The sequence below is a fragment of the Achromobacter sp. ACRQX genome (assembly GCF_022346505.1).
Taxonomy (GTDB): domain Bacteria; phylum Pseudomonadota; class Gammaproteobacteria; order Burkholderiales; family Burkholderiaceae_B; genus Achromobacter; species Achromobacter animicus.
On the sequence record NZ_JAKRML010000022.1, the window covers coordinates 1 to 57,671 of the forward strand.

The following is a 57,671-nucleotide window of genomic DNA, read 5'->3' on the forward strand; positions in this document are numbered from 1 at the left end:
GCCCATCAACCACCCCTCCGCCACGCCGACCGCGTCGCCCACCACCACCGTCTCAGGCGCCACCGCCCCGCCTACCGCCGTCACCCCGGCCGGGAGCCCTGACGCTGTCCTCGGCAGCACGACGGCGCAGGCGGCGGGCATGTCCGACCGCGCGCCCGCCACGAGCGCCACCGATCTGTCCGCCGCAGGCGGCGCAGGCGCGGTGGCGAGTGCGGGCGCAGCGACGGGCGCAGCCGCCGGCGCAACCGCCGCTGCAGGAGGCGGCGGTTCAGGCGCGGCGGGCTTCGGCGCGCTGGCGGCCGGCGGCGGCCTTGCCGCCGTTGCGCAGCAAGCCAGCGCCGCGTCCACTGCAATGTCCGGCGCGTCCACGCTCCTGTCCGGCGGCGTCAGCGCCAGCGTCGGCGCCGCCATCGTGCCGGTCATGACGCAGGCGTTGAACGCGGCCGGCGACCGTGCCGCCGCGCTGGGATCCGCCGTCGACACGCTGTTCACGCTGCCCGACGTCAAGCAGGCCAACATCCCCGCCGTCGCGGGCGCCATCCTCAGCATGCCGGGGTTGTCGTCCTCGTCGGTGCCCGGCGTGATCGGCGCCATCCTGCAATCGCCCACGCTGGCCACGGAAACGCTGCCGAAGGTGGCCGAGGTGCTGATGAAGATCCCGGGCGTGGCGGAATCGCCGCTGCCCCAGATCGCCCGCGATGTACTCGACACGATCGGCCTGGGGCCGGTCGCACGCACGCAAGGCACCAACCTGCCTGGCGGCATGCCTCCGATGGGCGACGCCGGCCGCGTGGTCCCCAGCGCATCCACCTATCGCGGCCGTCAGGACGGCGCGCGCCTGCAATACGTGAACCTGGAACGCGCCGACGAGCGCTGGAACGACGGCAACGCGCTCACCACCACCGAGCGGCAGACCCGGCGTCCCCGCATCCACGTGGAATTCAACCGCCCGGGCGCGCACCGCTTCACCATCACCGTCAAGCCGGATACCGGAAACATCACGTACTCCAGCCGCGAACGCGGCCGCCGCGCCAGCTACCAGGAACCGCACACCAACCCGCGCAGCTACGTCACGGATGCCGACGGCACCCGCATCGTCGATGACATCGACCTGCCCGCCGCCGGGCGCAACGTCTATCTGTTCGAAGTGCGCGACGAACGCGGCCAGCTCATCAAGACCGAACGCGTCGAGACCGCCCGCCGCCTGTACGTCCAGGAAGTCATGTGCATGAGCACCCGGCCGGCCAACCATCTGGCCGACGTGACGCCCGTCACCGCGGAGTTCGCGCTGCACGGCATCGACATGATCCAGCTGCCGCGCCTGCAATTCCGTGGCCGCTCGGCGGTGGACGCGGCGGACCACGTGGACTCGCAGCAGGCCATCATGGATGCCGTGCGCCGCGTGTACGCCACCTCGCCCGGCAAACAGCGCGAGCCCTACACGCTGGTGGTCTGCCACGTGGACCGGCTGGCGGCGCCCGGCACCAGCGGCGACATGCGCCTGCCCGTGCCGGCCGGACCCGGCGGCCGCGTGATGACGGTGCCCATCGTCAACGACGACCGCACGCTGGCCAGCCTCTGGTACGAGTTCGATGACAGCGACGACTGGCTCGTCCACGCCCGCTACATCTATACGGACGCGTCAGGCGCGGAACGGTCCATTCCCATCCCGCGCCACCTGATGACGCCGCTGCGCGAAAGCTCGGGTGCCGTCTTCTCCGTAAGAGTCGACCTGACCCAGATCTCGTCCACGCCCCTGAACGGCGTGCTCAACATCCAGTTCAACACGGTGGCCGCCAGCTACGCGGGTCTGGCCATCACCGGCACCAACCTGCTCTTCGTGTCCACGCTGGATCCCTACGTCCCCAACTCGCAGGCGTACCTGACGGAAACGCTGGCCCACGAAATGGGGCACCTGCTCGGCATGGTGCCAAGCGGCCCCGATTGGCCCGGCCTGCGCGACGAAGACCCGTCGGCCGACGATTCCAAGCTGGATCCGCCGCAGCACTTCTACTACAACATGGGGGGACACTGCTACTTTGGCCTGCCCAACCGCAATGGCCAGTACAGCAGTGAGATCGGGCAATGCGTGATGTACGGCATCACCTGCGCCAACATCCACTTCTGCCCCAGTTGCAGCAAGGCCGTGCGCAAGGTGGACTGCTCGGAAGGCTGGACCTCATTCTGACGACGCGCCCCTGATCTCCTTCGCTCTCTGACACGACATCGACATGCCCATCATGACTACCGACTGGATCGAGCCCGCCTCCTTTGCCACGGTGCCCACGCACTCGCAGCAGGAGCACGCCTGCATGCCGCCGCTGCAAGGCTACGACGCGCAGATGCGCATCGCCGCGCCCTCGCGCGTGAAGATTCGCGACGGCAGCACCCTGACGATTCCCGTCTGCGCGCGCGGCATCCTGCCCGTGATCGACAATCCGCAACTGCCGCGCTTCGTGGCGAAGGATACGCAAACCGGCAAGGTCTACCGCGGCGTCGCCTTCAACTACGTGCGTCCCAAGCTGCCCAACGTCTCGGTGGACCCGCGGGAAGGCGGACCGCGCCCCCCGAAGATGGCCCTGCCGCCGGGCATGACCGTGGAAACGCGCTTCACCACCGACATGGCCGGCGTGCTGCACCTGCCGGCCACACCGGCCACGTATGAGGTCTACATCGAGGCCGAGGACGTGAAGTCGAACACGGTGACGATCGAGGTCGAAGACGGCAAGAAGTGAACCTCGGCAAGAAGTGAAAGTCCGGCCAGAAGTGAAAGCCGGCCGGACCCAAGAACCGCCGGGTAGAGAAACCGGCCATACGAATAAAGACGGCCCTGCTCTGCAGGGCCGTCTGTCCATCACCACCACCCCGCCTTTCAGGGCCGCGCAGGCGTCATCTGCCGGATGTTCTGCTCGTTGCGCGCGGCCATCGCCTCCACCTTTTCAGCGTTCTGCATATCCTTGGCACGCTGATCCATCTCGGCCTTCGCATCGGTCTTGCCGAACACATCCTTGTCGCGCACTCGGAAATACATCCGGGTGCTGGCCAGCAGATGGTCAGGCCAGCTGCTCAGCATCGCGTCATGCACCAGCCAGTCGAACAGCGTCATGACCTTGGGCGGCAACTGCGTCTTGCCGTCGCGCGCATCGCGCCAGGCGGTCAGCAGACGCTGCTGCATCGCGCGATCAGCCTTCATGTCGGCAAACGGGTCCGGCAGCGACTGCACATAATCGGCGTCGCCCGGCTTTTTGCCGAGGCGCATGTTTTCCATGGCGATCGCATCCTGCTCCCACCTTTCCATGGTGCGAAGCTGCTCGGGGTGGTTGCGTTCCATGTCCTGCCGCCGCTGCTCCGTCGCCGCATCCTGGCGCTCGGCTTCTTCAAGGCCCTTGTACTCTTCTTCCAGGCGTTCCCACAGCGGCAGGAAGCGCTGCGGCGGCGCTTCGCCGCGGCTGGCATTGGCGCGCTCGCGGCGCTCGTTGGCAAGTGCTTCCAGTTCCCGCGCACGCGCCGTGGTCTCGGGCTTGGCAAGCTCCTCGCGCGAAAGCATGCTCAAACGCCTGCGCTCTTCTGCGAGCTCCTGCTCCGGCGTAAAGAAATCCCGGTCCTTGATCCACGCTTCCGCGGGGTCCGACATCCCGGCGCGAAACACGGGGTCCTGATAACGCACCGCCAACCAGCGCAGAAAAACTTCCATGTGCGGCGCGAAATCGCAGCCGGGTTCGTATTTGACGATCTCCCGGTAGGCGTCGACCAGTTCCTGGACGTGATAGGTCTGGCCTTCGTCTTCGATCGAGCCGGCCAGGCTCAGCATCCGATAGAGCACCGGATCCCGGGACGCGAGGCTTTCCATGCTGTACAACGCCGCGCCGTTAGCGAGAGCCAGGTTCATCATCTCGCGCAGAGGAACCCGGGATAGCGACGCGCGCGTGCCCAGCGAGCCCTCGGGGGCCACGCCCGTCACATCCCCGCTCGACCCCGGATAGAGATACTGCAGGCCTCGCGTCTTTTCCAGGGAATCCAGCCGCTGATTGCGGCGCAGTTCATGCGCCGCGGCGAAATGCACGGCCTTCTCCACGGCTGCGGGTATGGTCAGCGTGCGGTCCTTGTGCGTCTGTTTGATCAGGTCCGTGAACGGAATGACCTCAAGGAACCAGTTTTCTTCCATGATGGAAGCGACACTGTCGAACAGCCCCAGGAATCGAATGACGATCTTCGCGTCCGGCGCACCGTCTTTTCCTACGATGGCCAGGTCCGTGTCATGGCGGCGCTTGTACTTCTTGACGATATCGTTGACGAATTGCTTGGCAATGACCCCGCCGCGATCCGCGCCAAACACGCAGATCTCGATACGCACGACTTTTTCCGTGCCCGCGTTGGCCTTCTGATAGGCTTCCTCGAACTGACGCCTGGCCGCGTCCAGGCGCGTGTCGACACCGGTTCCCATCAATTCGGCGACGGCGGCATTGTCCCGAACGACCGGCACGCCTTCCAGCAACGTGGCTTTCGCAGCGTTCTTTCCTGCGGTCCAGGCAACCTTAAATGGGTTTTTCTTGAAATCCGACCAGAAGCCGCGAACGGTGGCCTTTGCGCGATTGCGGATTCGCTCTGGGTCCAGGGCATTCCAGATTCTTACCGTCTTCTCGGGAAGCGACTGGACGTCTTTGACGACGTCCTTGTAGGCCTTCACCATGGGGTGGAAGGACCCATCCCTGATGGATTGCTTGACAGCCGACTTTGCGCGCCCTGCGGCATCCACATCGGGCACTTCATCAAGACGCGTGATGTTCTTTGCCGCGTCCTGCGCGCTGGAGATCGCCTTGTCGGCCACTTTCCCGCCTGCAATCGTCAGCGCGCGAACCACGACGTCAGCCTTTGCGCTCTCGTTAAGCTCGACGCCAAGGCCGGAATAGTAGAACGGAAACCAGTGCTGCTTGTTCGGCCTGTTCTCATCATCTTCGCTGAAGTGGGCCATCCACAGCCGGCTCACGTTCGACAGGAACGTCGGATTCGCCTCGTCGATATCCTTGTTCCGCCCGAAGCCATCGAAGAAGAATCCCATACGCAACGTGAGACCGCATTCGGTGCAGGAATCCTTGGGGTAGGCAGCCTCATTGGCCGCCATGGCCTTCAGAACTGAAGCGGGAGTCCTGTCGACGTCAGGAATCTGATCACTGGACATTCTTCTCTCCAGGAGGCGTGCCGGACGCCTTGATCTGTGCAATCTTTTCGCCCGGCAGGGAAAACACGGCGCGGCCGAAGTCACCCGGCTTGCGATTTGGATCTTTCAGGAGTTTTTCGATCTCGGCATGTTTGTCGAAATCCGAGGCCACGACGAAGTAGAGATACATGTAGCCGCGCATGTCCTCGGGGTCTTCGATGCGATACCGCATCCAGGCCTGCCTGGTGACCTTTGCAAGAACATGCTTCAACTGGGTCGCGTTCTCGTATCCGGCCAAATCGGCGCCGTACTTCCCGTACAGCCATCGCGTGGTTTCCACGATTGGAATCCTGACTTGTCCCGTCAGATTGCGACTCAGCGCGAGCTCCATGTGCTCGTCAGGATAGATGTGCAATTCCAGATAAAGCGTGCCGTCGCCATCGGGCACCTTGGTGGCGGGAAAATGCACCTGTGTTTCCTTCTTGAACATCAGATCGTCGAACTTGTCGTCCAACAGATGTTTGCGAAGCAACTCAGGGTCTCCTCCGCGCCACTTCACCGTAAAGTCGGTCCCTTTGAACGTGTAGCAGCAGGAAACCCGCCCCTCGCCGCCACCCGGCACCAACGTACTGGAACTGACCACATTGCCCGACTTGTCACTGAGCCGAACCGGCTCCAGATTCCAGGGCGTGTAGTTGTACGCGATGAAGCTGACGCCCTGGTACACGGGTTCGCCATTGCACCCCGCCAACAGGCCCAGCCAAAGCAATACCCCAATTAAACCCTTACGCATTCAGTGCTCCCGAGTTGTTCCGCCATACCCACTTCCGACATTCTTATCTCCACGTGGTGCCCCCCCCGCCTTCAACTGCGCGATCTTCTCTGCCGGCAAAGACATCACCGCGTCGCCAAATGCGCCAGGCTTTCGCGCCGGGTCCTTCAAGAGGGCCGCAATCTGCGCGTCCTTGTCGACGTTCGAGGCCACGATGAAATGGAGATACATGTACGCGCGCAAGTCCTGCGCGTCTTCAAGCCGATAATTTATCCACGCCTGTCTGGTGACCCTGGCGACGTCGTTGGCCAGATAATCTGCGCTCTCGTACCCCACAAGCTCGTCCCGGTATTTCCCATACAACCAGCGAGCGGTATCGACGATTGGAATTCTGACTTGCCCGCGCAACTTGCGGCTCAAGGCAAGTTCCATGTGTTCATCCGGATAGATGTGCAACTCCAGAATCAGCGTTCCATCCCCTTCGGGCACTTTCGTGGCGGGGAAGTGCACCATCGTTTCCTTCTTGAAGAGCACATCGTCGAACTTGTCATCAAACAGGTGTTTGCGAAGCAGGTCGGGATCGCCTCCGCTCCATTTCACGTTGAATTCCGTACCGGAAAACGTATAGCAGCAAGACACACTTCCCTCGCCGCCGCCTGATGGGAGCGTGCTGGAACTTGCCGCGCGACCCGATGCATCGCTGATGCGCACGGGCTCCAGGTTCCACGGTGTGTAGTTATACGTAATGAAGCTCACCCCTTGATAAGTGGGCTCGGCGTTGCAGCCGGTCAACAGGCCAAGCCAAAGCAGCATGCCGGCAAGTGCTTTACGCATCGCCGCCATCCCTCCCCGCCCGATGCACCGCATCCCACACCGCATCCGGCACCGCCTCCAGCGCTTTCGCCAGCCCGCCCTCTGCGCCAGGCCGATAGGCGCGCAGCCCATCGGCGATCAAGGGATGCTCATCGAAGCGCGGCGAGATCGCCACGCCCCAGGCGACGTAGTCGAACGTGTCCTTATCTCCCGCCACGCCGTGCGCGCGGGCACGTTCCAACTGCTTCTGCACGCGGAGCACCAACGTGTCCTGATCGGGATTGCCGGGCAGCATGTCTGGATAAAGCCGGCGCAACTGCACCGCCAGCTTGTCGGGGTAGTCCAGATCGAACAGCATCTGGTGCTGTTCAGGCGAGAATTTTTCGATTCCTTCCGGCCGCGCGGCGGGCAGCCTGCCCGCGCCAGGCAACTCAGCCAGCGTGCCGTCGCGCAGCGCATAGCGCAGCGTGACGAACGGCCCGGCGAATCGCGCGCGCTGCTCTGGCGTCCAGACCTGCAACACGCGCGCCAGGATGCGGCTGTCGTACCAATGCAGGAAGAACTCGCTCGCGTCCGGCAAGGCGTAGTCGCAGAACGGCCCGAAGTGCGCGATCAGCTTCTCCAGCGGCACGGCCGACGCGAAGCTCATCATCGCGTAGCGGCCGCCGGAACGTTCGTGCAGCGCTTCCAGCACGCGCACCAGCACGGTGCTGAAGTCCCCATGGCGCGGCCCTCGCAGTACGCCTTGCGACGCGCCGTCCACTTCGATCAGCAGCGGCGCCACGTCGCCGTAGATGTCCAATCCGGTCTGCGCCCACACCGACCCGAAACTCAGGTCTTCGGTGGCCGTCAGCCGCGCCAGCAGGTCCGGATGGCCGCGGAAGTCGACGATCACATAGGCGCGCGCGGCCTCGCCATACGGGCCGCGATGATGGGGCAATTCGGCGAACGTGGACAGCAGCGCGTCCTGCCAGGAATATTGCATCGCCGTCATGCCTTGTCGGTGATGGACTGCACGCTTTCCTGAGCGTCAAGAATGCAGGTCTTGCAGACGGTGAATTGCGGGAACGGATACGGCATCTGCGTCGGGCCGGCGAACTGCTTGTTGCCGGTCTTGACGTCGATGCGCCCCGGCGCCGTCACGGTGATGTTGCCGCCTTCGATCACAATGCTGGCGCCCGCCGCATTGGCGATGCGGATGCGCTGCGGCGACGCGTACTCGATGCCCGCGTTGGCGCTGACCATGCGCAGGTCCTGTTGCGCCTGCACCGTCAGCGTGTCGTGCTGCGAAATGACATCGACCTCGCCGGTGCCCGCGATCAGGTCCAGGCCGGATTCCGCGCCGCCTGTCTGCACGCCGGCCACGATGCCCAGCGCCTGGCCGGTATGCACACGCAGCGAACCGATGACGGCCAGGTTGTGGTCCTGTCCCGACGACCAATGCACGAGCTCGCCGGCCGCCACCTGGACATTGCGCCCCGCCGCCTGCGTCAGCCCCGCGCGTCCCGCCATCAGCACCAGCGGATCGGTCAGGTGCGGCACCTTGCCGTCGACGACTTCGGTGTGCTTGGCCGACGCGTCGCCGGCCGCGCCGCCCACGGCCTCGCCCGCGACGGTGCCCGACACCGCGTGCGTCATGGCGGCCAGCGGCGCGCGCTCGCCGTCCAGACGGCTCGCGCCGGCCGAGGCCGTGCCGCGCGCCGAGGCCAGCCGCACGCCCTGATGGGCGCCGATCACGCCGTCGAACGACTGCGCCATGATGTCGGCCTGCCCGGCCAGCGCCAGCGGCCCCGCCGAATCGCCCGCGGGCTCGCTGCCCGCGGCGGTGTAGGTGGTCAGCAGCACGCCGCGCCCGCCGCGCACCGCGCCAAACGCGTCGGTACGCAGTTCCGCGCCCACGCCGCGCACGTTGCCGCGATAGTTGCCGCTTTGGTGGATCAGATGGCCAAGATTCAATTCGCTGGCCGCCAGCGAGGATTTGATCTGCATGCGCAGCTGGCCATCGCTGTCATCGAACACGATCTGGTTGTAGCCGTCGCCGCCGAATTCCTTGCTCTTGAAGCCGCTCAACGCGGCTGCGTTGCGGTGCTGGTCGTCGCCGCCCGCCGCGCCGTGCCACGCCGGCGCGTTGCCGCTGGCCAGGTTGGCCTGCGCGCTGGGTTTGCCGTCGATGGCCGCCGCGTACACCTCGGTGTTCATCGGCTCGCCCGCCTTGCCGCCGGGCGTGGACGGAATGCCGCCCTCGCCGCGCCCGTTGTAGAGCGCGCCCACGACCAGAGGCTGATCGATGTCTTCGTCCAGGAATCGCACCAGCACTTCCTGCCCGATGCGCGGCACGAAGCTCATGCCCATGCCCGCGCCTGCCTGGCGCTGCGCCACGCGCGCCCATCGGCTTTTCGCCAGGCCCTCGCCGTCGGATTGCCAATGGAAGCGCACACGCACGTCGCCGCGCGCGTTGCGATGGATTTCGTCTTCACCGCTGGCCTCGGTCGCGCCGTCGGCGCTGGTGACAATGGCCGTATGGACGCCGACGGCGGACGGCGCCCCCGCCAGCCTGGCGCCGCGTGCCGCAGCGGGCAAGGCGCGCCACGGCCGGTCGCAGCGCACCGCGCAGAACCGGTTGGCGTAGCCGACCTCGTGCGCGCGCGCCATCACGGCCGCCTCGGGGCGCCCCACGCCGATATCGGCATCGCCGTGCACCGCATGGCCGTCGTCCTCGGACCCGTCTTCAAAGCACAGGAAATCGTCCAGGGCGCCCAGCCTGTCCGCCAGGCTGGCGTCGTTCTGTCCGGGAAGATTGTTCACCCCTGCGTGCTCCACGCGATCCAGTGCAAAGTTCGGCTCAAACCCGGCCTCGCCAGAAGGCCCCAGCGGCGACATCTCCTGCAACGTGAAACGCGTGCCCGAGCGGAAGGTGCGCACCGTGCCGCGGCCGACAAAGGTCTCGGCGCTGGCCTGCGCGGCCTGCATCAGCAGGTTCGCCTGAAACTGTGCGTGCGCCTGGTTCAGCAACCCGCCGTGTCCCAGCGGCTCGAACCATTCCAGCGCCCGTTCGTCCCCGGCGTCATCGGCGGGGCCGGCCAAGGCCTGCCCGGTGATGGCGTGCTTGCCGCTTTCATGCCAGGCCAGCACCGTCACTTTCTCCACGGTGCGGCGCATGCGGCGCGCGATGGCCTGCACGCCGTCGCGCGATTCGCTCGCATGAGCGCGCTGGAACCGCACGCCCGCACCCGCCGATTCCGCGTCTTCGGCCAGACTGCGGCTGTCGGCGAAGATCAGCACCGCGTGGCGCGACGGTGCGCTGTCGTCTTCGACCGTGGTCCAACCCAGGCCGGCTTCTGCGAGCAGGCGCGACAGAAAGGCGTAATCGGTTTCACGGTACTGCGTGGTGTAGGGCCGCGCCGGCAGGCCGGCCAGGTGGTCCTCCACATCGGAAGCCACCTTGTAGGTATAGCCCTCGTAGCTGTCCAGCACATGGCGCACGATGTCCAGCACCGGCTGGTTCTCGTAGATGCGGCTGTCGCGCCGCTGCGTGGCAAGCCACAGCCAGGGTGCGAGCGTCAGGCGATACCGGGCCATGCCCGCATTGCCGCCCAACATCTCGGCGGCGCGCACCACGCCGCTGCGGCCGGCCTCGGTGCCGTCGGCGCGCGTGGTCCACAGCGTGGCGGGCCGCGACACCATGTCGTTCAGATCCAGCGCGGCATCTTCGGCCAGGGCCACCACGCGCATTTCGCTCAGCGTGGACAGGCCTTCGCGCGCGACCCAGCCTTCGACCTGCAGGGACGACATCGCGCCCTCGCCATCAAGCCGGAAAAGACGGGACTCGGCGCTGAAACTGCCGTTGCTAGCGTTGACAGCCATGGAAGAAAAACCTCATGGGAACGTGGGCGGCGCCGGCATCGTCGAGCCGGCAAGAATTCAAGGTTCGATATTGGCCTGCGGGGTCGGGCATTCCGGTGCGGTGCCCCATTGACCCGCGCAGACGCGCAGGCGGCATTGTTCACCTGCGATGAAGCTCAAACGGCGGCATTCCTTCAACCGCTCGGACAACGGCGAACCCGGCATCTCGCGGATGAACACGCCGTCGGACTTGTAGACACGCGTGCCGGGCGGTGATGCCGGCGGCAACCCGTAGTCCATCAGCGCCGACAACAGCGCGGCATCCTTATCGGCGGTCTTGGCGCTTTTGCGCGGAGCGGCGGGCGCGGACTTCACCGCGCGTGGCGCAGCGGCGCCCGACGCAGCGGCGCCCGACGCACCGTCGCGTTGCGCTAGCCGCTCCGCGGCCTGCCGCGTGGGACCCGGCGCCGCCGCGGTTGCGAGCGAAGACGTGGCGGCGGGCGCAGATGATGGCGTCATCGCCAGCATGGACAAGGGATTGGCCGGCTCGCCAAGCGGTTCGGGCTCGCCGCGGCCCAGGTCTGCGTCGCGCGCAGGCGGCGACTCGTCAATGATCGTGGCGACGTCGGGGGTTTTTTCCAAAGTGCCGAGCGGGTTGCTGCCCGAATCCGGCGACGGCGACAGTGCGGCTTGCTGCGGGGTTGACGGCGCGGGCACCGGCGTGGGCACCGGCGCATTTGCAGACGCATTCGCAAGCGCAGGCGCGGCGGCAGGCGCCTGCGCCGGTGCCCGCACCATCATCGGCGCAGCGTCGTCCTCATGTATCACCCAGACGATGCCGCCCGCCAACAACAACAGCACCAGTAACAGCGCGGTCCAGCGCCGCGCGCGCGAACGTCGCGGCGTTGCCATGTGTTTGACCTCGGCTTCCGGCGCGCGTCCTTCCAATGCGGCCAGGATTCGCGGCGAGTCGGCCTCGCCACGCGCGGCAGTCGAGGTCATCAGCAGACTCGGCGCGGTCATCGTAGGGCGAGCTTGTTCTTTCTCTTCTGCCATGCGGGTTCCCGTGTCAGCAGGAGGCGTGTGCAGCCCCCCTGTAACCAAGCCCGCCGAGAATACCTGATCGACCCTTTTCAGACACCGATTCTTGTTACGATTTCTAAGCCTCCGACGCGGTTTGCAACGCCGGATCGCTTGCCTCATGCGCGGATAAAACAAAAGATTACGCCTTCACATGAGGGACCTGCCTTGTTGCTGCTTCTGCCCCTGTATTTCTTGCTGGCGGTGGGCGTCTCCGCTCTCCTGTTTTTTCCCGCACTGCGCCAAGGCGCCGTGCGGGGGATGCGCGCCTGCGTAGCGGGCGTGGCACGGGGCGCGACGCGTGGCGCGAACCAGGCCGGCGGCGCCGTCGGCGGCACGGCCGGCGCGATAAGAAAAGGGTTCGGCGCCTCGTTCGAGTGGGTCGGAAGGTACCGGTGGCAGGTCGCAATCGGGCTGACAGTTGTATTGCTTCCGTCACTGTTTGCTTTCTTGATGCGACACAATCACACATTCGTTTACAGCGCCTCCACCAGCGGTCCGGACCGCCGAATTCAGGCATTGCTCGAGGGCGAAAGACTGGTTCCGCCCGCCGCCCTGCCCCCTGAAGCATTCACCACCCGCGAAGTCGAACAGGTGCGTCCGAAGCTGGGCGGCGCCAGCCGCAACTGGGATCTGCTGGATGCCGATTTCCGCCAGCGGCTGTTGCTGGCCTATCGCATCATGCGCGAACAGCACGGCTATGAAATGACCCTGATCGAGGGCTACCGAAGTCCCGAGCGGCAGGATGAACTGGCAGGCATGGGGTCGCACGTCACGAACGCCGGCGCCTTCCAGAGCTATCACCAGTTCGGTCTGGCCGCGGACAGCGCGTTCTATCGCGACGGCAAGATCGTGATTTCGGAAAAAGACCCCTGGGCCATGCGCGGCTATGAGCTGTTCGGCGAGACCGCCGAGCTCGTCGGCCTGACCTGGGGCGGACGCTGGAAGATGATGGACTTCGGCCACGTGGAGCTGCGCCGCCCCGGCGTCATGCAACGCGCACGGGAGGCCGCGAAACAATGATTCGCGTGCTGAAGAAAGGCGGGCTCGTCTTGGCCCTGTTCGCCGTGGTGTGGCTGGCCGTCATCATCTGGTGGCAGGAGTCGCGCACGCTGCCCACCGGCGTGGACATCGGGTTGTACCTGTTTGCGTTGCCGCTGGCCATCCTGGCCGCGATCTGGATCGGGGCGCGCATGGTGCGTGCTGCCCGCGCGCCCAAGGCGGCACCCGCACAGGCGCAGACGGAAGCGCAATCCGACGCGCCGGCCCGGCCCGCTGCGCTACGGCTGATCGCGGCCGCCGCGCGCGCCGCGCCGGGCGAGAATGTCGCGGCGATCGCCGAAGCGCTGGCCGAGCAGAAGCGGCCCGAACTCGATGCGGAACTGAAGACGCCGCAGGGCTTTCCGATTTTCGCCGCGCGCGTGGCCGGCATGGACGACATGGCGCTGTATGCCGCCGCGCGGGACCGGGGCGCGCCCGCTGACGCCTTGGCCGCCGCCACGTTGCGTGTGACGGCCATGCTGGCCGATGTCGCACAGGTGCTGACGCATGAGGCGCACGCGCGCGCAACCGAGTTGGACGTTCCCGCGCGCGAAGCGGACTGGCCCCGCCTGCACCTCGACGTGGTCGTGCCGGCGGCGTGGTCCGAAGCGGCGCGCCACCGCGCGCTCGCAGCAGTGCGGTCGGCTGCGGGGGCCTGGCCCGATGCGCGCATCCACACCACCGCACATCCCGCACGCGACGGCATGGCCACCGACCACCTGCTGCGCCAGATTGCCGCCGAGCCCCCCGCCGAGTCAGCTAATGCCCGCGCCGAACCGCAATGGCGCATCGTGCTGGCCGGGGATGGTTATATCGACGCCGAGCAGGTCGCCCATTGGGACGGCCTGGCCACGTTGCTGACGCACGCCAATCCGCAGGGCCGTGTCCCGGGCGAAGCCGCCGCCGGCCTGCTGCTGGCGCCGCCCGATGCGCAGGCCGAATTCCACGTCACGCTGTCGCCGATGCTGCAACGGCAGAAATCAGCCGACGCGCGCGGCGCCCTGGCCGAAGCGCCGCTGGCGGACCTGGCGCGCGACCTGCTGCAAGCCGCCGCCGTGGAGCCCGGCGCCGTCGGCCACATCGTCAGCGATGGCGATCACCGCGGCGCCCGTCCGCTTGAGCCGCTGAACGTGGCATCGCAGGTGTTCGACCATCTGGATGCCGCAAAGGACTGCCAGGCCGTCGGCATGACTTGCGGCCACACGGGCGCGGCGGCTTCGCTGCTGACGCTGGCCGTGGCCTGCGAAACGTGCCTGCAATTCGACCAGCCCGTGCTGACCCTTACCCTGCAAGACCCCGCATTGCGCGCCGCCGCGCTGGTCTCACGACCGGCCGCCAGCGCCACCGCCTGACCCAAAACAAAAGCGAAAACCATGCGTAGCCCATCAGGATTGCTTTCTCGATTTTCCAGCGCCATGAGCGACGTGCGCTATTGGAGTGGACGCGTATTCGCCAACCCACGCACCTTCATGCTCATCGGCCTGATCGCGCTGATCGTCTTCCTGTTCCTGTTCGCCGACACGATGCAGATCGCCATGGCCTGGGCCGGCGCGGCGCTGGGCGTGCTGCTGCTTCTGTGGCTCTGCGTCTACCTCTGGCGCCGGCGCCGCACGCGGCGGGCCAACCAGCAGCTGGGCGACATGCTGGAACAGCAGGTGCAGACGGGCGCGGCCGCCAGCCCTGCCGCCAACCGCAGCGAAATCGAGGCGCTGCGCACCCGCCTGACGCAGGCGGTCCGCACCATCAAGACCTCCAAGATCGGCCAGACCTCCGGCAACGAGGCGCTGTACGAGCTGCCCTGGTACATCGTCATCGGCAACCCCGCGGCGGGCAAGAGCAGCGCCGTCATCAATTCGGGACTGCAGTTTCCGTTTGCCGACAAGAACGGCGCCGCCGTGCGCGGCGTGGGCGGCACCCGCAACTGCGACTGGTTCTTCACCACCGAAGGCATCCTGCTGGACACCGCCGGCCGCTACTCGGTGCACGAAGAAGACCGCAACGAGTGGATGAGCTTTCTGGACCTGCTCAAGCGCCATCGCCCCAAGGCGCCGATCAACGGCATCATCGTGGCGGCAAGCATCAGCGAGCTGACGGACGCGGGCCCCGAATTTGCCATCAACCTGGCCAAGAACCTGCGCCAGCGCGTGCAGGAACTGACCGACCGGCTGGAAGTGTTTGCGCCGGTCTATGTGATCTTCACGAAGGCTGACCTGATTGCAGGCTTTTCCGAATTCTTCGCCGATGCCGACGCGCGCGAGCGCGACCGCGTCTGGGGCGCCACGCTGCCGTACGGCGCGGACGAAAGCCGCGACGTGCTGACGCTGTTCGACGAGCGCTTCGATGAGCTCTATGAGGGCCTGAAGGAAATGGGCACCGCACAGATCTCGATGCGGCGCAGCGGCGACCTGCCCCCGGGCCTATTGACCTTCCCGCTGGAATTCGCGGGCATCAAGCCGGCGCTGCGCACCTTCCTGTCCACGCTGTTCGAGACGAACCCGTTCCAGTACAAGCCTGTATTCCGGGGCTTCTACTTCACCAGCGCATTGCAGGAAGGCGCGTCGCGCAGCACCTCCACCGACAAGCTCGCGGCGCGCTTCGGCTTGCGGCCGGCCTCGCGCGAAGCGGCGCGCAGCGTAACGTCGCACAACGGATTCTTCCTGCGCGACCTGTTCTCCAACGTCATCTTTGCCGACAAGAAGCTGGTGCGCCAGCACGCCAGCCCCAACAAGGTCCGCATGCGCTACCTGACCTTCTTTGGCCTGGTGCTGGCGCTGGGATTGGTGCTGGGCGGCTGGAGCTGGTCGTATCTGGGCAACCGGCAACTGGCGAGCAATGTGCAGGCGGATCTGGACAAGGTGGTGCGCCTGCAAAGCGAACGCACCGATCTGCAGAGCCGCCTGGAAGCCATGGAGATCCTGCAGGATCGCATCGAGCAGTTGGACCGCTATTCAACGAGCCGGCCGCTGTCGCTGGGGCTGGGTCTGTACCAGGGCGACGTGCTCAAGCAGCGCCTGCTGGCCGAGTACTACAACGGTCTGCGCCAGTTCATGCTGGTGCCGGTCAAGGCCAGCCTGGAAGACTATCTGGGCCGCGTGGACGTGTCGCAGGCGGCCGCGGGCGGCGCGCCGCGTACGGCGCCGCCGCAGGCTCAGCCGGTGAGCGCCAATGCCGGCAACACGCTGTTCCAGGACGCCTCGCCCACCAACGTCGACGACGCCTACAACGCGCTCAAGACGTACCTGATGATGGCAAACCGCGAACACGTGGATCCCACGCATCTATCCGACCAGATCACCCGATTCTGGCGCGGATGGCTGGAAACCAACCGGGGCGCGATGCCGCGCGACCAGCTGATCCGCAGCGCCGAGCGCCTGATCTCGTTCTACGTGGCGCGTGCCGCCGATGCAGACTGGCCGCAGATTGAAACCAATCTGGCCATGGTGGAACGCACGCGCGGCAACCTGCGCAGCGTGATGCAGGGCATGCCGGCGCGCGAGCGCGCCTATGCCACGCTGAAGGCGCGCGCCGCCACGCGCTTCCCCGCGATGACCGTCGCCCGCATCATGGGCGAGGCCGATGCCGCGGTCGTGGCGGGCAGCTACGCCGTGCCGGGCACGTTCACGCGCGAGGCCTGGGAGCAATACATCGAGCCGGCCATCGGCGAAGCCGCGCGCCGCGAGGTGCAGACCAGCGACTGGGTGCTGGGCGTGAACGCGCGCGACGATCTCACGCTGGAAGGCAGCCCCGAACAGATCCAGAAGAGCCTGGCCACGATGTACAAGACCGAATACGCGCAGGAATGGCAGAAGATGCTGCGCGGGGTCACCATCAAGCCCTTCACCAGTTTCGATCAGGCGGTGCAAGGCATGAACCGCCTGGGCGATCCGCAGAACTCGCCGCTGGTCAAGCTCATCAACACCACGTACGAACAGACCTCGTGGGACAACCCGTCGCTGATCAACACCGGCATCACGCAGGCGCAGACGGGCGTCGTCGCCTGGTTCAAGCGCGTGATTCTGCGCCAGGGCCAGCCGAAGCCGGCCGAGGCGGCGCCCGGCGGCGAGCAGATCCCGATGGGCCCGGTGGGACGCGAATTCTCCGACGTGGCGCGCCTGGTGGTCCAACGCGACAACCAGTCGCTGCTGGGCAATTACATGAACGCCCTGTCCAAGATCCGGACGCGCTTCAACCTGATCAACAACCAGGGCGATCCCGGCCCGGGCGCCCTGCTGCTGATGCGCCAGACGCTGGAAGGCAAGGACTCCGAACTGGCGGACGCGCTCAAGCTGGTGGACGAGCAGATGCTTGCCGGCCTGACGCCGGCACAGCGCGAGACGCTGCGCCCGCTGCTGGTGCGGCCGCTGATCCAGGGCTACGCCGTCGCCATGCAGCCCGCGCAGACCGAGCTGAACAAGGTCTGGAACGCGCAGGTCTATCAGGGCTTCACGCAGAACCTGGCCGACAAGTATCCGTTCTCGACCAAGGCCGGCATCGAGGCCAGCAGCGAAGAGATCGCGCAGGTCTTCGGTCCGCAGGGCAGCATCGCCAAGTACGTCAATGAGACCTTGGGCCCGCTCACCGTGCGCCGCGGCGACATCCTCACGGCCCGCACGTGGGGCGACATGGGCATCGACCTGCAGCCGTCGTTCACCGCGAACTTCGCGCAATGGGTGGCGCCGCTGTCGGGCGGCGCGGCCGGATCAGGCGCGGCCAGCCAGCCGCAGACGCTGTTCCAGATCCAGCCCAAGCCCGCGGGCGGCGTCACCGAGTACACGATCGAGATCGACGGCCAGCAACTGCGTTACCGCAACACGCCGCCGCAATGGGTGAACTTCGTGTGGCCCAACGCGCAGGGCGCACCCGGCGCGCGCATCACCGCCACCGCCTTTGACGGCACGGTGGTCGAGATCGTGAACGAGCCCGGCCGCTTCGGCCTGGAACGCCTGATCTCGGGCGCCCAGCGCAAGCCCAACCAGGACGGCAGCTTCGAGATGAGCTGGACCAAGTCCAACATCACCGTCCCGGTCCGCCTGCGCATCATCAGCAATACCCAGGCGGCCAGCGCAGGCGGCGCCGAGCCCGGCAGCCAGGGCCTGCGCAACCTGCGTCTGCCCGCCACGGTCGCGGGCTCCTCCCCTCAACCTTCCGTCGCCTCGACGGCTGCCGGAGTGCAGCAATGAGCAATCCGCAGTCCCCCATTTTCCGCACGGCCTACTTCGGCAAGATTCCGTCGCGTGGCGACTTCGTCAAGAACACCTCGCACCCGCAGTTGATGGCGACGCTGGACGCCTGGGTCGCCAACACCATGGAGATCCTGGCGCAGGATCCGCATTGGAAGACGCTGTACGACGAGGCGCAGCCGGTGCCCTTCGCGGTACTGGGTTCGCGCGGCAAGCTGGCCATCGCGGGCCATCTGCAGCCCAGCCGCGACCTGTCCGGACGGCGCTTCCCGTTCATCAGCGCGACCTCGGTCGAGGTATCGCGCCCGCTGGACTTCATTGCGCGCAGTCCGCTGGCCTTCAGCCGGATGTGGAACCGCATGGGGGCTGCCGCGTCGCAGCTCATGCAGGAAGGCGACCCCGCCGATGCGTTGCAGACGCTGAACGGCCTGGAAGGCGAAATCCGCACCGCCGCCGACGACGGCTTTGACGCATTCATCGACCTGCAGACGCTCGAGCGTGTGGAAGCGATGCTGCGCAGCAACGGCCACGCCGCCAACATGCACGACATCGTGCTGGCGCTGGGGATACTGCTGACGCCGGTCATGTCCAGCGGCTCGTCGCAGCTGGACACCGGACTGGCGCTGCCGCTGCCCGACGATCCGCTCTACATCAATCTGGTGGCAACGTACTGGATGACGCTGATCGCGCCCTTCCTGAACCGCGCCGACTTCGAGATCGCCATGTTCATCGGCCATATCGCGGGCAAGCACCGGCTGGTGGTGGGGTTTCGCGGCGCGTCACCGCAGACGCTGGCCACCCTGCTGTCGACGCCGCAGACGCTGTCGCAGCACTACATCATGCTGGACGCCGCCCCCTGGGTGCGCGACCACGTCAGCGCCAGCCACGGCCTGGCCAAGCTGTCGAGCTATCTGGATCAACAGCGGCTGTCCCTGCGCCAGGCGCTGGAGACCTACCGCGAAGTCTTCATCGGAGCCTAGGACATGCGCACACTCACTCTGGTCCTGGCCGCGGCCTGCTCCTGGGCGGCGCATGCCCAGGACGCGGCGACGGTCGTTCCCGCCAACGTCATCCCCCAACCCGGCCAGGTGGTCGCCAGCGGCGCGGTGCCGGACGAAGCCACCAAGGCCGACGTGCTGCAACGGCTGCAAAAGGTGTATGGCGTAGGCAATGTGATCGACCGCATCGACGTAGGCGGCGTCGTCGCCCCGCCGAACTGGTCGCAACACGTCGGCAAGCTGCTGGACAGTCCGCTCAAGCAGATCAACCGCGGACAGCTGGAAATCGACGGCACTCAGATCCGGCTGCGCGGCGAGGTGGACAACGAAGCCTCGCGCCAGCAGATCGCCAGCACCTTCGCCACCTCGCTCAATCCCACCTACAAGATCGTCAACGGCCTGCGCGTGTCGGCGGACAAGGACGAGCAGGACGTGCTGGACAACCTGCTCAGCAATCGCGTGGTGGAGTTCGAGACGGGCAGCACGCGCCTGACCGCACGCGGCCGCGAGCTGCTGGACCGGGTGGCCGATGCCGTGCCGAAGCTGCGTGCCGACAAGATCCAGATCATCGGCCACACCGACAGTTCCGGCAGCCGCAGCACCAACCTGGCGCTCAGCCAGGCGCGCGCGGACGCGGTGCGGGACTATCTGGTCGATAAGGGTTTGCCGGCATCGCGTTTTGAGGCGATGGGCGCCGGCCCGGATCAGCCGGTGGCCACGAACGCCACGCCCGAAGGCCGCGCCAAGAACCGGCGGATCGAATTCCGCGCGGCGCGCTGAGGCCGCGCGCCGAGGGCCGCCTCAGCTGCCCTCGCCGGCCTTCTTGATGCCAAGCAGTTCTTCCAGGCCCGAGAGGGTCTCGTCGTTCTTGACCACCGTGCGCAGCCACAGGTGCAACGACATCTCGCCCCAGCTTGCGGCCTTGTCTGCCAGATAGGCGACCGGGCTGTGCGGCTCGGTGCGGCGAAAGAAATCGGCCACCTCGCGCAGTTGCGCCAGCGCCTGTTCGCGGGTCTGGATCGGACCGCGCACGGCGGCCGGCGGCGCGCCATGCGCGGGCGTATCGACAGCGGGAAAGTGATCGGCGGGGGGCAAGGTGGGCTCCACTCGAACGGGAACGGCGGGTGCGGACGACGCGGGCGGCGGCGCGGCCGCCAGGTCGGCACGGACCAGCAGGCCCGCGTCGCGCGCAAAGCGGTGCACCAGTTCCGTGACATTGCGCAGCGACTCGCGCACACGGGAGAACGCCGGGCTTTCGTCGCCCAGGCGCTCGTCCAGCGTGCGCTCCAGTTGCGCCAGCGCCTGCGAGCAACCTTCGAGCTGCGTGTCCAGCTCGGAATAGAACGACGGCGGCGTATCGCGCCGCGCGGCATCGAAGCGGTCCAGCGTCAGCTTTCCGCGCGTCAATTCATTGGCGTTATCCGGCGTACGCTTGACGGCATTCGCGAGTTGGCTCGCCGCCTCCCACAGCACCGCGCCGTAGCGCGCGCCATCGGCCTGGGTCAGCGGAATCTCGCCGATCAGCTGCTGCGATCGCGACAGCAGCCACGCCAGATTGCCCACGCGCTGCTGCACGTCGCCGTCTTCCGGCACGGGATGCAGGCCTTCCCAATAATCGCGGCACAGCCCGTCGATGAGCAGATAGCCGTCACGCAGCCCCGCAAACCCGCGCGTCTTGGCCCAGGCTTCCGCGAGCCATGACGCGATGCGGATGTCCTTGCTGCGCTCACGCAGCACCGTGGAGCAGATGCGCGCCACCTCGGGCCAGTCGGCCTCTTTCAGGTCGATGACCCAATCGCCTTGGTCGAGTTGGGGATCGTCATGCCGGCGCGCCTCGCGGATCGCGTCGAACTCGGGCGAAAACACCAGGTCGACGCCGCAAGGCGCGTCGCCGGGAATCGGAAGCAACAGGGCGTTGATGTCGGTCATGGGCGCGGAGCATATGTAAGTAGGCGCAAATCATCCCACAACCGTTTACGCAGGACGTTCAAAGATGACACGTCCTATTACAAGGCGCATCACGATGCTTCGCTATGATTTGCGCTCCGATCAAGGAGCACTCATGACGACGAAATCGATCCGCATGTTGCCCGACGGGCACTTCATCGCCGGCACCCCGCGCCGCGCGCCCGACGGCACCATCGTCGGTGGAGAAGGTCCGATCACCCGCGCCCCGGACGGCACCTACGTGGCCGGCACGCCGCAACGCGCCCCCGACGGCAGCTATAAAGGCGGCGGCGGTCCCGTGCGCATGGCGCCGGACGGCACTTTCGTTGTGGGCCCGGCACGGCTGGCGCCGGACGGCACGTATCTGTAAACCCACACCTGGCTTTTTGAACCCATACCTGGCGCGCACCATGTCCCAACGCTCCGTCATCCGCAAGGGCGATAAAACGTCGCACGGCGGCGTCGTCGTGACCGGCGACGAAACCGTCGTCATCTTCGGGCAGCCGATGGCCCGCGTCGGCGATCGCGTCACCTGCCCCAAATGCGGCGACACCCACACCATCGTCGAAGGCGTGCAGAACGTCGGCTCGGACCGCCTCACCGCGCTGGAAGGCATGCGCACGTCGTGCGGCGCCACGCTGATCGCCAGCCAGCATTTCTATCAGTTGGAATACGGTTGAGCGACGGGCCTCGCGGCTGGCGCGAGGCCGAGCGCGTATTCAGGACGCGCCAAGGCGGGCCCCCGCATCGGGGACCCGCCAACGGCACGGCAGGACCGGCGTTCCGGCCTGCCGGATTGACGATTACTGCTGCCAGTTGTGCGTGCTGTACCGGTCGTTGTCGATGCGGTTCAAGACAGGCAGGCCGGTGCCCGAATCCTTCACCTGCATGTCGATGTAGGCCTGGAACACATCCGCGTCCAGCACACCGATGTCCGAGCGGCGCTCGGCCGGCACGTTGGCCAGCGTCGTGTAGCCGTCGCCGCCGGTGGCATTGAAGCTCAGCACGAACAGGCGATAGGTGCGCGCATTATCCAGCGGCAGCCACGTACTGGTGGCCTGGTCCAAGTACTGGAAATTGCTGGCGCGGCTGCCCTTGGCGTTGGACGCGGTCACATCCCAACGCAGGCCGGCCGCGTAGGGGTAAGGACCGTCCTTGCCGCCCGGCTTGTACGTCGCGTCCAGGCCATCCTCGATCATGGACTTGACCTCGTTGGCGGTCAGATCCAGGCGCCACAGCATGTTGCCGAACGGCACGACGGCGATCACGTCGGCCGCCGTCACGGTGCCGTTCAGCGCGCGGCGCACACCGCCACCGCTTTGCAGGGTCATGTCGGCGCCGCCGTACTCGGCATTGGCCACGTCCAGATAGGCTTGCGCCACCAACTGCTGGATGTCGCCGCCGCGCAGGGCGACGTTGCCTTCGCTCTCGCAAGCGGGGCTGGCTGCATTGCTGGCGGGCGTGGGACCCGGAATGCGGCGGAAGCACAGTTCCAGCGGCACCTGCGCGACGTTGGTCTTGCTGAAGCTGTCGATCTTGGCCTTGAAAGGTTGCAGCACCGACAATGCGGCGGCGTCCGGCGTCTGTTCGCGCAGGAAGCCGCTGGCCGCGACCCCGGCGTTGAAGGCGGCGCGATCGGCATCGGAGGCCGCAACCAGGGCGCTGCCCGACTTGACGCGGTAGTCGGTGTCGATCAGCACGTGCGGCGTGCCGGCGCAGTTCGTCACGTCGCCGTTGGCGTCGAAGCTGACCTTCAGTTCACCCACGACTTGCGAGTATTCCCACGCCTGCACCAGGCAGACGGGCTTGCCGTCCTTGTCGGCCAGACGGGTCGGATAGGCGCCGCCCGGCGTGCCCACGGCCATCGTCTTCATCGCGTCCGGACCCAGCAGCGTGTGCGAATCGCCGCCCACCACCACGTCCACGCCGCTCAGCTTGGCAATGACTTCCTTGTCGTAGCCGTAGCCGATGTGGCTCAGCAGGATCACTTTGTTGACGCCATTGGCGCGCAGGGCGTCGATCTGCGCCTGCGCGGCCACGGTTTCGTCGGTGAACGTCGTGTCCGCGTTGGGGCTGGACGATTCCTTGGTCTTGCTGGCGATCGTCAGGCCGACGATGCCGATCTTCTGGGCATCGCGTTCCACCACGATGGCGGGCTTGATCAGGTCGGTGCCCTTGAGCGGCGAGCTCGCGCCGAAGTTGACGTTCGCGCTCAGGACCGGCGTCTGGCAGGCGCCGGCGTGCAGGAAGTCGACAAAGCGCTTCAGGCCATCGTCGCCCTTGTCGAACTCGTGGTTGCCCACGGCCATGGCGTCAAAGCAGACCGTGTTCATCAGCGCGGCATCGGCCTCGCCCGGCTCGCCGGCGCGGTTGAAGTACAGCGTGCCGGTCTGCGCGTCGCCCGCGTGCAGCTTCAGCACGTTCGGCGAATTCGCGGCCAACTGGTCGATGGCGGCCTTCACGCGCGGCATGCCGGCGGCGGACACGGTCACTTCGGTATCGGCGCCCGCCGCGTTCTTCAGGGTCAGCGTCCGGTCCTTGCCGTCCAGCGTGGAGTGATGGTCATTGATGTGGAGGATCGTCAGCTCAAGCGGACGCGCCTGCACGGGAGGTTCGGTAACGGGCGGCGTTTCGGGGTCGCTGGTGTTGTCGTTGTCGTTGTCGCCGCCGCAGCCGGCAATCAACGCCATCGCGCTCATCATTGCGCAGGCCAGCGCATTCCGATTCCAGTGCTTCATGTTCCTTTTTCCCGTGGAGGCTATTCGAGGCCCGCATTCTGTTTGCCGCGTATGACGCAACGATGAATGCGAGCTGAAAACCTTCCGCGCAAGAAAATGGTCGATTTTTCGCGTCTGGACATGCTTTTGACGCGTAGCTGGTGTAACGGCAGTGGCTATTCGCAAACACGGACAGGCCGCATCCGGCCGGCCGTGTGCGCATCTGAAAACACATCCCGCACTGGAAAAACGAAGGTTCGTGCGATAAATTCATACATCGGAACAATCAGTTACATATTCATCTTCCGAAACTTTTCAGGCAAGTCACACTTCGAAAACTGGTTCTTCCACCGGCGCTTCCGGCAATGTGGCGCCGGTTTCGCTGTAAGGCATAACAGACCGCTTTGAATGGGCGACACCATCCGCTGCGTCACCCGCAATGGCGGCGCAGCAAGGTGGTGGACAGTTCCGCGGCTTGCCCGCGCAACGCCGGGGGAACCAGACGGCGCAGCACAAGGAGAAACAGAAAGGAGGCTGTAGATGAAATGCCCCCCACCTTTGCCGACCGAAACCGAGAGGCTGCGCGCCCTGTCGGAATACGGACTGGATCCGCAGCGTCCGCTGCCCAGCCTGGACCCGGTCGTGCGCATTGCATCGCGCATGTTCAACATGCCGGTGTCGGCCATCAACATGGTCGGCAGCGAGCATGTGTTTTTCGCGGCCAGCATCGGCGTCGGCGACACCGACATGCGCCGTGACGTCTCTTTCTGCGCCCATGCGGTCTTGCAGGACGACGTCATGGTCGTGCCAGATGCGCGCCTGGACGAACGCTTCCACGACAATCCGCTCGTCGCGGGCCCTGCCGGCATCCGGTTCTATGCCGGCGTTTCCCTGAATTCACCGGACGGCCATCCGCTGGGCGCGCTGTGCGTCATCGACACGGAACCGCACGCCGATTTCAGCGAGGACGACAAGGAACGGCTGCGCGAACTGGCCCGCATGGCGGCCGACCGGCTGGAGTTGCGGCGTGTCGAAGTCAGCGCCGAACGCGCCCGCGAGCGGGCCGAACTGCCTGCGGGCGCACAGAGGACGAAGCGCAGCCCCACCCCACGGCCAGGGGCGGCCCACCCCCACACGCGCCATGACGACGACGCGCGCAAACTCACCAGTTTCGATCCGCTGACAGGCCTTGCGAACCGCGGGGTGTTCTACCGGCGCGTGGAGGAAGTGCTGGCGCATCCGTGTGCCGCCGCCATCCTGATGCTGGATCTGGACGGCTTCAAGGACATCAACGACACGATGGGCCATGCCGTCGGCGACGCGATCCTGCGGGAACTCGCGGCGCGCCTGGACGGCATCGCGGGTCCGTGCGACACGGTGGCCCGCCTGGGCAGCGACGAATTCGCCATCCTGCAGCACGAAGTCGGCGACCTGAAACAGGCAATGGAACTGGCGCAACAGGCGCTGGCGCGCTTCGCCGACCCCATTTCGGTCCAGGGGCAAGAGCTGCGCCTGACGGCGAGCTGCGGCGTGGCTCTGGCCCCGCTGCATGCGCACGAAGCGCTGGAACTGGTGGGCAACGCCGATCTCGCCTTGGTCAAAGCCAAGGCGGTCGGCCGCGGCCGCATCTCTGTCTTCGCCCCCAACCTGCGCCTGGAGGCCGTGGCGCGGCGCCTCTACGGCATGGAGCTGCACCGCGCGGTCGCTAAAGGCGAATTCCAGCTCTTCTATCAGCCGCAGATCAATCTGGCGACGGGCGCACTGACGGGCGCCGAGGCGCTGCTGCGGTGGCGCCATCCCCAACTGGGTCTGCTGGCGCCGGGCGTCTTCCTGCCGTCGCTGGAAGGCGGGCCCTTGGCGGGCACGGTCGGGGCATGGGTGCTGAACGAAGCGTGCAGTCAGGCCGCGTTCTGGCGACGCAGCGGCCTGCACGACTTTCGCATCGCCGTGAACCTTTTTGGCGTGCAATTCCGCGAGGGCGACCTGGCGGCCGAAGTCGCGCAGACACTCGCCCGGCACGGCCTGCCGGCCGAAGCGCTGGAACTGGAGATCACCGAGAACATCGTGCTGAACAGCGACGACACGGTCTTGGAAACGCTGCAGCGCCTGCGCGCCCAAGGCGTAGGCATTTCATTCGACGACTTCGGCACGGGGTATGCCTCGCTGAGCCTTTTAAAGACCCATCCGATCACGCGCATCAAGATCGATCGATCGTTCGTGAGCGGGATACTGGAGTCGAACCAGGACGCCACGGTAGTCCGGGCCATTCTGGATGTGGCGCGCAGCTTTCACCTGAACACCATCGCCGAAGGCATCGAAACGGATGCGCAACGCGAACGGCTGCAGGCCGAGCATTGCGAAGAGGGTCAGGGGTATCTGTTTGGAAAGCCGATGGCGGCGCAGCAGTTTGCGCAGACGTTCGGGATCGAGACGGCGCTGCGGATCATGGCGTGAAGGCCATCGCAGCGCTATCCCCTATCCCAGACCAGCTTGCCATTGGACAGCGTGTCCTCGCCATCCCAGCGGTACGCCACCAGCGGACCGCCGGCTGCGGCCGACCAGTCCAGGCAGGCGAGCTTCCCGCTCTCGATCTTGGGCTGCCCCTTGAACCAATGGTGGCCGATGAACACGGGCGCGCCGGTGATGGGCGTCCGGTTGAAGCCCTCGGGCAACGCCAGACCGCGAATCTGCTCCTCCTGGCCCGCCGGCACCAGGGCGACCTCATGCAGGGCACCGGCCCAATCGCGCCAATTGGCAAGGCGCACGTGGTGATGGCGGTGCCCCTCCTTGTCCTCGATGTAGCGGCCGTCAGGCAGTGCCAATTCCATTCCCGACGTGAGCAGCTTCCTGGCTTGCTCCAGATCAGAGCCCTTTTGATGCGTGGCCACCAGCATGGCGTCATCCAATGACTTGCCCGGAATCCACCCCGCGTCGGTCAACGCATTGACGGCGCGGTCGTCCCAGCACGCATGCGCAACGCGGATGCCGCCCAAGTCCATGCAGGGCGGCAATTGGCGAAACCAGGCAACCCAGGCGGCATGCTCGGAGCTGCCTTCCCCTATCTGATCGATGAAGGCGCCGTGCTGCTTGCGGTTCTTCCGGCACGTCGCCGAGTCGCCGCGATTGGGCCGCAGGAACTCGCCGGGATGGTGAGGGTCTTCGACGGCATAGCCGATGGCGTTGAATTCGTGGTTGCCCATGACGCACAGCGCCTGGCCATCATCCATCATGGCGCGGACGATTTCCAGGACACGCCGCTGCCCCGCGCCGCGATCCACCAGATCGCCCAGGAATATTGCCTGCCGGCCTTGGGGGGCTCTGTAGCCTTTGCCCGCCGGCACATAGCCGAGACAACGCAGCAGCCCCTCGAGCTTCAGGTCTTCTCCGTGGATGTCGCCAATGATGTCGTACATGCGTCTTCCTTCCTGCAATCCCCCTGCCGACTTGCGAGATGCGGCTCGCAGGCTGAGGAGATGAAACCGGAGTACGTTAGCATTGCGGCCAAAATTCCCACAAAGCAAAAAGCCCACCGTTTCCGGTGGGCTTAGCGCTGGGGTACTGCTGGGGGTTACTGCTGCAGTTACTGCCAGAAGTACCGCCAAAGAATTCTGGTGGGCTGTGAGTGGCTCGAACACTCGACCTACGGATTAAGAGTCCGCTGCTCTACCAACTGAGCTAACAGCCCTGCAAGTCACTCACTTTGATCTGCTGCTGCGTTGCCGCTGTAGCGTTTCGTTATGTGCGTGCTGCGAAGAAGAAAGATTATATGGGGCTTTTTTTGTTTGTGCAAGTCGGGTGGCGAAAAAGTTTTAGATACGAGCACATCAGGCCGCGTACCCCCCATCCACCGCCAGACTCGCGCCCGTGACATAGCGGCCTTCCGGTCCTGCCAAGAATGCGACCATCCCCGCAATGTCTTGCGCTTCCCCGTAGTGCGGCAAAGACAATACGGCAATCAGATCAGCCGCGCGGTCTCCATCGGCCGGGTTCATGTCGGTGTCGATGGGACCCGGGTGTACGACGTTCACCGTGATCCCGCGCGGCCCCAGATCGCGCGCCAGGCCTTGCGTCAGTCCGACCAACGCCGACTTGCTGGCGGCATACAGCGCAACACCCGCGCGGCCCGCGCGTGGGGCCAGGCAACTGCCGATGTTGATGATGCGGCTGCCATCCGGCATCGAGCCCTGCGCCGTCTGGATGGCGACGAAAGGCGCGCGCACATTGATGTCCATCGTCCGCTCGTAGTCGTCCAGGCTGGTGTCCGCGACATGCCCAGCCAGAAAAATGCCGGCGTTGTTGACCAGCACGTCGACAGGACCAAGTTCACGGATCGCGTCTTCGACGGCGCGCTTGACCGCGGCGGCGTCCGCGGAATCGGCCTGGATGGCTATCGCGCGACGGCCCTGCGCCGTCAGCTCCTGCGCCAGCGCCCGGGCAGGCTCGGCGGACGATGCGCTGACATAGGTGAAGGCGACATCCGCGCCGTCGGCGGCGAGGCGTCGAACAATGGCGGCGCCGATGCCTCGGCTGCCGCCCGTGACGAACGCCACTTTTCCGTTCAAGTTCTGCATGGGAAACCTCGTTTTGTAGTGATCGGTACAAATATCATCGCCGCGCGCTTGCGGCACGGTCAACAATTTTTTATCGATCAACACAAAATACGCGACGCGAGTAAAATCGCGGGCATGGCTGAACGTGGGCGCCCGCGGAACTTCGACCGTGCCCAGGCCTTGCAAAAGGCCATGGAAGTTTTTTGGTCGAAGGGATATGAAGGGGCATCGCTGACCGATCTGACGGAAGCGATGGGCATCAACTCGCCCAGCCTCTACGGCGCCTTTGGTTCCAAGGAAGGTCTTTTCCGCGAAGCCGTCGAGCTCTACCGCGAGACCGAGGGCGGCTCGGCGCGTCGCGCGCTGCTGGCGGCGCCGACGGCACGCGACGCGGTGCAGGCCATGCTGCTGGCATCGGCCGAACGTTTCACCGCCCCGGGCTTGCCGCCTGGCTGCATGATCGTGCTGGGCGCACCCGCCGGTTGCGACAACCAGCCTGGCGTGGGGAATTTCCTGGGAGACAACCGGCGCGAGATGCAAAGCCGCATCCTCGCCCGTCTGAACGCAGGCGCCGCGCAAGGCGAATTGCCCGCCGGCGCGGACTTGAAGGGGCTGGCCGCGTTCTACACGACGGTGCTGCATGGCATGTCCATCCAGGCGCGCGATGGCGCCAGCCGCAAGACCTTGCAGGCGGTGGCCCGGCAGGCGATGCGCGCGTGGGACGCCCTGATCTGCGACGCCCCGCCGCCGTCCGGCGTGCCACCGGGCCGCGCCCGCAACTGACGGATGCCGTCATGTTCCGCGTCGACCTGCGGCGTCTCATCCTGTGGATCAGCCTGCTGTCGGTCGTCGTGGTGCTTGCGGGCGGCCTGCATGCCAGCTATCTGGTGCAGCGCGATCTGCTGCTGCGCAATGCCATGGACACGAACCGCATCTATGCGTCCAAGCTGGCGCTGACCACCGATGCGCTGCTGAACGACATTCGCCGCTACCTCGCCTACAGCGCCGACGAGCTGGCCGGCATGGAAAGCCGTCCCGCAAGCATGGCCGAGGAAACGCGCCGGCAGGAGCAGCAGTTGGGGCTTTTCAATTCCAGCTTTGTCTCATCACCTCAAGGCAAGGTGCTGGCGGTGTCGCCGTCGTATCCGCAATTGCTGGGACATCAGTTGGTCAGCGACGCGGTCAAGCAGGCGCTTGCCGCCCGGCAGCCGACGATCAGCGAGCCGTTTCAGGCCAGCAACGGCCGCTGGCAGATTCTCTACACCCAGCCGATTTTCTCGCGCGATTTCCGCTATCTCGGCTTCATAGCCGGGTCGCTTTACCTGCACGAGGACAACGTGCTGGATCGTCTGCTGGACCAGCATTTCTACCGCGACGATTCCTTTCTCTACGTCATCGACCGCAAGGGCACGCTGATCTATCACCCCAACAGCGCGCAGCTTGGCAAGCCGGCCCCCGACAACGAAGCCTTTGCCTCGGCGCGGCGTGGCGAGACCGGCGAGCGGCGCTTCATCGACAATGAAGGCCGCGTCATGCTGGCGGGGTTTGCGCCCGTGCCCAGCACCGGCTGGAGCATCATCGCGCAGCGGCCGGTGGACAGCACGCTTGCCCCGCTTTCGGACCTGTTGATGGCCACCGCCCGCAACACCCTGCCCTTGCTGCTGCTATCGGTGGCGCTGATCTGGCTGTTGTCGCGCTGGATCGCGCGCCCGTTGGGGCAGATGGCCAGCATTGCCAAGCGCATGCAGGACCCCGATTCCGCGGACCGTATCCGTGCCGTGCGCTCGTGGTATTTCGAAGCCGCGCAATTGCGGCGCGCGCTGCTGATGGGACTGGCATCGTTTCATCACAAGCTCAGCGACCTGCGCCGCGAAAACACGACCGACACGCTGACTGGCTTGCTGAACCGCCGCGGCATGGATGAGGCGCTGGCGCTGCTGGGCGCCGAAGGCACGCCGGTCGCCATCGTGGCGATCGACATCGATCACTTCAAGCGCATCAATGATCGTTATGGCCACGCGGCGGGCGATCAGGCCTTGCAGGCGCTGGCCGGCGTGATGCGCGAGGGATCGCGCAGCGGTGATGTGCTGACGCGGCCGGGCGGCGAAGAATTCGTGATGCTGCTGCCGGGCGCCGGCATGGCAGCGGCCATCGCGATTGCGCAGCGGCTGCGCGCGCGGCTGGCGACGCCGGCGGTGACGCCGCTACCCGCCCCCCTCACCATCTCGGCCGGCGTGGCGCATTATCCGGAACAGGGCGCGACGCTGGAGGCGGTCTTCGAGCGCGCCGACCAGGCGCTCTACTACGCCAAGAACCATGGCCGCAATGTGGTGTGCGCGGCCGACGAGGCCGCGCCGGATGGCTTTCGACTGATGCCCGGGGGCTGACCGTCACGCGCCGTGGCGGGACGGGGACATCTGCGGTCACGCCGGCCCGCATATTCCTCTCATCTGGGCGGAGTCGGCGCATCCGCCGCCACGCGCCCGCTTACTTCTTGGCCGGCGCCGGCGCCTTGGGCGGCTTGCGCATCTGCTCCAGCAGCGGGCCGCACGCATTCTCGTCGTTGGCGCTGGGCGCGATCAGCGCCAGCAGCCCGGCCGCCGGCGTCAGCAGCACGCCGAGCGCCACCATGCCCGCGCCGCGCGCCGCCAGCGGGGCGACATGCACGCCCACGTCGGGCGATCCGAACGTCCCGCGCACATACAACGGCGAGCGCAGCGAGAAGATGCGGAACCCCTTGCTGTCTGGATCGATGTCCAGGTCCATGGTCTCGTCCTTGAAGTTGGCCGAGCCGGTGATGGTGATCAGCGCGTTGTCGGTGTCGAAAACGAAGATGCGCGGCGTCATCACGCCGTTCTTCAATTCCAGGTCCGCCGCGCCGCAGTTGATCTTCACTTCATCGTCGCCGAACAGCTTGGAGACCACGTAATTGGCGACGTTCAGCCCGGCAAGCTCCATGAGGCTGCGACTGATCACGCCGTCGTTGACCAGCATCTTGACGTCGCCATTCGCCGAGCCCAGCAATGCCGCCACGGAGTTGCCGGTGCCGCTGATCGCGAGGTCGCCGTTCAGCTCGCCCAGCGTCTTCTGCATGGCTTCCGCCGACGGAAAGAGTTGCTTGAGCTGCAGGCGGCGCGCTTGCATGTCGATACGGCCGGTGAGCGGCGCGCGCGAGCCGTCCAGGCGCGCAGTGGCGTTCATGGTGCCGCCCGCCATGCCGAAGCGCAGCGGATCCAGCGTGAGTTTGCCGTCCTGCAGGATGACATGCACCGACAGCTTGGACAGCGGCAGCTTGCTGTCATGGACGATCCGGGCGGCGTCCAGCGAGACATCCGCGTCCATGTCGCGCCAGCGGTCCGTACGGAACTCTTGCGTGGGCAGGACCTTGCCGCCCTTGGGCTTGGCGGGCGCGTCCTTGGATTTATCCACGGCCGACTTCGGCCCACCGCCCGACTGCACGCCGATCAGCGGACCCAGGTCGGCCATTTGCAGGAGCTTGGACGACAGCTTGCCGGTCAGCTTGGGCCTGGGCGCGCCCAGCGCGAAAGTGATATCGCCGTGCAGGTCGCTGTCGCCGACCTTGCCGTTGAAGTTCTTGTAGTCGAACACCGCCCCGCCGGGATTCTGCAGCTTGGCCACCAGATGGCCGTCGGTGCTGTAGGGCGGCGTGTCGGGCAGCGTCACGCCGGTCAACGGATAGAGCTGCGCCATGGACGAGCCGGACAGTTTCAGGTGCAGGTCCAGCGCGCCCAGATTCACAGGATCGGTCAGCGTGCCCGCGACCGATGCGCGCGTACCGCCGATGGACACGTCGGCCTGCAAGGGGAACGGCTGCTTGGGGTCCTTCAGGGCCAGCATGCCGCCGACCTTGCCTTCGCCCTTGGTGGCCAGCCCTTTGTACTTGCCGTCGACCTTCCAGCCGAACACGTAATCGCGCGGCGCCGGGGCCGTGCCGTCCTCGGGCACAAAAGACTTACCCGTTACGTCGGCAAACGGCACGGGCTTGCCCAGCGGGTCGACCAGCACCGTCAGGTCGGCCTTGAGCATTTCGTCGGCATAGCCGACGCGGCCTTTGTCGAATCCGATCTCGTTGATGTCCAGCACCCAGGGCGAGGGCTCGCCCGATTCCGGCAGGGTGAAGACCCAATTGGCGCGGCCGTCGGCCAGCCGTTCCAGGTCGGCGGCCGGCTCCGTCAGCTGGATGTGCCGGATGACGACGTGCTGCGCCAGCAGCGGCAAAGGAGACAGGCTGAATTCCGCGCGCTTGAGCGTGGCGAAATGCGGCGCCTTGCCCCACTCCGTATTGGCGATCGTGATGTCGTTGGCGACCACGCGCGGCCAGGGCACCCAGGACCGCAAGCCGCTTTCGCCGGGCTCGCGTTGCCATCGCACGCTCAAATCGCCGTTGATTGCAAAGGGGCGCCCCATGGCGGCGGTGGCCCGTTCGTTGATCATAGGCTTGGCGCGGTTCCAGTCGAACGTGGCGATCACGATGATCAATACCGCCACCAGCAGGGCAATGCCCCCTACAATCCCGATCGCTATTTTTCTTGTGCGCGTCATGGTTACTATCCTTGGCTTGGCTGCCGGCCGCACACCGCTGGCCGGACTTGCTACCCCAGGGTATCGCGGCCTGTTGCGGCGGTCGGACGGAACGACGCCATAATGTGTGCGGATTTTTCCGGGCGGTCGCGCCGGGCAGTCATGTCAACGGCACGAACGTCCGCGGCGTTGCGCAGCAAGTGCTGTGCCCGGGTGCCGGTACGGCCGTTACAAACAGAGACCACTAGGGCGTGCGAAGAACGGCCTTATCGGACGCCCTTACAGAATTTTTGACGCCGGCGCGGTTCCAATGCCAAATGACCGATTCCGCCCGCGCCGGGTGGTGAAGCAGGACAACCTGGAGGCCCGATGCGGCATTCAACCTTGATTTTCGTGTTGGCGGCGTTTGCGCTGCTGACGCTCAGCCGTCTGGCGCTTGCGCTGTGGCAATGGCAGCGCGTGCGCATTGCCGGCGGTCTCGCGCCCTTGCTGCTGCGGGGACTGCGCATCGACGCGCATCAGATTGCGGTGCTGGCCGCGCTGCCGGCCGTCCTGTCGCCGCTTTTCGGTCACATTCCTTTGGCGGCAAACCTGGCCGCCGGCTGGTATCTGGTGGCGTTCGTGCTGCTGGCGTTCCTGGAAGTGGCGACGCCGCCCTTCATCATCGAATACGACTCCCGCCCCAACCGCCTGTTTGTCGAATACCTGAAGCATCCGCGCGAGGTTTCCGGAATGCTGTGGCGCGGTTACAAGGGCGCGCTGCTGGGCGGGCTGGGCGCGCTGGCGCTCATCGGCTGGGCCGCCTGGACCTTGCTGGGCCACGCGCGTCCCGACGCGCCTTTGACGTGGTGGCAGATGCCGCTTGCCAGCGTGGCGATCCTGGCGGTGGTGATCCTGGCCATACGCGGCACGCTGAGCCACCGTCCGATCAACCCGTCTTCGGTGGCCTATAGCTCCGACGGGATGCTCAATACTCTGGCGTTGAACTCGCTGTACAACGTGTTCTACGCGGTCTACAGCATGAAGAACGAAAAGTCGGCCTCCGCCGTGTATGGCGGCATGGACGACGACAAGATGCACGCCCTGGTGCTGGCGCAGTCCGGACTGCCGTATCCGCCGCCGAACCCCGATTACCCCAGCCTGCACCGCCAGCCGGCCACCCGCAAGACGCATCGCCCGCTCAACCTGGTCATCATTCTTGAAGAAAGCCTGGGCGCGCAGTACAGCGCAGCGCTGGGCGGCGCCAACCTGACGCCGGAACTGGATGCGCTGGCGCGCGACGCCTGGTCCTTCACGCGCGCCTACGCCACCGGCACCCGTTCGGTGCGCGGCCTGGAAGCCGTGACCACCGGCTTTCTTCCCACCCCCGCGCAGGCGGTGCTGAAGCTGCCGCGCTCGCAGCGCGGGTTCTTCTCGCTGGCGGATCTGCTGGGACGCCACGGTTATCACTCGCGCTTCATCTATGGCGGCGAGTCGCACTTCGACAACATGAAGGGCTTCTTCCTGGGCAACGGTTTCAAGCAGATTGTCGACCGGGCCGATTTTGTCGACCCGGCATTCGTCGGCACCTGGGGGGCCTCGGACGAGGACATGTTCAACCAGCTGGACCGCCTGCTGCGCGAAGACGGCGACCTGCCGACCTTCACGCTGGCGTTCAGCGTGTCCAACCACACGCCGTGGGAGTATCCGGCGGGCCGCATCGAGACCGACGGCAATCCCGCCACGGTCGAGAACACGGTGCGCTATGCCGACTGGGCGCTGGGCCGGTTCTTCGAGAAGGCCAAGGCGTCGCCGTATTGGGAGAACACCGTCTTCCTGGTGGCGGCGGACCACGATTCGCGGGTGTTTGGCGCCAGCCTGGTGCCGGTGCGCCACTTTCATATCCCGGCCGTGATCCTGGGCGCCGGCATCGAGGCGCGGCGCGACGACCGCCTGGTCAGCCAGATCGACCTGCCGCCGACGCTGCTGTCGCTGATCGGCGTGGATACCGAGCATCCGATGATCGGGCACGACCTCACGCGCAGCACGCCGGGACGCGCGATCATGCAGTACGACAGCACCTACGGCTATCTGAAGGGCGACGACCTGCTGGTGCTGGCGCCCAACAAGACGGCGGTGCAATACCGCTACACCGCGCCCGAGGACTACGCCCCCGCGCCGCTGAATCCCGAACTGGCGACCGAGGCGCTGGCGCACGCGTTGTGGCCAAGCTGGGCTTACCGCGAGGGGCGTTACAGCCTGCCGGGGCAGGCGCCGGTACAGACCGGGCAGGAGAACGGCCGCGCAGCCTGACGCGGGCCGTTTAATACAAGGCGTCAGCCGGCTGGCCGCACGGGCGGACGCACGGGCGGACGCACAAACGCCTTGCGCTTTTTCTCGATGATGGCGTGGCAATGACAGCCCGGGCTGTGGTCATTGACCATGCCCACGGACTGCATGAAGGCGTAGACCGTGGTGGGCCCCACGAATTTCCAGCCAAGCTTCTTGAGCGCCTTGGACAGGGCTTCGGACTGTTCGGACGTTGACGCGCCGTAGGTGGACCCCTTGGCGGGTGGCGCTTCGAAGCGCCAGAAATACGCGGCCAACGATCCTTCGCGGTCGATCATTTCCAGTGCCCGGGCCGCGTTGTTGATCATGGCTTCGATCTTGCCGCGATGGCGCACGATGCCCGCATCCGCCAGCAGCGCCTGGACTTCCGGTTCGCCAAAGGTTGCAAGCTTGGCGGGATCGAAGTTGGCGAAACCGCGGCGGAAGGCCTCGCGCTTGTTCAGGATGGTGCGCCAGCTGAGGCCGGACTGGAAACCTTCCAGGCAGAGTTGTTCGAACAGCGCGCGATCGTCGCCTTCGGGGCGGCCCCATTCGGTGTCGTGATAGGCCATGTATTCGGCCGACGTGTCCACCCAGCCGCAACGGGCCAGGCCATCTGGAAAATCGGTTTTTGCGGACAAGAAAGCGCTCCTCGGGACTGACAGGGTACCGATGCTACTCCTGCAATGTCCCTGAAAAAAGTCGTAGCGGCCGCAACGCAAATCCAGATAATATTTCCGGCCTTCGGACCTACGCCCATGTCCCTGCCACTGACCTCGCTCGTCTCGTTTGTCTCGCCCGCGGTGCTGGCCGGCGACGACCCGTCCGCCAATCCCTGCCTGGACTGCGGCGCCTGCTGCGCGCATTTTCGCGTGTCGTTTTACGTCGGTGAACTGGCCGGCGAAAACGGCGGCCACGTGCCGCTGGACCTGGTCACCCAGATGAGCCCGCTGCGCGCCTGCATGAAGGGCACGGAAATGGGCGGCGGACGCTGCATTTCACTGCGCGGCGAGCTGGGCACGCCCGGCATCCACTGCGACATCTACGAGAGCCGGCCCACGCCGTGCCGCGAGTTCGACATCTGGATGCCGGACGGCTCGCCCAATCCGGATTGCCAGCGCCTGCGGCTGTCGCTCGGCTTGACGCCGGTACCGCCCCGGCCGGACGCGGAAAACGACCCGGAAGGCCCGTTGCATCCGGACCAGCCTGCCGCCGCCTGACTGCGCTGCCCCCGACTGCGTGGCCCCCTGACTGCGCTGCTCCCTGACTGCGTGGCACGCCTGACCGCGTTCAACCCCTAACCGCGATCCGCCAGATACCGCGTCGGCGTCATGCCGAACGCCGTGCGGAAGCTTCCAATGAACGCGCTGGTGCTTTCATACCCGACCGACAGCGCGGCCTGGGTGACCGATCCGCCCCGGAACAGCATTTCCAGCGCCCGCAGCAGCCGGGCCTGCTGGCGCCACTGCCCCAGCGTGACGCCGGTCTCCTGGCGAAAACGGCGCATCAACGTGCGCGACGACATATTCAGCCGCTGCGCCCATTCGTCAATGCCCGCCGTGTCGTCCGGCGTGTCCAGCAGCGTGTTGGCCAGATCCTGCAGGCGCGGATCGGCTGGCATCGGCAGCGGCGCGGTGGCATCGGATGTGCGCTGCCGCAGTTCCTCCAGCAGCACGTCGAACAACTGCGCCTGATAAGACGGCGTCGCATCCTGCCACCTGCCTTCCGTAAAACGTTCGACCAGCGCCTCGATCAGCCGGGAAGACGGCCACGCCTGGCAGTTCGCCGGCAGGCGCCCGCAGATGTCCGGATGCACGTGCAGGAATGACCCGCGCGCCTCACCGAACCAGCGCGCCCCGTGCTGCACGCCGGGCGGAATCCACCCCAGGCTGCCGGGCAGCACCGTCAGTACGCGCTCGCCCGACTGCACCATCACCAGCCCTTCGTGGACCAGCACCAGCATGCCCTCGGCATGGGTGTGCGCAGGCACGGAAATGCCCTTGGACTCCCGCCGCCTGCGCAGGCTGAACGGCGTCAGCAGGACGTCGGGCAAAGGGGAAGCGGCAGCCGCTTGAAGCATGGTTGGCAGGTTTGAGGTACAGGTTGACGGGTTCCCGTTAGCGGGTCCATTTGAAAATGTACATCATTCTCATCAGCCGGGTATCAGCCCCCCGGATGGAGAATCGACATGGACCACACACGGCTGCGCGACGCCGGCATCAAAGCCACTTTCCCGCGGATGAAGATCCTGGACATCTTCTACCGCCACGCAGACCAGCACATGAGCGCCGCGGATATCTACCGCCGCCTCATCTCGGATCACAGCAATATCGGCCTGGCCACGGTTTACCGGGTGATCACGCAACTGGAGCACGCCGGCCTGCTCAAACGCATCCAGCTCGATACGCACACCAATGTGTTCGAACTGAACGACAAAGGCCATCACGACCATCTGGTCTGCACGCGTTGCGGACAGATCCGGGAATCCAGCGATCCCGCCATGGCCCAACTGGTCAGGAAGATCGCGCGGCGCAGCGGGTTCGAGCTGGATTCCTACAGCCTGGTGCTATACGGCAGCTGCGGCTGCGCCAAGGACGATCCCGCCCTGCCCCACGGAGCCTTCGAATGAACCACGATCAGTTTTTCTTCCACGACCTGTCGCAATTTCCCATCGTGACCGCCCGCCATGGCGGCGCGCCGCTGGGCTACTCGGCCTCGTGGATTCGCGAGATGGAGCTGCTGGTGGACAACCCGCGCAGCTTCGTCATGGTGGTGCCCGATACCCGCCATGAGGCCGCGCACGAGGACCGCAAGGCGATGATCGAATGGCAGACGGCCAACATGCCGCGACTGCGGGCACGCTGCCGGGCATTCATCGCCGTCGAGCGCGATACCGACGCGCTGGACAATCTGCGCAAGCGCGGCGAAAAGATGGCCCGCGCCTTCGGCCTGCCGTTCCTGGTGGTCGCGACGCCGGGCGAAGCGGTCCAGTGCGCCCGCGAACTGCTCGGGCAGGCGGGCCCGAGCGGCTTCAACGTCGATTAAGGGGCCGGATCGCGATTTAAGACTGGGCGTGCGCGGCCGTTGTTCAATGACAGGCGCCGCCATCCGCGCGGCCGCCTTCGAACAATTCGCACCGGCCGCCCGACGCATGAACCACGCCCTCGCCTGTCTGTTTTGCCAATCGACGCTCGCGCAGGGCGCGCCGCTGCTCGAACAGAACGGCGCGGCCATCTGCAAAACCTGTGTGGACCAGTTCGCCATCCGCTTCGCCGAGCGCGCGTGGGCGATGGCCGCCACGCCGCAAGAGCAGCTGGACGTGCTGCTGGACGAAAGCAGCCGCGCGCTGGCGCAAAGCGAAACGCTGGCCGAGCGGGCGCGGTGCTGCGGTCTCAGTCTGAACGACCTGTCGGCGGCGCTGCCCGCGCGCACGCTGTCCTGAGCGTTCGCCCGTCAGAAAGACCCCAGCGCGCTGCCCAGCGCAATGACGGCGGCCAGCCCGATGATGGGCCCCACGATGCCCACCACGACGATGTTCATGTAGCCCTCGCGGTGCGTTGACCCGCACACCGCCAGCAGCGTCACCACGGCGCCGTTGTGCGGCAGGCTGTCCAGTGTGCCCGCGCCGATCACCGACACGCGGTGCATCAGCGCCGGATCGATGCCCAGCGTCTGGGCCAGCTCCATGTACGTCGCGGCCAGCGACTGCAGGGCGATGGTCAAGCCGCCCGACGCCGAACCGGTCAGCGCAGCCAGCACGTTGGTCGCCACCGCGAGCGATACCAGCGGCCCGCCTTCGATCGACAGCACCCAATCGCGCACCGCGGCGAACGACGGCAGCGACGCGACCACCGCGCCAAATCCCACCAGGCTTGCCACGCTAAGCAGGGGCAGCGCCGACGCGTTCACGCCCGCATCCATGGTGTCGCGCAGCGACGGCAGCCGCCGGAAGTTCAGCACCACCAGCACGGCAATCGCGGCCAACAGCGCGGTGATCACCGACCAGACCCCGCCCACCGCGGCCAGGCTGGTGCCGCCCCAGCGCGCCTCGGCCAGCCAGGCGGTGTCCATGCGCGGCAGGACCACCAGCGTCATGAACAGGTTGACCAGGATGACGACCACGAGCGGCGTCGCGGCCACCAGCGTGGACGGCGCGTCGGGGCTGCGCTGGCCGTGGTGCATTTCGGCCGGATCGAACTCGCGCGCGACCGTGGCACGCTCGCGCACCAGCACGTCGTCAGACACGTCGGCGGCCATGCCCGCTGGCGCCACATAGCCCTCGCCCGCGCGCCGGGCCGACGCTTCCGCCCGGCTCAGCCACCACAGTCCGAAACCCAGCATGATCGCGCTGGCGATGATGCCCAGTCCGGGCGCGGCGAACGGCGTGGTCGCAAAGAACGGCATGGGAATCGCGTTCTGCACGGCGGGCGTGCCGGGCAAGGCGGACATCGTGAAGGTGGATGTGCCGAGCAGTATGGCCGCGGGCATCAGGCGCACCGGAATCCCGGCCGACTTGAAAAGCGCGTGCGCCATGGGCGCCAGCACGAAAAACGCCACGAACAGGCTAACGCCGCCGTAGGTGACGATGGCGCCGGCCAGCACCACCGCCAGAATCGCGCGCCGCGCGCCCAGCTTGCGCGTCATCGCGTCGGCAATCGCGGTGACGGACCCGCTGTCGGCCATCAGCTTGCCAAACAGCGCCCCCAGCAGAAACAACGGAAAGAACTGGGCCACGAATCCGGCTGCACCGCCCATGAACGTCTGCGTCCAATGGGCCAGCAGCGGCTCTCCCGCCGCGGCCGCCGTCACCATGGCCGCCGCCGGCGCCAGCAGCAGGATGCTCCAGCCGCGGTAGGCCAGCCCGATCAGTAATACCAGCGCGAGCAGGATGCCGAAGAGTCCCATGGTCAGACCTCGCCCAGCAGTTCGTCTATGTCCAGCGATGACCGCTTGCCCAGGTCATCGCCATGTTCGGCCAGAAAGCGGTCGGCGGCCTTCCTGCCCTCGTCGCGCAACATGCACAGGAACGGCCATTCGGCGTTGAGCTTGGAGGAATAGCCCAATTCCACCATGAGGTCGGACGAGACCCGATGGATGCGCATGTCCGCCCACATCTTGCCCTCGCCATTGCCGGGGTCGGCCACCTGGCGCAACAGCGCGATCATGCGCAGCTCTTTCAGCAGCGACGCGTTGAACGTGACTTCGTTCAGTCGGTTCATGATCTCGCGGGCGCTGCTGGGTAGCCCTGGGCGTTCGACCGGGTTGATCTGCACCAGGATTGTGTCGTGCGACTGGCATTCCCGCACCAGCGGCGTGATGGTGGGATTACCGCTGTAGCCGCCGTCCCAATACGGGTCGCCGTCGATCATCACCGCCCGGAACATGGTCGGCAGGCAGGCCGAAGCCAGCAGCACGTCGGCATTCACCTCGGCATTCTTGAACACCCGGCCGCGCCCCGTGCGCGCATTGGTCGCCGTGATGAACAGATCGATGGGCGCGCGCGCCAGTTCATCGAAATCGATGACTTCCTGCAGGATGGCGGCCAGCGGATTGGCCGCAGCGCTGAGGTCATAGGGCGAAAACACCCGCGACGCCAGGTCGAAGGCGATGAACATGGGCGAATGATCCAGCGACCAGGAACCCATCAGGATGTCGAGCGGACTGCGGCGAAAAGGGCTGTAGCGCGCGGAGTCGGACACGCGGCGCCAGAAGTCTTCCAGCGCCGCACGGGCGCCGTCGGCGCCGCCCCGTGCATGCCCCAGCACCAGCACCGCGGCATTCATGGCGCCGGCAGAGGTGCCCGAGATGCCGTCAATGCCAAGCCAGGATTCTTCGAGCAGCCGGTCCAGCACGCCCCAGGTGAATGCGCCGTGGGCGCCGCCGCCCTGCAGCGCCAGGTCGATCAACAGGGGATCGCGGTCAGTCGGCGACGCTTTGGATCGGGCCACGGCGGTACTCCTTGCGGGAGGCTGGGGGGTGAGCGGGCGATCAAATGATTGCGATATGAACCATGTTGCGGCGCACATATCGTTCGGCAGTTATACGCGATGGCTTTGAAAAACAAAAGACATCACGGGCGGCCGCGCGCCTTCTACGACCAAAGACCGATGCGCCTGCACCGGGCCGCTGCTACTGTCCGCCTCGAGCAAACCAGCCCCCGGCCTTGAAGGTGCGTGACATACGCGGCTGGATCCGCCCGCGGGGCGCTCAGCCGACGTTGGCGCGGCTTTTTCCGCCGGCATGCAGCAGGAGATAGCAATGGAAAAAATGGAACAGCAGGTTCAGCAAGGCAACGCGGAGTTCCGCATCGAAGCGATGACCGCCGACGAGATCAACCAGGTCAGCGGCGGAATCGGCCCGAACCGCTCCACGGGCGCTTCGTCCTACAACCCGCACGCCCAGCTCTCCACGAAGCCCAATGTTCAAAAGCCCAGCACGGCAGGGATCAGACAGGTTTTCTTGAGCTGAACTGACTGACGAGCATTGCGGGGGCCGTCCGAGCCCGGACAGTCCCCGCAGCGCGAAGCCTCTCACGTTCCCGATCCGTGCCGCTCTACCGCGACCAAGCGCTCGCCGCGCAACGCATCTCCGGCCTGGGCGACATCGTCCTGATCCGGCCGGTGTCCTTCGCCCTTGCGACGACCGTTCTGGCGGGCTTCGTGCTGGCCGCCTGCCTGTTCCTGGCGTTCGGCACCTATACCAAGCGCGCGACCGTCAGCGGCCAACTTGCCCCGGACGCGGGACTGCTCAAGCTGTACGTGCCGCAACCGGGCATCGTGCTCGAGCGCCGCGTGCAGGAAGGCCAGCACGTGGCCGCCGGTGAGGTGCTGTATGTCGTGTCGGGCGACCGGCAAAGCGCGTTGGGCGACACGCATCAGGCGATCAGCATGCAGATACGGCAGCGCCACGACAGTCTGCACGAGGCCCGGCAAAAGACGGCCCTGCTGCAGCAAGGCGAATTCGGCACCCAGGCCACCGCCATCGCCAGCCTGAAGGCGCAGCTTGCCGCCCTGGACCAGCAGATCGCCGGCCAGCGCGAACGCATCAAGCTCGCTCAGGATAGCGCCCAGCGCTATCGGCAACTGATGGATAAGGGTTATCTGTCGCCCGAGGAAACCGATCAGAAGCGCGCAGAACTCCTGGACCAGCGCAACCTGCTGCAAGCGCTGCTGCGCGACCGCATCGGGCTGGCAACCACCCTTGCGGCACACGAACAGTCGCTGGCCGAGCTGACGCTGCGCCATCAGAACCAGCTGGCGCAACTGGACCGGGAATTGTCCGCCGTGGCGGTCGAACTGACCCAGAACGAGGCGCGGCGCCAGATCGTCCTGACCGCACCCCACGCGGGCGTGGTCACGGCCGCCACCGCCGATCCCGGCCAGGCGGTCGACAGCCGCCGGCCGCTTGCCACAATTGTTCCGGACGGCGCGAAGCTGCTGGCCGAACTGCTGGCGCCCAGCCGCGCGGTCGGTTTCGTGGCGCCGGGCGACAAGGTGCTGATCCGTCTGGCCGCCTACCCGTATCAGACCTTTGGCCAGCAGACCGGCATCGTCCAGGACGTGGCGCGCAGCGCCCTGCCCGAATGGCAGCTCGACGACGCCAAGCGCAACACGCCAGACGACGAGGCCGTCTACCGCATCACCGTGGCGATTGAGACGCCCGCCCACGGCCCGCAAGGCCAGGAACTGGCGCTGCGGCCCGGCATGCGGCTGGAGGCCGATTTGCTGCAGCAGACGCGCCGGCTGTACCAGTGGGCGTTCGATCCGGCCATGCGCCTGGCGGAAAAGCTATGAGCGCGCTGGAGCGCCTGGCGCTCGGATTCAAGCGGCGCGTGCCCGGGCTACTGCAAACTGAAGCGGCCGAATGCGGCCTGGCCTGCGTGGGGATGATTGCGGGCTATCACGGCCACCACCAGAGCCTTGCGGCCCTGCGCGCGCGCTTTCCGGTGTCGATGAAGGGCGCGACCCTCGCCACGCTGATTCAGGTGGCCGGCCAGCTTGGCCTGGCGGCGCGTCCCGTCAAGGCCGGACTGGGCGCGCTCGGCCTCCTGAAGCTGCCCTGCATCCTGCACTGGGAGTTCAATCACTTCGTGGTGCTGACGGCCATCAACGCGCGCTCGGCAACCTTGATCGACCCGGCGAGCGGCGAGCGCACCTGCTCCCTTGCGGCGCTGTCAGCGTCCTACACCGGCGTCGCGCTGGAACTGTGGCCAACGCCGCAGTTCCAGGAGACGCGCGCAAGCGCACCTGTGCGCCTGCGCGAACTCACCGGGCGCATCCACGGCCTGGGCGGGGCATGCTCGCAGGTGCTGCTGCTGGCGCTGGCGCTCGAGATCCTGACGGTCGTGCAACCCTTCTTCCTGCAGTGGGTCGTGGACCATGTGCTGAACACGGGCGACCGCGACCTGTTGACCACCTTGGCGCTGGCCTTCGCCCTGCTGATGGTGATGAAGCAGCTCACCTCGGTGGCGCGCGGCTGGATGCTGATGGTCATGAGCACGACGCTGAACCTGCAATGGCGCACAAACGTCTTCACCCACCTGCTGCGCCTGCCGGTCGCCTGGTTTGAAAAGCGGCACCTGGGCGATGTGGTGTCGCGCTTCGGGGCCGTCGACGAGATCCAGCGCACCTTGACGACCTCATTCCTGGAAGCCGTGCTGGACGGGCTGGTGATGCTCATCACACTGGTGCTCATGTTCGTCTACAGTCCGCCGCTCGCAGGAATCTCGCTGGGCGCCATGACGCTTTACGGCATCGTGCGCTGGACCGGCTATACGCCGCTGCGCAATGCCACCGAGGCGCACATCGTGCACGCGGCCAAGGAGCAAACGCACTTTCTCGAAACGGTGCGCGGGGTGAAGGCGATCAAGCTCTTCCAGCATCAGGACGACCGCCGGTCGCGGTGGCTGTCGCTGCTGGTCAACGAGATCAACGCGGATCTTCGCACGCAGAAGTGGGCGCTGTTCTTTCGCACCTGCAACGGCCTGCTGTTTGGCCTGTCGTCCATCGTCATCCTGTGGCTGGGCGCCAGGCTCGTGCTGGACGGCCAATTCACCGTCGGCGCCCTGCTCGCGTTCATCGTCTACAAGACACTGTTCGACCAGCGCGTGGCGGCGCTTCTGGACAAGCTGGTCGACGTGAAGATGCTGAGGCTGCAGGGCGAGCGCCTGGCCGACATCGTGCGCCAGGCACCCGAACCGATGGAAGACACGCCCCAGGCGGACGACATGCCCGTTCGCCCGCCCGTAATCGAAGTGCGCAACCTGCGCTTTCGATACAGCCCGCAGGAACCCTACGTGCTCGACGGCCTCAGCTTCCGGATCGAGCCCGGTGAATCCGTCGCCATCACGGGGCCGTCGGGCGGCGGCAAGTCGACGCTCATCAACATCCTGCTCGGCGTCCTGGCGCCGACGGACGGCGACGTGCTGATCGACGGGGTGCCCGCCCGCGGCGCCGGCGCGGCCTGCCTGCGCCGGATGGCGGGCACCGTGTTGCAGGACGACGCGCTCTTTGCCGGGTCCCTCGCCGAGAACATCAGTTTCTTCGATCCGCAGTACAGCCCGGAGCGCGCTGCCCAATGTGCGCAGATCGCCGCAATCCACGACGACATCCGCGCCATGCCGATGGGCTACAACACGCTGGTGGGGGACATGGGCACGGTGCTGTCAGGCGGCCAGAAGCAACGGGTGCTGCTCGCGCGCGCGCTGTACAAGCGGCCAGCCGTCCTGTTCCTGGACGAAGCGACCAGCCATCTGGATATCGACCGGGAATGTGCGGTCAACGCCGCGATTGCGGGGCTTGAGATGACGCGCGTGATTGTCGCGCACCGTCCGGACACGATCAGCGCTGCGGACCGCGAAATCGCGCTGGCGGACGGCAAGGTGGTCCGGGACAGCGGCCGGCGCGCATTCGCCGCAGCAAGGGTCGTCCCGGCCTAGACCGGCTTGCCGAACACGCCGCCGCGCCGCGCCACCAGCGTGGCCTGCGTGCGGTTCAGCACCCCAAGCGTGCCCAGGATGGCCGACACGTGCGTCTTGACGGTCTTTTCCGTCATGTTGAGCTGTTCCGAGATTTCCTTGTTGCGCAGGCCATCGCACATCAACCGCAACACCTCGCTCTGGCGCGGCGTCAGCGCGCGCAGCAGCGCCGCCTCGTCCTGCGCGGCGCCGGCACTGCCGGCGGACGGGGCGTACACGGTTCGCGCCGGCGCTTCGTCAATCGCCAGCAGCGCGGCCGCCAGTTCCTGGCAGCTGGCGGACTTGTGCATGAATCCCTGCGCCCCCGCGTCCATGGCGCGGCGCCGGTCCTCGGGATCCTGCGACGCCGACAGCACCAGCACACGCAGTTGCGCCCGCCGCTGGCGCAGGCGCTTGAGCAGATCCGCGCCCGCGATGTCGGGCAGATAGAAATCCATGATGACGTTGCGGATGGCGTCGTGCTGGTCCAGCACCTCCAGCGCCTCCTGCCCGCTGGCCGCCGGGTGGATGGTCACGTCGGGCAGCGCATCGTCAAGCGCCATGACCAGTGCTTCGCGGAACATGGCATGGTCGTCGATCAATAGCACTGCCGTCATTCGGCGTCTCCGGTCAGGGGGTGAACAGGGGTGGCCTGAAGCAGTCCGGCCACGCGCTCGCGCAGTGCCTGGACCTGCACGGGCTTGTGCAGCAGCGGCACCCCGCGGGCGGCGGCCTCGGACAGCCGGGCCGGATCCGTGTCGCCGCTGACCATCAAGGCCGGCAGGTCCGGATCGTTGTATTCCTCGCGCAGCCTTTCGATGACGTGGATGCCCGTCTCGTGGTCGCGCAGGCGGTAGTCGCTGATGATGAGCGCGGGGCTTTCGGCCAACGGCAGCACGCGCTCGAGCAGCGCATTGCCGCTGGTGGCGGCGATGACGCGGCAACCCCAGCTCTCGAACAGCATGGACAGGCCCGCCAGATTCTGCGGATCGTCGTCCACCAGCAGAACCAGCTTGCCCTCCAGGCCGCCGCTGGACGCGGTCACCTGCGGCATGCCGGGCTCCGGGTCACGCACAGGCGGCTCCGACGCTGCACGTTCCGCGATAGGCGCCGTCAGGGCAAATACGGTGCCGCGCCCCACCTGCGAACGCAGCGACAGCTCGTGCCCCAGCAGCCGCGCCGTACGGCGCACGATGGCCAGCCCCAGTCCCAGGCCTTTGCTGCGATCGCGTTCGGGGTTGCCCAATTGATGGAATTCCCAGAACACGCGTTCCTGCTCCGGCTTCGGAATGCCCGGGCCGTTGTCCCAGACCTCGATCCGCAGCCGCCCGCCGGCGCGCCGGCATCCGATCAGCACTCGCCCGCCCGCCGTGTGCGTGATGGCGTTGCTGATCAGGTTGCGCAGAATGCGTTCAAGCAGGATGGGATCCGATCGCACGCTGACCGCGCAGGCCCGCACCCGCACCGTGATGCCCTTCTCGGCCGCCTGGGGCGCGTATTCCGCCCGCAAGCGCTCAAGCAGCGGCTGCAGGGCAAAGGCCTCGACGCGCGTCTCGATGACGCCGGCATCCAGCCGGGACAGGTTCAAAAGCGCGTCGAACAGCTGGCCCATCGCCGCCATCGCGCTGGCGATGTTGTCGACCAGATAGCGGCCATGCCGCGACAGGCGCTCGTTCGTGAGCAGCCCCAGGAACAGGTTGACCGCGTGCACCGGCTGGCGCAGGTCGTGACTGGCGGCGGCAAGGAAGCGCGACTTTTCCAGGTCGCTGCGTTCTGCGGCCGCCTTCTCCTGGCGCACCTGTTCCAGCAGCGCCAGGTTTTCATAGCCCAGCCGCAAGGCGTCCAAATGCGTGCGGTTCATGCGATGGATGAACGCCAGGGTGGCGACCAGATAGGCCAGCCCGCTGGTGACCAACGCCAGGTGGATGGCGGACGGCTGCGCCGCCAGCGCGATGAACATGGGCGCGAAGGCGGGGATCTCGAACGCGTACATGACCGGCAACATCATGTAGTTCGAGTAGATGGCGCCGGTGCCCAGACCGAACAGGATGACGATGAAGAAGAGCTGGTATTCCAGCGGAACGATGAACGTCCAGTAGGCGAACGGCAAGCCCCACAGGATGCCCGAACACAGGTTCCCCACCAGCATGCGCCGCACCCAGATCCGAGCGGCGGCCGGGTCGGCACGGCGCCGGTCGTAGGCCAGCATGGCACCCAGGCGCAATGCGCCGACCACCAGCGTGACGGCAATCCACAGCAGGATCTGCTGACGGGGCAGCACGTCCAGCAGCGCAAAGACCGAGAAGCAGGCGGTGATCAGCGATCCAGCCAGCGCGAAGGGAAACATCCGGCGCAGCGCGTCCACCTGCACCTGATGGATGCGGGCGGCATACACGGAACCTTGCGGCGGAGGAGCGGAAATCGGGCCGATGGCAGGTTGCACGGTTATGAGCGCCAGAGGGCACGGCGCAACGCGATAGGCGGGGCCGCCGTCAGGCAGCCGGCGTGGAAGAGTCCCGATTTTAGACGTTACACGCTACATGTAAACGGACATTTCACACCACGCGCTGTCTCGTCCGTTTCAGCCGACGCACCCGCATCGAGTCTGCCCCGCTGTCTCAGCGCCCGCCCTTTCCGCAGCCCGCTCATGAACGCGCGCAGCGCTATCGCACTTCAATCCGTATCCGCCGCGCCGTTCGTCAACCGCCAGTACGTTTCATGCACTGCCAATTTCAGGGCGGTGCTTTCCAACCCCTTGAGCTGCGACGCGTAGGCCTGGATGGCGCGCGCCTTGCTTGCCGCGTCCACGGTCAGACGAACCGGCGTGGCCATGACGCCCCGCGCGTGCAGTTGCGACAGCCGGGCCTGCACGACGCCGGGCCGCTCGCAGTGCGGCACATCCTCGTAGCCAAACCAGGCAACGCCGGGCAACGCGTCGCGGATCATGAGGGCGGCGTCGCTGACGCGCTCATGGTCGCAATGGAAAACGCCCAGCGGCATCGCCACGCTCGCGGGCGCCAAGCCCGCCAGCAGGTGAAACAGGCGTTCGGTGATCTGCGGTCCATCCTGATCCGCCGTCGCGGTGTACTGACAGTCCAGAAAGCCGAGCTCCCGCCCCACTGCCCCCACGATGCCAAGCGCCTCCCTGTCTTCGGCCAGCCGGCACGTCATCGCGGCGTCCGCGCTGTCGAACCCGCATCGGCGGTCCCAGTCGGTCAGCGGATGCTGCGCGGGCGCCCGCGCGGTAAAAACCGTCACGACCGTGCTGCCCGGCCGCGCCGCCAACAGGCCAGCGCAACTCAGGACGGCGTCATCCAGATGCGGGGAGATCACAACGAGGGGGGATGGCGGCAGCAACGGATCGTCAGCCGGGTTTGGCGCTTGCGCAAGGTCCATCGGGTGATTTCGATCCGCGAGGGATCGCAGTGAATGGCAACCCCGTCATGCAGCAAGCGCCATGCCGGGCTGCATCCACACGCCCCCTCGCCCCCTTCCACCGCGCGACGCAGGCACGCGAATTGCGGCGCCCGACGTCTGCCCGGCACCGGAATCGTCGACGACCGCGTCAGCGTGCGGATCGATCACCTGCCTCTTCGAATCCTGCCGCGCCGGCACGCGGCCTCGAAGCGCATCTGATCCGTCTGTTGATCGCCCCAACAACACGGAGCTGTACCGACATGAGAATAAAAGAAGGGCCGCTTCCCCGTTCCGCTGGCGGACTTCTCGTCCTGCTGCTGATCGCCTTTGTCGGTTTTCTGGCGGCAATGCTGTTCTCGCTGCACCTGTCCGTCGACAAAAGCGACGATATGGCGGCGATGCGCCAGAGCAAGGAGCTGCAGCAGGCAATCAGCAACACGCTGGACGACGTGGCGCAGGCGCAGGAAGCCGTCGCCATCTGGGACATGCTGGCCGATGAACTGGCCAAGCCCGCGCCCGACCAGGCCTGGCTCGACGACAACGTGGGGGCCTTTCTGCATCGGCTGTTCGAACAGGATCTGGTGTTCATCCTTGGCCCGGACAACACGGTGCGCTTCGGCAATGTCCACGGCGAACTGGTTCCCCCTGAACGCTACGCCGTGTACGAACCGGACCTGCGCCCGTTCATCGCGCTGACTCGCGGACAGGACACCCGGCCCAACAACGACCATGAGCGCCTGCCCGGCCAGCCTCCCTCCACCAATTCGTCGGTGCGCACGACGGCTGCCGCCGTGCATGCCACCGACCTCGCAACCATCGGGCAAAGGCCTGCGGTGGTGAGCGTGATGCGCGTCGCGCGCTTTCCGCCCAACCTCGATACCCCGGCGGGCGAGACGCCCAATCTGCTCGTGAGCGTCAGATTCGTCGACGGAGATTTCCTGCGCTCGTTCGCACGGGACAACCTGATAGACGGGCTTCATTATCATCCCGTGCGCACGCGTCACGATGGCGTGAACGAGCGCGAAGAGCCCCTGCTGTCGTCCGATGGCGCGTTGCTCGGCTATCTGATGTGGCGGCCCGACCTGCCCGGCTCCGAACTTTGGCGCTCGATGCTGCCCGCCGTGGCCGCCATGCTCGCCAGCGCCTTCATCCTTGTCGCATGGCTGGCGCTGCGCACCTATCGCCTGCTGCGCCAGCAACAGGCGCACCTGAGCGCACTACGGACGGCCCATGTCGAACTGAAGGCCAGCGAAGCGCACGCGCAGCATCTCGCCTTTCACGACGTGCTGACCGGGCTGCCTAACCGCGCCTATTTCAATACCTGCGTGGACCAGGCGCTGGTCCGCCGCCGGCCCGATGCGTGCTGTGCGGTGCTGCTGCTGGACCTGGACCATTTCAAGCAGGTCAACGACACGTGGGGTCACGCCGCGGGCGACGCGCTCATCGAAGAGTTCGCAAGACGGGTCAAGCTCATCCTCGGGCCGGACGATGCGGTCGCGCGGCTGGGCGGAGACGAATTCGCCGTGCTGATGCAGAACGCGACCGAAGCTGGCGCGACCGAGCTGCTGCAACGCATCCTCGCGGAGGTGCGCGAGCCCTTCGACCTGCTGGGCGGCCGGGCCTTCGTGGGCGCCAGCATCGGCGCGTCGATGGCCCCGCGTGACGGCACGACGCGCAGCGAGCTGCTGCGCAAGGCCGACATCGCGCTGTATCGCGCGAAGGAGCTGGGCAGGAACCAGTACAGCTTCTTCGCCCCCGACATGGACGACACGCTGAAGGCCAAGGCGGTGATCGAGGAAGACCTGCGCCGCGCGCTGGCTGACAGCGGCCAGCTCCAGGTCCATTTCCAGCCGCAGATCGACAGCAGCACGCAACAGCTGGTGGGCGTGGAGGCGCTGGTGCGATGGAACCATCCGGGCAAGGGCCCGGTGTCGCCGCAGATCTTTGTGCCGGTGGCCGAATCCACGGGGCTGATCGTGCCGCTGGGCGAATGGGTACTGAAGGAAGCCTGCCGCGCCGCGTTGCAATGGCCGGGCCTGTCCATCGCCGTGAACCTGTCGCCCGTGCAGTTTCGCGGCCAAGGGTTCGCCGAGCGCGTCATCGACCTCGTGCAACGCGCAGGCGTGGACCCCGCGCAGATCGAACTGGAGGTCACTGAAGGCGTGTTCATCGAAGACGATGGCCGGGTGCAGAAAGCGATCGCCAAACTACGCGCCGCGGGATTTCGGATCGCGCTGGATGATTTTGGAACCGGCTATTCCAGCCTGAGCTACCTGCAGCGGTTCGCGGTCGACAAGATCAAGATCGACCGCAGCTTCGTGGCCAATATCGGCGAAGGCAGCGATTCGACCGCCATCGTGAATGCGGTCGTGATGCTGGGACGGTCAATGGGACTGACGATCAATGCGGAAGGGGTCGAGACAGCCGCCCAACGCGATTTCCTGCGCGCTGCGGGCTGCGATGAACTGCAGGGCTTTCTGTTTTCGCGCGCGGTGCCGGAAGCAGAAATTACCGAGTACCTGCGTAAGGCGCGGTCAGTAGGCGGCCGCTGACCCTCGACGCCAAGGGCGCTTGGATCCAAACGCAAAAACGCCGCTATGAATAGCGGCGTTCACAATGTCCTGCGAATTGGGGTGGTGGGTTGTGCGAGACTCGAACTCGCGACCAACGGATTAAAAGTCCGCTGCTCTACCGACTGAGCTAACAACCCGACCGAAGCCCGAAATTATGGCGGATTTCGATGGGCTTGTCAAAAAATGACAGCCGGTCGTGTTGCAGGCGCGATCTGTCCGCATCCCGCCACCGCAACCCGCCAAAAAAAACGGCCGCTCGCGGCGGCCGTCTTCAGAACGCGTCCAGCTCCTGGATTACCAGGCGGCCACCACGGCGCCCTTGAACTTGGTCTGGATGAATTCCTTCACAGCGGGGCTGTGATAGATCGAGACCAGCTTGGCGAACTCGGGACGGTCCTTGTCTTTTTCACGCACGACCAGCACGTTGGCGTACGGCGAATCGGGCGATTCCTGGGCGATGGCGTCCTTGGTCGGGTTCAGGCCGGCTTCCAGCGCGAAGTTGGTGTTCACGGCCGAGGCGTCGGTGTCGTCCAGCGAACGCGGCAGTTGGGCGGCGTCCAGTTCGATGAAGCGCAGCTTCTTGGGGTTTTCGACCACGTCGATCGGCGTGGCCTTCAGGCCCGCTTCCGGACGCAGCTTGATCAGGCCATTGGCCTGCAGCAGCAGCAGCGCACGGCCGCCGTTGGTCGGGTCGTTGGGCAGCGCGATGCGGGCGCCTTCCTTCAGTTCGGACAGCGACTTGATCTTCTTGCTGTAGATGCCGATCGGGAAGATCACGGTCTTGGCGATGCTGACCAGCTTGTAGCCGCGATCAGCGTTGGCGTTGTCCAGGTAGGGCTGGTGCTGGTAGCTGTTCAGGTCCAGGTCGCCCGCGGCGAGCGCCACGTTGGGCTGCACGTAGTCCGAGAACTCGATGACCTGCAGGTTCAGACCCTGCTTGGCGGCTTCGGCCTTGACCACATCAAAGATCTGGGCGTGCGGGCCGGCGGTGACGCCGACCTTCAGGGGCTTGTCCTGAGCCAGCGCGGGCTGGGCGAAAACGGCGGCGCCCAACGCGAACGCGGCCAGCGACTTCAAAACCTTGATGCTCATGTTGCGATATCCCGATATGACGGAAGTAGGAAAAAACAAAGTGGATCAGCGATGCGACATGCGGCGCACGAAGCGGTCGCCCAGGCTCTGGATGGCCTGCACCAGAACGATCAGCACGATCACGACCGCGGCCATGACGTCGGACTGGAAGCGCTGGTAGCCGTAGCGGATCGCCAGGTCGCCCAGTCCGCCGCCGCCGATGGCGCCGGCCATGGCCGAATAGCCGATCAGGCTGACAACGGTCACGATGGTGGCGGCGATGAGGCCCGGCAGGGCTTCGGGCAGCAGCACCTTCATGATGATCTGCATGGGCGACGCACCCATCGCGCGCGCTGCGGTGACCAGACCCGGATCGACTTCGCGCATGGCGTTTTCGGCGATGCGGGCCATGAACGGAATCGCGGCCACGGACAAGGGCACGATGGCGGCGGTGGTGCCGATGGAGGTCTGTGCCACCAGCCGCGTGAACGGGATGATCGCGACCATCAGGATCACGAACGGCACGGAGCGGGTCGCGTTGATGATGGCGCCCAGCACGTGGTTCACGGGCTGGTTTTCAAGCATGTTGCCGCGCGCGGTCACCGTCAGCGTCACGCCGAGCGGAATGCCGATGACCACCGCGATGGCGCTGGCCACGCCCACCATCAGCAGGGTGTCAAGCAGCGACGTAATAAGCAGGTCGATCAGTTGCGGACTCATGAGCTATTTCTTCAACGGTAATGTCACGGGCGTTCAGGGCGGCGATGCCGTCCTTGAGCGCGGCGGGCGCGCCTTGGGCCAGCACGAACATCGTGCCCACGGCCACGCCCTGGATGTCTTCGACACGCGCCTGCACCAGGCCCACGTCAAGCGCGAACTGCCGGGTCAGGTCGGACAAGAAGGCGCCCGAGGCGTCGGTGCCGGTCAGCGACAGGCGCAGCAGACGCACGGCCTGGCCGGGCTTGGCGGCGGTAAGCGCGCGGATGCGTTCCTGGACGGCGGCCAGCGTGGCGTCGGTCAGTTCCGACGCGGTGGCGGCCGACACCATGTTGCGCGTCACGTCGTGGCGCGGCTGGGCGAACACTTCGCGCGTGCTGCCCACTTCCACCACCTCGCCCTGCGACAGCACGGCGACGCGGTCGCAGACCTCGCGCACGACTTCCATCTGGTGCGTGATCATGACCACGGTCACGCCGGTCTTGCGGTTGATGTCGCGCAGCAGCGCCAGGATGTTGTGCGTCGTTTCCGGATCGAGCGCAGAGGTGGCTTCGTCGCTCAGCAGGACGTCCGGATTGTTGGCCAGCGCCCGGGCAATGCCGACACGCTGCTTCTGGCCGCCGCTGATCTGGCTGGGGTAACGGTCGCGTAGATGCTCCAGGCCCACCAGCGCCAGAAGGCGCTCGACGCGCGCCGGGATCTCGGCCTTGGCCACGCCCGCGATTTCCAGCGGCAGGGCCACGTTGCCGTACACCGTGCGGCGCGACAGCAGATTGAAGCCCTGGAACACCATTCCGATGCGGCGGCGCTGTTCACGAAGCTGCGCTTCGTTGAGGCCCGTCAGGGCCTGGCCGCCGATGGAGATGTTGCCTTGGTTGGGACGTTCCAGCAGGTTGATGCACTGGACCAGCGTGCTTTTACCGGCCCCGCTGGGACCGATGATGCCGAAGACCTCGCCCTGCTCGATGTGCAGGTTGATGCCGCGCAGCGCCTGGAATTCTCCGTGCGGCGTGGCATAGGTCTTGGATAGGTTCTCGATGTGAATCATGGCAAGCGATTTTGTATCTTTTCTCTTCTAAAGAGAACGACCGTTTTTTCCATTTTTAATAACTACAAGTAATATGAGTTGCCGGCGCGGCCCCGCTGCGCTTCTCAAAGGACGCGCAAGTGCCCCGACAACGGCGATCCGGCAAAGACACAAAGGGCAGCCGGGAAGGAAAGCCTTCCTGACTGCCCTTTTAATTGGCGGCCGACGGGCGGCCGATCCGGGTTCAGCGAGCGCGCGAAATGCGGACTTCCGCGCCGCGGCGCTTCACTTCCAGGCCTTCGGACGGCGAAATCCGCAGCCCTTCCAGCCCCTTGATGTAGCTCGAGCCCTGCATCTGCATCACGCGGATCTTGTTGCGCATGACGACCGGGTTATGCACCGGCATGCCGAACATCCAGACCTCGTCCAGGATACGGGCCGAGTTGAACTCGCCCGTATGCTGCGCGGCCGGTCCGAGACAGAGCATATGACCTTCGCGGCCAAACACCGGGAACTGGCCCAGCTCGCAATCGATGGTCCAGGTGGTGCCACCCTCGTAGCGGTGGCCGGTGTTCAGATCCCACCAGGCCTCGCCCTTGGGCAGGTAGACGCGCACCTGATTGCCCGGTTCGGTGACCGGCGCCACCAGCAGGGCCGGACCCAGCAGGTATTGCAGATCCCATTCGTGGGCGTGCGGATCGTTCGGGAACGACAGCGCCATGGAGCGCTGCACCGGCAGGCCGGTACGGGCCGAGTCCTCGATGGCGCCCAGCACATAGGGCACCAGGCGGTAGCGCCACTGCATCCAGGTCTTGGCGTGGGACAGGGTTTCGTCGCCGAAATCCCAGGGCATCAGCCCTTCCACGCCTTGGAACGAGAAATTGGCCGAGAACACGCCGGCGGTCAGCCAGCGCAGGTAAAGCTCGGACGTCATGCCCGAACGATCACGCGCGGCTGAACCGATGTTGTGCACCTGGACGGGCACGCCGCTCGAACCGATCGACAGGGACGTGCGCAGCGTGTGGCGCAGGCCTTCCCAGGTGTTGTCGACCTGGGGCCCCACCTGCCACGGCAGGCGCTGGGCCGCCGGAAAGAGGTCGGCGCTGGGCACCACGCCTTCGGGCGGTACCTTCAGTCCGGCCACCGCGTCGAACAGCGCGCGGCGCACCAGCAAGGGGTACATGGAGCGCAAGGCCGGGCCGGTCTCGCCGTTGCGGGCGGTCACGCCATCGGGGATGGCGATCTGCGCGTCGCAGGCGGGCGCGTCCAGGCCGTCTTCCACCAGTTGGCGATGACGCTCGACCCACAGGTTGTAGATGTCGCGGTAGGTCAGGTCCAGCAGGCCGTAGGGCTGGCCGGACGTGGCGGCGTTGCCGTCGAACACCTGGGCGGCGCCGTCGTCCTTGGTCAGCAGCCAGCCGCGGTCTTCCAGCTCTTCAAAGAGCGGACTGGTCTTGATGACGCCCGGAAAGCCGGAGGCCGCCACATGCACGTTGTGCTTGTGAAAGAGCGCCAGCATCTGCTTGGCGTCGGGAAAGCGCTGGGCGTCCCATTCGAAAACCGTTTTGTCCGCCTGAAAGCCCCACGCGATCGGCTGGGCCAGCGTCACGGCGTCGACGGGAATCTGGTTTTCGCGCATGCGCGCCACCAGAGCGACCGTCTGCGTCGGCATTTCGCCGGCAGCCTGCTGCAGCCACGCACCCATTGCCCACAGGACGGGCTGGCCGGCGCGGCCGGTCAGCGCGGTGTATTGATTCAGGATTTCGGCGGGTTCGCCGGCAAAGAGGAACAGGTCCAGCACGGCGTCGTCGACGGTCAGCACATAGGCCGAATCCGCGGGCGCGACGCCCACCGAATGTTCCACGCGGCGCATCGTGTTGGCGTAGACGCCCCAACCGCGCGGGCTCCATGCCAATGGCAGCGCACGATGCTCGGGGTCGTCGGAGACCACCGATTCCTCGCGGCGGTTCAGGTCCCCGGGCGTTTCGCCCAGGCCGAACACCCGCTCGTCGGCAGCCAGCGTGAAGCCGGCCGTCCAGACAGCGTCATCGGCCTGGTCCAGCGCGTTGTACCCGAATGCGGGCGTATGCGCGGAAACCTCGGATTCGAAGACGCGGTCTTCGTTGCGGTACAGGGCGACGCGCACAGGGTTGGTCTGAATCTCCAGGGCGACGTCGCCCTGTGTGATTCGCCAGCCGTCCCCGCTTTCGCGGGGCGCGATGGTAGCTTCGCCCACCGCCTCCTGGCGTGCGAGCAGCATTTCGGCCACGGCGCGCACGCGCGCGCCGGGCTTGTCATCATTGAAGTGGTTCGCCTCGCCGCAGCGCAGGCGAAAAACTCCAGGCGCATGCGCCTCGACTACCAGGTGCAACCCATCGCCCGCGTCGAAATCGATGCGACTGGGGCGGGACGTCAACAGCTCGACATTATCGAGCTGGGTAGTATGGGCAAAGTCGAACTTGGGCGGCACAGAGCATCCCCCGGCTTAAGCCAAAAACCATCAAAAGACGCTATTTTGACGGATTTGAGCTTTGAAATAAACTCGATCCCTCTTTTGGACGGTTAATTCATCCAAAAAAGGGGCATGAAGCCCTTGGCCTGCGCCAGGCGCGCAGACGCCGCCGAGTCGCCGAATTGCCGTCCCGAAAGGTCAATTGCGGCCTATTCGCGCCAAATTCCGGCAATTCTTACAATTCTACGCCAGCCCGGCAAAGCCCCCGCCGCGCATTAAATTTTTTTCATCGTGGTGAAACAAGCTGGGCCAGATCGGTCTCCAGCGGCAGCGGTTCGGCCATCAGACGGGCCGCGATCAGGTCTCCCATCAGCGCCGACCACGACAGCCCCCGCGATGCATAACCCGCGGCCAGCCACAGACCCGGGGCATGCGGCAATTCTCCGACCGCGGGCAGACGGCCCGGCAGGACGGCGCGCCACCCAGCCCACCCGGGCAGGCTGCCCGGCACCAGCGCGTCAATTGCCGGAAAACGGCCATCCAGCAGCCCGGCCGCCTTGCCCAGCGTGACGCCCTGCCCTTCGGCGCCCACCACGGCCTCGACGGCGCCGTGGACATAAGTGCTGCCGACGACGCAGCCCACGCCGATGTCCGGCAACAGATACCCCTCGCCCCCGACGATGCACCGCGGGCCTCCGTCCAGCGCCGCGGCAGGGATCAAGGTGACTTCGCCGGCCAGCGCGTGCATCTGGGCGACGCGGGGCAGCGGGTCAAGCAGGCCGCTGGCCGCCAGCACCTCGCGCGAACCGGCGGCATTGGCCAGGATCACGGTGTCGGCCCGGGCCAGCTCCGCACCGGACGCGTCCAGCACGCGCCAAGCCTGGCCCGCAGACGACACCCGCTCGGCGCGACCGGGGATCACCACCGCGCCGGACGCGGACAGCAACGCGTCGATCAGCAGCCCCGGCTGCACCAGCATCCCTTGCGAAAAGAACACGCCGCCCCGCGCGACCGGCAGTCCGGCCAATGCGCTGGCTTCTTCGCGCGACACCTGGCGCACCCAATCCGACGGAAACGCCAGCGCTTCCAGGGTGCCGGCCAGCGTCGCCGACCGGCCCGCGTCCCGCTCGACCTGGACGGTGCCGCACACCCGTGGCGCCGCGCCGCCCGGCAGACCCTGCCAGCGCGCCATCGCCCGCTCGCTGCCCGCCCGCGACAGCCGCGCCCGTGCGTTGTCATCCCGCGCGACCACCGGTGTAAGCGCCGCAGCCAAGTGGCCGGCATGCGCCGGCGCGCCCAGCGACCGGGCGGCGTCCAATACGGTGACGCGCCAGCCTCGGCCCGCCAGCGCGTGAGCAATGCCCGCACCGGCCAGCCCCGCGCCCACGACCACCGCATGCCGTTCCGATGAGACTGCCGCCGGCAGCGCCGCACTTCCGGCCTGGAGGACCCGCCCCACCGTCATGTGCCATTTGCCCCCATATCCGGGCGCCCGCCGCACGTCGAAGCCG

43 protein-coding genes, 2 tRNA genes and 1 pseudogene (1 of these 46 running past the window's edge) are annotated in these 57,671 nt (G+C 66.4%); 21 read left to right on the plus strand and 25 right to left on the minus strand.

What is annotated here, in order from left to right:
- The coding region (locus tag MHZ91_RS18865) for a hypothetical protein (protein WP_239215182.1) at positions 1–2,188 on the plus strand (2,188 nt) is incomplete at its 5' end.
- 43 nt (positions 2,189–2,231) lie between these two features.
- Positions 2,232–2,735, plus strand: a complete 504-nt coding sequence (locus MHZ91_RS18870; RefSeq protein ID WP_239215184.1) for a hypothetical protein — start codon at positions 2,232–2,234, stop codon at positions 2,733–2,735.
- Positions 2,736–2,872: 137 nt separating this feature from the next.
- Here the strand turns inward: MHZ91_RS18870 and MHZ91_RS18875 are convergent, their stop codons facing one another.
- Genes MHZ91_RS18875 through MHZ91_RS18900 form a run of 6 tightly spaced genes read right to left on the minus strand, consistent with a single transcriptional unit; the run spans position 2,873 to position 11,588 of the window.
- Positions 2,873–5,179: a phospholipase effector Tle1 domain-containing protein gene (locus tag MHZ91_RS18875; RefSeq protein WP_239215186.1), complete on the minus strand. Its 2,307-nt coding sequence runs from the start codon at positions 5,177–5,179 to the stop codon at positions 2,873–2,875.
- A complete protein-coding gene (locus MHZ91_RS18880) occupies positions 5,169–5,951 on the minus strand; it encodes a hypothetical protein (protein ID WP_239215188.1) in 783 nt (260 codons plus the stop codon). Before MHZ91_RS18880 ends, MHZ91_RS18875 begins: the two co-directional genes overlap by 11 nt.
- Positions 5,952–6,764: a hypothetical protein gene (locus tag MHZ91_RS18885; RefSeq protein ID WP_239215190.1), complete on the minus strand. Its 813-nt coding sequence runs from the start codon at positions 6,762–6,764 to the stop codon at positions 5,952–5,954.
- Entirely contained in the window at positions 6,757–7,737 is a 981-nt protein-coding gene (locus tag MHZ91_RS18890; protein WP_239215191.1) for a DUF4123 domain-containing protein, read from the minus strand. The genes MHZ91_RS18885 and MHZ91_RS18890 overlap by 8 nt, the downstream gene beginning before the upstream one ends.
- A complete protein-coding gene (locus tag MHZ91_RS18895) occupies positions 7,734–10,607 on the minus strand; it encodes a type VI secretion system Vgr family protein (RefSeq protein ID WP_239215192.1) in 2,874 nt (957 codons plus the stop codon). Before MHZ91_RS18895 ends, MHZ91_RS18890 begins: the two co-directional genes overlap by 4 nt.
- A gap of 57 nt (positions 10,608–10,664) precedes the next feature.
- Positions 10,665–11,588, minus strand: a complete 924-nt coding sequence (locus MHZ91_RS18900) for a hypothetical protein (protein WP_239215193.1) — start codon at positions 11,586–11,588, stop codon at positions 10,665–10,667.
- 246 nt (positions 11,589–11,834) lie between these two features.
- On the opposite strand from MHZ91_RS18900, the gene MHZ91_RS18905 reads away from it, so the two are divergent.
- From MHZ91_RS18905 to MHZ91_RS18925, 5 genes are all read left to right on the plus strand, one after another.
- On the plus strand, positions 11,835–12,689 hold the full coding sequence (locus tag MHZ91_RS18905) for a M15 family metallopeptidase (protein WP_105237410.1): 855 nt from the start codon (positions 11,835–11,837) through the stop codon (positions 12,687–12,689).
- Positions 12,690–12,718: 29 nt separating this feature from the next.
- Entirely contained in the window at positions 12,719–14,059 is a 1,341-nt protein-coding gene (locus tag MHZ91_RS18910) for a hypothetical protein (protein ID WP_239215194.1), read from the plus strand.
- Positions 14,060–14,122: 63 nt separating this feature from the next.
- On the plus strand, positions 14,123–17,887 hold the full coding sequence (tssM, locus tag MHZ91_RS18915) for a type VI secretion system membrane subunit TssM (RefSeq protein ID WP_239215237.1): 3,765 nt from the start codon (positions 14,123–14,125) through the stop codon (positions 17,885–17,887).
- Positions 17,884–18,867: a type VI secretion system-associated protein TagF gene (tagF, locus tag MHZ91_RS18920; protein WP_218345002.1), complete on the plus strand. Its 984-nt coding sequence runs from the start codon at positions 17,884–17,886 to the stop codon at positions 18,865–18,867. The genes tssM and tagF overlap by 4 nt, the downstream gene beginning before the upstream one ends.
- 3 nt (positions 18,868–18,870) lie before the next feature.
- Entirely contained in the window at positions 18,871–19,665 is a 795-nt protein-coding gene (locus MHZ91_RS18925) for an OmpA family protein (RefSeq protein WP_175125528.1), read from the plus strand.
- Between the two features lie 21 nt (positions 19,666–19,686).
- Here the strand turns inward: MHZ91_RS18925 and tssA are convergent, their stop codons facing one another.
- A complete protein-coding gene (gene tssA, locus MHZ91_RS18930) occupies positions 19,687–20,814 on the minus strand; it encodes a type VI secretion system protein TssA (protein ID WP_175125538.1) in 1,128 nt (375 codons plus the stop codon).
- 133 nt (positions 20,815–20,947) lie between these two features.
- On the opposite strand from tssA, the gene MHZ91_RS18935 reads away from it, so the two are divergent.
- Together MHZ91_RS18935 and MHZ91_RS18940 are read left to right on the plus strand one after the other, a co-directional pair.
- Positions 20,948–21,202, plus strand: coding sequence for a hypothetical protein (locus MHZ91_RS18935; protein ID WP_239215195.1), 255 nt, complete (start codon positions 20,948–20,950; stop codon positions 21,200–21,202).
- A gap of 40 nt (positions 21,203–21,242) precedes the next feature.
- A complete protein-coding gene (locus MHZ91_RS18940; RefSeq protein ID WP_105237403.1) occupies positions 21,243–21,512 on the plus strand; it encodes a PAAR domain-containing protein in 270 nt (89 codons plus the stop codon).
- Between the two features lie 123 nt (positions 21,513–21,635).
- Here MHZ91_RS18940 and MHZ91_RS18945 read toward each other — a convergent pair whose 3' ends face one another.
- The gene (locus MHZ91_RS18945) at positions 21,636–23,570 is read right to left on the minus strand and encodes a bifunctional UDP-sugar hydrolase/5'-nucleotidase (protein WP_239215196.1); all 1,935 of its coding nucleotides are present in this window, start codon (positions 23,568–23,570) and stop codon (positions 21,636–21,638) included.
- Between the two features lie 519 nt (positions 23,571–24,089).
- Here MHZ91_RS18945 and MHZ91_RS18950 point away from each other — a divergent pair.
- Positions 24,090–26,003 (plus strand): bifunctional diguanylate cyclase/phosphodiesterase, encoded by a 1,914-nt coding sequence (locus MHZ91_RS18950; RefSeq protein ID WP_239215198.1) that lies wholly within the window; start codon positions 24,090–24,092, stop codon positions 26,001–26,003.
- 14 nt (positions 26,004–26,017) lie between these two features.
- Here the strand turns inward: MHZ91_RS18950 and MHZ91_RS18955 are convergent, their stop codons facing one another.
- From MHZ91_RS18955 to MHZ91_RS18965, 3 genes are all read right to left on the minus strand, one after another.
- On the minus strand, positions 26,018–26,962 hold the full coding sequence (locus MHZ91_RS18955; RefSeq protein WP_239215200.1) for a metallophosphoesterase: 945 nt from the start codon (positions 26,960–26,962) through the stop codon (positions 26,018–26,020).
- Positions 26,963–27,158: 196 nt separating this feature from the next.
- Positions 27,159–27,234, minus strand: a tRNA-Lys gene (locus MHZ91_RS18960).
- A 139-nt stretch (positions 27,235–27,373) separates the two neighbouring features.
- Positions 27,374–28,120, minus strand: coding sequence for a 3-oxoacyl-ACP reductase family protein (locus tag MHZ91_RS18965; protein WP_239215202.1), 747 nt, complete (start codon positions 28,118–28,120; stop codon positions 27,374–27,376).
- Between the two features lie 114 nt (positions 28,121–28,234).
- Here MHZ91_RS18965 and MHZ91_RS18970 point away from each other — a divergent pair, with 114 nt between their 5' ends.
- Together MHZ91_RS18970 and MHZ91_RS18975 are read left to right on the plus strand one after the other, a co-directional pair.
- A complete protein-coding gene (locus tag MHZ91_RS18970) occupies positions 28,235–28,882 on the plus strand; it encodes a TetR/AcrR family transcriptional regulator (protein WP_175125552.1) in 648 nt (215 codons plus the stop codon).
- 11 nt (positions 28,883–28,893) lie between these two features.
- Positions 28,894–30,486: a sensor domain-containing diguanylate cyclase gene (locus MHZ91_RS18975; protein WP_239215204.1), complete on the plus strand. Its 1,593-nt coding sequence runs from the start codon at positions 28,894–28,896 to the stop codon at positions 30,484–30,486.
- Between the two features lie 100 nt (positions 30,487–30,586).
- On the opposite strand, the gene MHZ91_RS18980 is transcribed toward MHZ91_RS18975, so the two are convergent.
- The gene (locus tag MHZ91_RS18980) at positions 30,587–32,662 is read right to left on the minus strand and encodes an AsmA family protein (protein WP_239215206.1); all 2,076 of its coding nucleotides are present in this window, start codon (positions 32,660–32,662) and stop codon (positions 30,587–30,589) included.
- Between the two features lie 348 nt (positions 32,663–33,010).
- Here MHZ91_RS18980 and MHZ91_RS18985 point away from each other — a divergent pair, with 348 nt between their 5' ends.
- The gene (locus MHZ91_RS18985) at positions 33,011–34,933 is read left to right on the plus strand and encodes an LTA synthase family protein (protein ID WP_239215208.1); all 1,923 of its coding nucleotides are present in this window, start codon (positions 33,011–33,013) and stop codon (positions 34,931–34,933) included.
- Between the two features lie 23 nt (positions 34,934–34,956).
- Here the strand turns inward: MHZ91_RS18985 and MHZ91_RS18990 are convergent, their stop codons facing one another.
- Positions 34,957–35,589, minus strand: coding sequence for a DNA-3-methyladenine glycosylase I (locus MHZ91_RS18990; RefSeq protein ID WP_239215210.1), 633 nt, complete (start codon positions 35,587–35,589; stop codon positions 34,957–34,959).
- 117 nt (positions 35,590–35,706) lie between these two features.
- On the opposite strand from MHZ91_RS18990, the gene MHZ91_RS18995 reads away from it, so the two are divergent.
- Positions 35,707–36,168: a YkgJ family cysteine cluster protein gene (locus MHZ91_RS18995; protein ID WP_239215211.1), complete on the plus strand. Its 462-nt coding sequence runs from the start codon at positions 35,707–35,709 to the stop codon at positions 36,166–36,168.
- 77 nt (positions 36,169–36,245) lie between these two features.
- Here the strand turns inward: MHZ91_RS18995 and MHZ91_RS19000 are convergent, their stop codons facing one another.
- Positions 36,246–37,028: an AraC family transcriptional regulator gene (locus MHZ91_RS19000; protein ID WP_239215212.1), complete on the minus strand. Its 783-nt coding sequence runs from the start codon at positions 37,026–37,028 to the stop codon at positions 36,246–36,248.
- A 108-nt stretch (positions 37,029–37,136) separates the two neighbouring features.
- On the opposite strand from MHZ91_RS19000, the gene MHZ91_RS19005 reads away from it, so the two are divergent.
- The 3 genes from MHZ91_RS19005 (at position 37,137) to MHZ91_RS19015 (ending at position 38,390) form a co-directional block, all read left to right on the plus strand.
- Entirely contained in the window at positions 37,137–37,577 is a 441-nt protein-coding gene (locus MHZ91_RS19005; RefSeq protein ID WP_239215213.1) for a Fur family transcriptional regulator, read from the plus strand.
- Positions 37,574–37,993 (plus strand): hypothetical protein, encoded by a 420-nt coding sequence (locus MHZ91_RS19010; RefSeq protein ID WP_239215214.1) that lies wholly within the window; start codon positions 37,574–37,576, stop codon positions 37,991–37,993. The genes MHZ91_RS19005 and MHZ91_RS19010 overlap by 4 nt, the downstream gene beginning before the upstream one ends.
- A gap of 106 nt (positions 37,994–38,099) precedes the next feature.
- On the plus strand, positions 38,100–38,390 hold the full coding sequence (locus tag MHZ91_RS19015) for a ClpX C4-type zinc finger protein (protein WP_175125571.1): 291 nt from the start codon (positions 38,100–38,102) through the stop codon (positions 38,388–38,390).
- A gap of 11 nt (positions 38,391–38,401) precedes the next feature.
- Here MHZ91_RS19015 and MHZ91_RS19020 read toward each other — a convergent pair whose 3' ends face one another.
- Both MHZ91_RS19020 and MHZ91_RS19025 read right to left on the minus strand, forming a co-directional pair.
- Positions 38,402–39,853 carry a GntP family permease gene (locus tag MHZ91_RS19020; protein WP_175125573.1) on the minus strand — a complete coding sequence of 484 codons (1,452 nt, stop codon included), beginning with the start codon at positions 39,851–39,853 and terminating at the stop codon, positions 38,402–38,404.
- 2 nt (positions 39,854–39,855) lie between these two features.
- Positions 39,856–40,839 (minus strand): patatin-like phospholipase family protein, encoded by a 984-nt coding sequence (locus MHZ91_RS19025; protein WP_255809877.1) that lies wholly within the window; start codon positions 40,837–40,839, stop codon positions 39,856–39,858.
- A gap of 367 nt (positions 40,840–41,206) precedes the next feature.
- Between MHZ91_RS19025 and MHZ91_RS19030 the strand changes: the two genes are divergently transcribed.
- The 3 genes and pseudogenes from MHZ91_RS19030 (at position 41,207) to MHZ91_RS19040 (ending at position 44,985) form a co-directional block, all read left to right on the plus strand.
- Complete coding sequence (locus MHZ91_RS19030) at positions 41,207–41,416, plus strand: hypothetical protein (protein ID WP_191578993.1); 210 nt, start codon at positions 41,207–41,209, stop codon at positions 41,414–41,416.
- A 77-nt stretch (positions 41,417–41,493) separates the two neighbouring features.
- Positions 41,494–42,741, plus strand: coding sequence for an HlyD family efflux transporter periplasmic adaptor subunit (locus MHZ91_RS19035; protein ID WP_239215216.1), 1,248 nt, complete (start codon positions 41,494–41,496; stop codon positions 42,739–42,741).
- A pseudogene (locus MHZ91_RS19040) lies at positions 42,738–44,985 on the plus strand (peptidase domain-containing ABC transporter). Before MHZ91_RS19035 ends, MHZ91_RS19040 begins: the two are co-directional and overlap by 4 nt.
- On the opposite strand, the gene MHZ91_RS19045 reads toward MHZ91_RS19040, so the two are convergent.
- From MHZ91_RS19045 to MHZ91_RS19055, 3 genes are all read right to left on the minus strand, one after another.
- On the minus strand, positions 44,882–45,520 hold the full coding sequence (locus tag MHZ91_RS19045) for a response regulator transcription factor (RefSeq protein WP_239215218.1): 639 nt from the start codon (positions 45,518–45,520) through the stop codon (positions 44,882–44,884). The pseudogene MHZ91_RS19040 and the gene MHZ91_RS19045 overlap by 104 nt on opposite strands.
- Positions 45,517–47,346, minus strand: coding sequence for a hybrid sensor histidine kinase/response regulator (locus MHZ91_RS19050; protein ID WP_239215219.1), 1,830 nt, complete (start codon positions 47,344–47,346; stop codon positions 45,517–45,519). The genes MHZ91_RS19045 and MHZ91_RS19050 overlap by 4 nt, the downstream gene beginning before the upstream one ends.
- A gap of 230 nt (positions 47,347–47,576) precedes the next feature.
- Complete coding sequence (locus MHZ91_RS19055; protein ID WP_239215221.1) at positions 47,577–48,299, minus strand: PIG-L deacetylase family protein; 723 nt, start codon at positions 48,297–48,299, stop codon at positions 47,577–47,579.
- A gap of 281 nt (positions 48,300–48,580) precedes the next feature.
- Between MHZ91_RS19055 and MHZ91_RS19060 the strand changes: the two genes are divergently transcribed.
- Positions 48,581–50,872 (plus strand): bifunctional diguanylate cyclase/phosphodiesterase, encoded by a 2,292-nt coding sequence (locus tag MHZ91_RS19060; protein WP_239215223.1) that lies wholly within the window; start codon positions 48,581–48,583, stop codon positions 50,870–50,872.
- A gap of 82 nt (positions 50,873–50,954) precedes the next feature.
- Here MHZ91_RS19060 and MHZ91_RS19065 read toward each other — a convergent pair.
- From MHZ91_RS19065 to mnmD, 6 genes are all read right to left on the minus strand, one after another.
- Positions 50,955–51,030: transfer RNA gene (locus MHZ91_RS19065), tRNA-Lys, on the minus strand.
- A 157-nt stretch (positions 51,031–51,187) separates the two neighbouring features.
- Positions 51,188–51,985, minus strand: coding sequence for a MetQ/NlpA family ABC transporter substrate-binding protein (locus MHZ91_RS19070; RefSeq protein ID WP_175125593.1), 798 nt, complete (start codon positions 51,983–51,985; stop codon positions 51,188–51,190).
- A 45-nt stretch (positions 51,986–52,030) separates the two neighbouring features.
- On the minus strand, positions 52,031–52,684 hold the full coding sequence (locus MHZ91_RS19075; protein WP_105237380.1) for a methionine ABC transporter permease: 654 nt from the start codon (positions 52,682–52,684) through the stop codon (positions 52,031–52,033).
- Complete coding sequence (locus MHZ91_RS19080) at positions 52,641–53,729, minus strand: methionine ABC transporter ATP-binding protein (RefSeq protein ID WP_175125598.1); 1,089 nt, start codon at positions 53,727–53,729, stop codon at positions 52,641–52,643. Before MHZ91_RS19080 ends, MHZ91_RS19075 begins: the two co-directional genes overlap by 44 nt.
- Before the next feature lie 223 nt (positions 53,730–53,952).
- Positions 53,953–56,178: a glycoside hydrolase family 31 protein gene (locus MHZ91_RS19085; protein ID WP_175125599.1), complete on the minus strand. Its 2,226-nt coding sequence runs from the start codon at positions 56,176–56,178 to the stop codon at positions 53,953–53,955.
- A gap of 268 nt (positions 56,179–56,446) precedes the next feature.
- Positions 56,447–57,671, minus strand: partial view of a tRNA (5-methylaminomethyl-2-thiouridine)(34)-methyltransferase MnmD gene (gene mnmD / locus MHZ91_RS19090; protein WP_239215225.1) — the 3' portion only. 647 nt of this gene lie beyond the right edge of the window; only the last 1,225 of its 1,872 coding nucleotides appear in the window; its start codon lies off the right edge, out of view; the stop codon is at positions 56,447–56,449.

Bases quoted from the DNA above. Each gene is read 5' to 3' on its own strand.
- MHZ91_RS18870 (WP_239215184.1), top strand. From the start codon at position 2,232: ATGCCCATCATGACTACCGACTGGATCGAGCCCGCCTCCTTTGCCACG.
- MHZ91_RS18875 (WP_239215186.1), bottom strand. From the start codon at position 5,179: ATGTCCAGTGATCAGATTCCTGACGTCGACAGGACTCCCGCTTCAGTT.
- MHZ91_RS18880 (WP_239215188.1), bottom strand. From the start codon at position 5,951: ATGCGTAAGGGTTTAATTGGGGTATTGCTTTGGCTGGGCCTGTTGGCG.
- MHZ91_RS18885 (WP_239215190.1), bottom strand. From the start codon at position 6,764: ATGCGTAAAGCACTTGCCGGCATGCTGCTTTGGCTTGGCCTGTTGACC.
- MHZ91_RS18890 (WP_239215191.1), bottom strand. From the start codon at position 7,737: ATGACGGCGATGCAATATTCCTGGCAGGACGCGCTGCTGTCCACGTTC.
- MHZ91_RS18895 (WP_239215192.1), bottom strand. From the start codon at position 10,607: ATGGCTGTCAACGCTAGCAACGGCAGTTTCAGCGCCGAGTCCCGTCTT.
- MHZ91_RS18900 (WP_239215193.1), bottom strand. From the start codon at position 11,588: ATGACCTCGACTGCCGCGCGTGGCGAGGCCGACTCGCCGCGAATCCTG.
- tssM (WP_239215237.1), top strand. From the start codon at position 14,123: ATGAGCGACGTGCGCTATTGGAGTGGACGCGTATTCGCCAACCCACGC.
- tagF (WP_218345002.1), top strand. From the start codon at position 17,884: ATGAGCAATCCGCAGTCCCCCATTTTCCGCACGGCCTACTTCGGCAAG.
- MHZ91_RS18925 (WP_175125528.1), top strand. From the start codon at position 18,871: ATGCGCACACTCACTCTGGTCCTGGCCGCGGCCTGCTCCTGGGCGGCG.
- tssA (WP_175125538.1), bottom strand. From the start codon at position 20,814: ATGACCGACATCAACGCCCTGTTGCTTCCGATTCCCGGCGACGCGCCT.
- MHZ91_RS18935 (WP_239215195.1), top strand. From the start codon at position 20,948: ATGACGACGAAATCGATCCGCATGTTGCCCGACGGGCACTTCATCGCC.
- MHZ91_RS18940 (WP_105237403.1), top strand. From the start codon at position 21,243: ATGTCCCAACGCTCCGTCATCCGCAAGGGCGATAAAACGTCGCACGGC.
- MHZ91_RS18945 (WP_239215196.1), bottom strand. From the start codon at position 23,570: ATGAAGCACTGGAATCGGAATGCGCTGGCCTGCGCAATGATGAGCGCG.
- MHZ91_RS18950 (WP_239215198.1), top strand. From the start codon at position 24,090: ATGAAATGCCCCCCACCTTTGCCGACCGAAACCGAGAGGCTGCGCGCC.
- MHZ91_RS18955 (WP_239215200.1), bottom strand. From the start codon at position 26,962: ATGTACGACATCATTGGCGACATCCACGGAGAAGACCTGAAGCTCGAG.
- MHZ91_RS18965 (WP_239215202.1), bottom strand. From the start codon at position 28,120: ATGCAGAACTTGAACGGAAAAGTGGCGTTCGTCACGGGCGGCAGCCGA.
- MHZ91_RS18970 (WP_175125552.1), top strand. From the start codon at position 28,235: ATGGCTGAACGTGGGCGCCCGCGGAACTTCGACCGTGCCCAGGCCTTG.
- MHZ91_RS18975 (WP_239215204.1), top strand. From the start codon at position 28,894: ATGTTCCGCGTCGACCTGCGGCGTCTCATCCTGTGGATCAGCCTGCTG.
- MHZ91_RS18980 (WP_239215206.1), bottom strand. From the start codon at position 32,662: ATGACGCGCACAAGAAAAATAGCGATCGGGATTGTAGGGGGCATTGCC.
- MHZ91_RS18985 (WP_239215208.1), top strand. From the start codon at position 33,011: ATGCGGCATTCAACCTTGATTTTCGTGTTGGCGGCGTTTGCGCTGCTG.
- MHZ91_RS18995 (WP_239215211.1), top strand. From the start codon at position 35,707: ATGTCCCTGCCACTGACCTCGCTCGTCTCGTTTGTCTCGCCCGCGGTG.
- MHZ91_RS19000 (WP_239215212.1), bottom strand. From the start codon at position 37,028: ATGCTTCAAGCGGCTGCCGCTTCCCCTTTGCCCGACGTCCTGCTGACG.
- MHZ91_RS19005 (WP_239215213.1), top strand. From the start codon at position 37,137: ATGGACCACACACGGCTGCGCGACGCCGGCATCAAAGCCACTTTCCCG.
- MHZ91_RS19010 (WP_239215214.1), top strand. From the start codon at position 37,574: ATGAACCACGATCAGTTTTTCTTCCACGACCTGTCGCAATTTCCCATC.
- MHZ91_RS19015 (WP_175125571.1), top strand. From the start codon at position 38,100: ATGAACCACGCCCTCGCCTGTCTGTTTTGCCAATCGACGCTCGCGCAG.
- MHZ91_RS19020 (WP_175125573.1), bottom strand. From the start codon at position 39,853: ATGGGACTCTTCGGCATCCTGCTCGCGCTGGTATTACTGATCGGGCTG.
- MHZ91_RS19030 (WP_191578993.1), top strand. From the start codon at position 41,207: ATGGAAAAAATGGAACAGCAGGTTCAGCAAGGCAACGCGGAGTTCCGC.
- MHZ91_RS19045 (WP_239215218.1), bottom strand. From the start codon at position 45,520: ATGACGGCAGTGCTATTGATCGACGACCATGCCATGTTCCGCGAAGCA.
- MHZ91_RS19055 (WP_239215221.1), bottom strand. From the start codon at position 48,299: ATGGACCTTGCGCAAGCGCCAAACCCGGCTGACGATCCGTTGCTGCCG.
- MHZ91_RS19060 (WP_239215223.1), top strand. From the start codon at position 48,581: ATGAGAATAAAAGAAGGGCCGCTTCCCCGTTCCGCTGGCGGACTTCTC.
- MHZ91_RS19070 (WP_175125593.1), bottom strand. From the start codon at position 51,985: ATGAGCATCAAGGTTTTGAAGTCGCTGGCCGCGTTCGCGTTGGGCGCC.
- MHZ91_RS19075 (WP_105237380.1), bottom strand. From the start codon at position 52,684: ATGAGTCCGCAACTGATCGACCTGCTTATTACGTCGCTGCTTGACACC.
- MHZ91_RS19080 (WP_175125598.1), bottom strand. From the start codon at position 53,729: ATGATTCACATCGAGAACCTATCCAAGACCTATGCCACGCCGCACGGA.